This is a genomic window from Flavobacterium sp. LHD-80, assembly GCF_030929605.1.
GTDB lineage: Bacteria > Bacteroidota > Bacteroidia > Flavobacteriales > Flavobacteriaceae > Flavobacterium.
Genome location: NZ_JAVFVS010000001.1, coordinates 346,029 through 403,699 on the forward strand (window position 1 = coordinate 346,029; position 57,671 = coordinate 403,699).

The following is a 57,671-nucleotide window of genomic DNA, read 5'->3' on the forward strand; positions in this document are numbered from 1 at the left end:
TTTATTGGCTTGGGGAGAAGGAAAAGCAAATATTGTAAAAAGATCTGTTGAGGATGAAGTTACAAATAGAGTTCCAGCTTCGTTTTTGCAGGAACATGATAATGCTGTTTTTATTTTAGATAAAGAAGCTTCTTCAAAATTAACAAGAATCAACAAACCTTGGTTGGTTGAAAAAATTGTTTGGACAGATAAATTAACTCGTAAAGCAGTTTTAGGATTGGCTTTAGATCTTAAAAAACCAATTTTAAAACTTACAGATGCTGATTATATCGAAAACGGAATGAGCGATTTATTAGCAGATTCTGGTCCAGCATATGATACGAATATTAAAATTTTCAACAAACTTCAAAATACAATTACGGGCTGGCCAGGCGGAAAACCAAATGCAGACGACACAAATCGTCCTGAAAGAGCTGAACCGGCTAAAAAGCGTGTATTGATTTTTAGTCCGCATCCAGATGATGATATTATCAGTATGGGAGGAACTTTCATGCGTCTGCAGGAGCAAGGTCACGAAGTACATGTTGCGTATCAAACTTCAGGAAATATCGCTGTCGCGGATGATGAGGCGCTGCGTTTTGCAAGATTCGTGATTGATTATAACGAGAAATTCGGAATCAAAAGTGCAGAGGCAGATAACATTTATCAAAAAGCACACACCTTTTTAGAGAATAAAAAGAACAGTGAAATTGATATTCCGGAGGTTCGTTACATTAAAGGATTAATTAGAAAAGGAGAGGCGAGAGCAACAAGTCATTTTGTTGGTTTGCCAGATAGTCAAATTCATTTTATGGAATTGCCTTTTTATGAAACCGGAACAATTGAGAAAAAACCAATTGGTCACGAAGATATTCAGTTAACAGTTGATTTAATCGAAAAAATTAAACCACATCAAATCTACGCTGCAGGAGATTTAGCAGATCCACACGGAACGCACAAAGTTTGTCTGGACGCTATTTTTGAAGCTGTAAAAGTTTTAAAACCAAAATCATTTATGGATGATTGTTGGTTATGGTTGTACCGCGGTGCTTGGCAGGAATGGGGAATTGACGAAGTTGAAATGGCTGTACCAATGAGCCCAGACCAAGTTTTAGCAAAACGCCACGGAATCTTCAAACATCAATCTCAAAAAGACGGCGTTGTCTTCCAAGGAACTGATGCCAGAGAATTTTGGCAGAGAGCCGAAGACAGAAACAGCGAAACAGCAGCTTTATATCAGCAATTAGGTTTGGCAACTTATGCAGCGATGGAAGCTTTTGTGAGATGGCATTATTAAGGTTCTAAGATGCTAAGGTTCTGAGATTCTAAGTTTTTTTCAGTATTTTAGAAATTAGTAATTAGTTAAATAATAATTTTGAAGCAGGAAGAGAGAATTAAAAAAAGATTCTTTTTTCTTGCTTCTTTTTTTGTTTTAAATATCTGAGATTCTGAGATGCTACGCTTTTAATCCTTGTAAATTCTTTTAATCTGTGGCAAAAGAGAAAATAAGTGATAGTTTTGTAAGCGATTGAAGCAGAAAAGAAGAGAATATAAGTCTTTCATCTTGCTTCTTTCTTCTTCTAAACTATGGAACAAGACAAAAAACTTCTCATAAAATTAGCGCATACCAAAATGCCTTTCGGGAAATACGAAGGACGTTTTTTAATTGATTTACCCGAATATTATGTGGTTTGGTATCATAATAAAGGTTTTCCAAATGGAGAATTAGGACAACAATTACAGCTTATTTATGAGTTAAAATTAAATGGATTAGAAGAATTGATACGTAATATTAAGAAACAATATCCAAAACCTATAAAATAGTAAGAAAAATCTTTGGTAGTTTGATTTTTTTTATTTAAGTTTGAAATACAAAAATATTATAATTTCCAAAAACAAAGTGATACCACAGAATTCAAGACTGAATTCATAAATGTGTACAAGTCAGTGTTTTTTAAATTATAATATTTTTTTTATGCCTAAACTTACTTCTATAGCAAGTATTACTTGCTGGTATGGCAAATTCCCTTGGTACTTTCCTTATTTTTTACATTCTTGCTCTTTTAACCCAACTGTCGATTTTTATATTATTACTCATAATAAAAATAAGATTGACAACAAACCGGATAATGTAAAAATAATCTACAAAACACTTGATGAGATAAAAGCTTCTGCATCTGAAAAGCTTGGTTTCAAAGTCAGTATTGATTATCCATATAAATTATGTGATTTTAAACCTGCTTATGGTTTTTTGTTTCCTGAAATTGTTAAGGATTATGATTTTTGGGCACAAAGTGATCTTGATATTATATTTGGTGACATTCGATTATTTCTTACTGAAGATTTTTTAGCTTCTTATGATTTCATAAGTATGCGACATGATTATACGACAGGTTGTTTTGGGCTTTATCGGAATAATGAAAAAATGAATACTTTTTTCATGAAGAGCAAAGATTATAAATTTGTTTTTTCAAACCCGAAGCATTATTGTTTTGACGAATGTAATTTTGCTTGGGATCCACTTACTTATGGAAGATCAATTTTTGAAATTCATACTGAAATTGTAAGCTTCACTCATCTTATCAAAGCAGCAGAAATAACAAGAGAAATTAGAGCTCATTTTGACTTTATCATTATTGAAGGTTATACAGGCGATGTAGTTTTTGAAAATGGAAAAATTATTTATAAAAACGAATTCGAAGGGTTGCTGTTTCATCTTTTTTGGATTAAAAAAACTTACTCTCCTAAAATAGCTCTTAAAAAAATTCCGGATTTCTATAAAATTGGTCCCGTTAAGATCACACATTAAGTCATAAATTAAATTTTAACAATAAAAAACTTACTAATTTAATTTATTTGTTTTATTTTTATCAAACCAATCAAAAAATATAAATAAAATGAGAGTATTAAAAAAGATGAGTTTTGATGCTTTAGTAGGGAATATCTCTATTGAAGATATGAAGTTTATTATGGCAGGCAGTGGGTCTGTTGTAGATGGGAGTTATTACACACAACCAATAGCAGGCGGCTTTGTGTCCGGTGGAGGCTCTGGGAATATGGGATATTATGCGAGTGATAGAGGTTTGTCTTCACAATTTAGTCCCGCTGGAACTTTATTATTTACCCCAAATGGAAATTATAGTAATCCATCAATTTCATCAAACCAAAATACTTATGGTTACGGAACAACCAATTATGGTGGAAGTTATGGTAGTGGGACAACCAATAATAATGGCGCTCCAGTATCAAATGGAACTGGTTGGGTAACAACTTCTAATGGTATGATTACTACTGATGCTCTTTCAATAAATAGGTTATTTGGACTTATTAATAGTAATTATTCAAGAGGTGCTGACCCCAGTGAAGGGATTAATACTTTTTTATTAAATGAAACAACAGCTGCTGGTAGAGCTCAAAATAATATTATTTATGGAGGGTGGTTGGAGAACGTAACTGTGATTAACAGTTACAAAGGACCAAGCTCGATTCCAATTGGTATTGTGATTGATAATGGTAATTTAAAATTAAACACCGGAATTTTAATGGGAAGTGGTGGTGTCACAATGGGTAGTGGTAGCACAACAACTTCAACATATCAATCTTGGTTTGGAATGACTATACATGGAAGTACTTCTAAGCCAACTGCACTTGAGGCTGCAGTGATGTCGAAAGCAGTTTATGGGGACAATGTCAATAATACAGATCTTAATGGATGGGAGGTGTCTAAACTGTTCACAGGATTAACCTATAATAATCCTTCTTCAGGTTTTAAATCGCAATTGTATGAAAGGAACATAAATGGTAAAAAAGAGTATTGTTATGCTACAGCGGGAACAGAAGCGAGTATGGCAGATATCGCTGCAGATGTAATCCAGTTGGGCGGTCTTTCATTGCAGTATCAACAATCTGTTAATAATGCTAAAGCTCTTAAAGATTTACTAGGGGATGCATTATCTTTTACAGGACATTCTTTAGGAGGAGGCTTAGCAGAGGCAAATGCTCGAGCAACTGGTGAAAGTGCAACTACATTTAATGCTGCTGGATTAAGTTATTCAACAGCTGTTGTATTAGGTATTGGATTTATTTCGGATACTAATGCATATATTATGTCTACTGATCCATTAAATGCATTGCAAGCATCTAATCCAGCATTAACTACTGCCGGAGGAGAAAAGCATTTTTTATCACCCTCAAGTACTTCAGGATCCGTAAATGGGCATAGTATTGATTCTGTTATTGAATCGTTAAAAAATAAAAGCTAAATTGATATTTATGCAAACTAAACTATTAATTCTAATCGTTGTAATTTTTTCTTCATGCACATGTAGAGAGGCACATTTGACAAAAGATGAACGAGAATGGTTTTCTGCTTATCAAAAAGGGCAACAACTTATATTTAAAAGCAATTTAGCAAATATGGATACAATCACGATAACTGATAAGGTTGAAAGGTATGGTAACAAAGATTGTAATTGGTTTGAAATTGGATCTGTGCAAAATAATATGATTAATATTGATTTAAAAACCAAAACTTGCAAAAATGAAAGCTATTGTGGCGGGGGAATTTCAATCAGTAAGGATAAAGAAAATGAACGAAGTTTTCCGAGTTTTAGCCTTTTTGGTTTAATTTATTCTAAGTTATTCTAAGATACATCAAAAGGAAGCTCCTATAAAGAAATTAATAAAATTGACAACCTCTCAAAAGTACTTAGAGACATTATGTTTTGAAGATAGATATAATGCAAATAATTTTGGTAATAATTACCTTAAATCTTTTTATTGGAACAAAAAAGAAGGACTGGTTAGATATGATACGAAAGAAGGAGAAGTGTTTGAATTATTGAAAAAGTAAATAGAATGAAAATTGTACTATCAATTTTATTACTCTTGCTTTTTTGTTCATGTGATTCTTCAGACAGACAATTTTCAAAAGATGAATTGGATTGGTTTGTGGCTTATAAAAAGGGTCAAATAATCATATTTAAAAGTAATTTGGGAAATTTTGACACTATAATTGTTTCTGAAACCACTAATGGTAATACTATAAATCTGTTTAAGAGCAGAGATTGTAAAAAGAATATAATGCTTACTTCCAACTTTTGCAAAAACAGAAAGTATTGTGATGTTGAAATTAGTATAGATAAGGAGGAAGATGAACTACAAAATTTTCCTTCTTTCAATGCTTTTGGATTGTATAGCATTGATTTAAATAACAATCATGCCTATGGTCAAAGTGTTACCTTGAAAATGACACACAGGAAGTATACTTCAGTTTATATTTTTGAACTTGGTTTGAATGCGTATAATTTAGAGAATGGTTATCTGAAATCTTTCTTCTGGGATAAAAGAGAAGGATTGATTTGCTATGAAAATCTTGCAGGAGAAGTCTTTGAATTACTTAAAAAATAAAATATATGAAAAGATTTTGTTTAACAAGGTCTAATGCTTAATCTCATTTTTATTTCCAAAAGCATATAAATACAAGATTTAATTTTTCTAAAATTTTAAACTATTTGAATAATAAAAATTATGGTAGTATTATTTAATGCTAGCTACATTGAAGTAATAAATATAAAGAACCTTTTAAGTAGCTTTAATATTGAAAGTTACATTGAAAATGAATATATGGCTACGATAAAACCTTCATTATTAAGCGCTGGTGGTTTTAATTCAGTTTTTTTGCAGGTAAACGAAAAAGATTTTGAAAATGCAAAAAAAATACTTGAAGATTATAAAAATGGAAAATTTAGTTTGAACTCCTGATTTTAACCCTTTCTGAAGAAAATGAATTTTAATTTGCTTATTATAAAGGATAGAGAATAAGAAACATAAGTTTTTTGAATTATTGAAAACAAATATTAATTCAGATTATAAAAGGTTAGAGCGAAAATAGAATATTATGAACAAGTATGAAAATTTGATAATTTATTTTTTTGGGATACTTTTTCTTGCTTTCTTTTGGGTCATACGCTTCAAGAAGTTTCATGATCCGAAAGATTTTAATAAAAAAAACTCTTATTTAAAAGGTTTGACTTTTAGGTTTTATTTAAGTTTTTTTTTAATACTTGGATTGATTTATGCTTTGATTCGGGATTTTATTAAACTCTATAAATAAATCACATAAAAGTAATTATGGACGAAAAATATAAAAATTTTGCAATTCATTTGATAGGGCTATTTTGTCTGATGTTGTTTTGGGTCCTTATGTATAAAGTGTGCAATAAATTAAAATATTTCTCTGAAGATGATCTCTTTTTTAATAGTAAAACTTTAAATTTTTATTGTTTTTGTGTACCTGTTACAGTTCTTTATGTTATTGGTTTGATATTAGAATTTACTGACCTCTAGTAAAAAGTGGCAAGTTTTAAAATACGTAAAAATTATTTATGATTAATTTTCCCCACGAGCATCAGCTCGATGCAAAAGATTGTGGACCTACGTGCATCAAAATTATTGCTAAATATTACGGCAGGTTCTACAGCCTGCCTTTTTTACGCGATTTATGTGGTATCACCCGTGAGGGTGTAAGTTTTTTAGATCTCAGTGATGCCTGCGAAAAAATTAGTTTGCGTACTAAAAGCATTAAGATAGATTTTGATACGTTAAAGGTAATTCCGTTGCCTTGCATTGTGCATTGGCAGGACAATCATTTTATTGTTGTTTATAAAATAAATAACAAACAAGTTTTTGTTTCTGACCCTGCAAAAGGTTTATTAAAATATTCATTTGAGAATTTTCAGAAAGGCTGGTTAAAAGAATCTAAAACAGGAGCGGTTTTAGCTATCGAGCCTATGGCTGATTTTAAACAACGATCGATAAATGATAAATTAGAAAGGCGTAAAACACTTGAAAATTTCTTAGGTTATTTTACTCCATACAAAAAGAGTTTTGTAAACTTATTTGTAGTAATGCTGATCGTAACAATATTGCAGGCATTTTTGCCATTTATTTCAAAATCAGTAATAGATGTTGGTATTCAGACAAACGATTTAGATTTTATCGATCTGGTTTTAATTGCGAACATTACGATTATTGTAAGCATTTTGTTAAGCAATATGATTCGGGATTGGATTTTACTTCATTTAACTTCAAGAATCAACATTTCATTAATTTCTGATTATTTAATTAAATTAATGAGACTGCCAATTACTTTTTTTGAGAATAAGCTCATTGGAGATATTTTGCAACGTGCACAAGATCATGAGCGTATTCGTGATTTCATAATGAACAATTCGCTCAATTTTGTATTCTCAATTTTGACCTTTTTCATTTTCGGAATTATCCTTTTTATTTACAGTCCAATTTTATGCTTAATTTATGTTGTTGGAAGTTCATTATTTATTGGATGGGTTTTATTTTTTCTTCAATTTAGAAAAAAGTTGGATTGGGAATATTTTGATGTTCATACAAAAAATCAAAGTTATTGGGTTGAAACTATTGGAAGCATTCAAGACATCAAAATCAATAATTACGAAAAACAAAAAAGATGGAAATGGGAAGCGCTTCAAGTACAGTTATTCAAAATCGATCAAAAAATATTACGTATTACAAATGCGCAAAATCTAGGTGCCCAGTTCATTAATCAATTAACCAATTTAGTAATTACATTTTATTGTGCCAAAGCAGTAATAAAAGGAGATATCACTTTTGGAGTAATGATTTCGACTCAGTTTATAATAGGAATGCTCAATGGTCCAATTATGCAGTTCATTTCATTTGTTCAATCGGCTCAATATGCTAAAATAAGTTTTTTAAGACTGAATGAAATACATGAACTTGAAAATGAAGAAGAAAATGACATTAACAATAATATAAAACTACCGGAAGACAAAAGTTTGTTTTTACGAAATGTGAGTTTTCAATACAGCCGTAACGGTGATTATATTTTAAGTAACATTTCTCTCATGATTCCTGAAGGAAAAGTAACCGCAATTGTTGGTGATAGTGGAAGTGGCAAAACAACTTTATTGAAACTTATCTTAAGATTATATAATCCTACTCATGGTGAATTGTCGATGGGAAATTTGAATATTCAGAATATTAATTTAAAGCAATGGCGCGAAAGCTGTGGTGCAGTTATGCAAGACGGTAAAATTTTTAGCGACACAATTCAGAATAATATTGTTTTAGATGATGAAAATATAGATTTTATAAGATTGAAAAAAGCGGTAACTGCTGCTAATATTGCGACTGAAATTGAAGCGATGCCAAAAGGTTATCAAACAATGATGGGAGAAAGCGGAAGAGGCTTAAGTGGTGGACAAAAACAACGTGTTTTAATTGCAAGGGCTTTGTATAAAGATCCTGATTATTTATTTTTTGATGAGGCAACAAATTCTTTAGATGTTATCAACGAGCAAAAAATAGTAGTCGCGTTGGAAGAAATATTTAAAAACAAAACGGTAATTGTTGTAGCTCACAGATTGAGTACCATTCGAAAAGCAGATCAAATAATAGTTTTGAAAAATGGCTATATCACTGAAATTGGCAATCATGATATGTTGATGACCAGAGAGAGCGGACATTATTATCAATTGGTTAAAACACAAATAGGAGATACTATAAATGGCTAAAAAAGGATTTCATAAAACACTTAATGAAAACAGAACGGAAGAAGTGGCTTCGATAATTGAAAGAATGCCTACTAAATTTGGTTTTACAATCAGTGGTGTTGCAATTGGTTTGGTTTTACTTTTGCTTTTATTTGGCTGGCTTATAAAATATCCGTCAATATTAGCAGGTCAAATTGTTATAAATACACGTCAGGCTCCGGTTAAGCTTATTGCTTCAACTTCGGGAAATATTATTTTGTTGGTCAATAAATCAGAAGTGAAAGTTAAAAGAGATGAATATTTGGCTTATATAAAAAATGAAGCAAATGTGGAAGATGTGAAGCTGTTGAATAACATGCTTTTTAAAACAAACATTCATCAGCTTAGTTATAAAGAAAATCGTCATTCATTTCCAGAAAATCTATCACTAGGTGAAATAAATAACAAATATTTTAATTTTTTAAATTCGTTATATCAATATTTAGATTATTCAGTACAACAGCCTTATGAATTTCAAAAACAAATAAATCAGAAGTTATTAGAATTACAGGTAGCTAAATTTTCTCAATTGAAAAATGACGCTGAAAATCAAAAAATAAAGTATAAAATATCTCAAAGTCTATTTAAAAAAGATTCAACACTATACGCAAAAGATGTAACATCTAAAGCCGATATTGAGCATTCACTCATTGCTAAAGCGAATAGTGAATTAGACTATTATGCTATTGACAAGGAAATTAATAATACTGCTTATCAGATAAATGAGGCCCAAAATAAAGCGCAGGTTATTGCAATTGAAAAAGCGGTTAAAGAAAGAGAACTTGTAGTTAATTTGTTTAATAGCTACTATGATTTGATAGATGCAGTAAAAAAATGGGAACGAACTTATGTTTTTGTTTCTCCCATTGAAGGTAAAATTGATTTTCTAAATTTCATAAAAAACAATGACTACATTCAGTCTGGACAAGAATTATTTAAAATTGTGCCAGACAATAACCAATTAATTGGACAAGTTAATTTACCGGAAAACGGATCGGGAAAAGTAAAAATAGGACAAAGTGTAATTATTAAACTTAATAATTATCCGTACAATGAATATGGTTCAATAAAGGGAAAAGTAAGAAGAATTTCACTTGCAACAAATCAGCAGTCTTTATCTGATAGCCAAAATAAAGTTAACTCTTATCTTGTAGATGTTAGTTTACCTTTTGGATTGAAAACCAATTATGGTGTTGAATTAAATTTTCATGCTGAAGCAAAAGGAAGTGCGGAAATCATAACTGAGGATCGAAGACTTATAGAGAGATTCTTTGATAATTTGAGATATAAATTAAAATAACCTTCCCTATTTTAAATAAATTCATTTCCCTGGTAAAAAACTTTAGTAGAAATAGATTTCGAACACATTCCTCAATAAAAATCTCTAATTAAAAGTTAAAATTATCGATTACAAAACCAAGTAATTGATCTGTTTAAAAATTTGCAAATTATCTCATAATTGAATTGATAAATTGTCTAATTAAATTTGTACTTTTGCCAAGTTTTTTACACAACTACTTACAAACAACAACAGAATGAATCAAACAAAATATATTTTTGTTACAGGCGGTGTGACTTCTTCATTAGGAAAAGGAATCATTGCAGCATCTTTAGCAAAATTGTTACAAGGAAGAGGATACCGTACAACTATTCAAAAATTTGATCCGTATATTAATGTGGATCCGGGAACATTGAATCCGTATGAGCATGGAGAATGTTATGTAACAGATGATGGAGCAGAAACAGATTTAGATTTAGGTCACTATGAACGTTTCTTGAATGTTCCTACTTCTCAGGCCAATAACGTTACTACAGGAAGAGTGTATCTTTCAGTTATTGAAAAAGAAAGAAGAGGAGAATTTTTAGGAAAAACAGTTCAGGTTGTTCCTCACATCACAAACGAAATCAAAGATAGAATGCAATTGCTAGGTAAATCTGGCGATTATGATATCGTTATTACTGAAATTGGTGGAACTGTGGGTGATATCGAATCACTACCTTATATAGAGTCTGTTCGTCAATTAGTTTGGGAATTAGGTGAAAACAACGGAATCGTTATTCACTTAACTTTAGTTCCTTATTTGGCTGCAGCAGGTGAGTTGAAAACAAAACCTACACAGCACTCTGTAAAAACGTTGATGGAAAGCGGAATCAAAGCTGATATTTTAGTTTGTAGAACCGAGCACGAATTATCTCAGGAATTACGTCAAAAACTAGCTTTGTTTTGTAATGTTAAGAAAGAAGCAGTTATCCAATCGATTGATGCTTCTACTATATATGAAGTTCCAAATTTAATGCTTGAAGAAGGATTAGATGTTGTGGCTTTAAAGAAATTAGATTTGCCTAAAAAAGCTGCTCCAGATTTGAAAAACTGGAATACTTTCTTACGCAGATTAAAAAGTCCAAAACATACTGTAAATATCGGTTTGGTTGGAAAATACGTAGAAATGCAGGATTGTTACAAATCTATTTTAGAAGCGTTTATTCATGCAGGTGCTGCAAATGAAACTAAAGTAAATGTAATTTCGATTCACTCAGAGCATATTAATGCTGACAACGTTGAAGAGAAACTAGGAACTCTTGACGGAGTTTTAGTTGCTCCTGGATTTGGAGAAAGAGGTATTGAAGGAAAAATTGAAGCAGTTCGTTATGTTCGTGAAAACAATATTCCGTTTTTCGGAATTTGTTTAGGAATGCAGATGTCTGTTATCGAGTATTCTAGAAATATTTTAGGTTATGCTGAAGCGAATTCTACAGAGATGAACGATAAAACGCCTCATCCGGTTGTGAATTTAATGGAAGAGCAAAAAACAATTACAGATAAAGGTGGAACAATGCGTTTAGGTGCTTGGAAATGTGATATTAAACCAAACACTTTGGCTTATAAAATTTACGGACAGAAAACAATTTCTGAGCGTCACCGTCACCGTTATGAGTACAACAACAAATATGCTGATGAATTGCAGAAAGCTGGTTTAAAAGCTTCTGGAGTAAACCCAGATACAGGATTGGTAGAAATTGTAGAATTAGAAAATCACCCATTTTTTATTGGTGTACAATACCACCCAGAATACAAAAGTACAGTTGCAAATCCGCACCCAATCTTTGTAAACTTTGTGGCAGCTGCGGTTAATGCGCATAAAAAATAATAATTAATATTCTGAGGAGATGTAACTTTTGACATCAACTCGTTACTAATTGTTTTCAAAGAATAACTTTTTTAAATTAATAATGGAAGAAAAAAAATTAGACCTTAATTCAATCATTGGTTTTGTATTGATATTCGGAATTTTGATTTGGATCATGTATCAAAATCAACCTTCTGAGAAGGAAATTGCTGCTGAAAAAGCCAAGAAAGAATTAGTTGCTAAACAAGAAGCTCAAGCAAAAGCTGATAAAGCTAAAACTGCTGTTGCACCAGTTACGGTTGCAACTCCTGGTGATACCGTTCAATTAGCACAATTGCAAAAAACTTTAGGTGGTTTTGCTTATTCTGCAACACTTCCTTCTGCAAAAGAATCTTTTACAACAATCGAAAACGAAAAGATTAAGCTAAAAATCGCTAACAAAGGTGGTTACATTGTTGAAGCAACTTTAAAAGAATTTGAAAAGTTTAAAAAAGGTTCTAAACAATTAGTTGAATTAATTAAAGACAATAATTCAAACTTAAACATTCAGTTACAGACTGCTGATAACAGAACTTTAAATTCTAAAGATTTGTATTTTGAGCCGACATTAGAAAAAATTGGTCAAGATCAAGTTTTGTCAATGCGTTTGAAAGCGGGGGCTAATGAATTTTTAGAATACAAATATGTTTTAAAACCAAATGATTATTTAGTTGGTTTTGATGTTCGTTCTCAGGGACTTAATAAAGTTTTAAATGTTGCTAAGCCATTAGATTTACAATGGGATTTAAAAACATACAGAAACGAGAAAAGTATTTCATATGAAGGACGTTTCTCTCAGATTGATTACAAATACGAGGAATCAAAATACAGTAACGTAAATGGTAATGGAGAAGGAAAAGAGGAAACTCCTGAGAAAGTAAGCTTTGTTGCTTTCAAACAGCATTTTTTCACGACAATTTTAGCTACGGAAAAGCCTTTTGAAACTTCAAAATTACATTCAGATAATTTAGTTAAAGACGAAAAAATTGATACTGTTTTTACAAAACAATTCAGAGCTAATTTGCCTTTAGCATTCTCAAATGGAGAAGTTGATTATAAAATGAGCTTATATTTTGGTCCGGCGGATTACAAAACATTAAAAGCTTACGATAAAAATTTCGAAAAAATCATTCCATTAGGATGGGGAATTTTCGGGTGGATCAATAAATGGATTTTTATTCCTTTGTTTGGATTCTTAAGCTCAACAATCGGATTATCATTAGGTATTGCGATTATCATTTTTACTATTATCATCAAATTGGCAATGTCGCCAATTACATATAAGTCGTTCTTGTCTCAGGCTAAAATGAAAGTTTTAAGACCTGATATTACAGAGTTGGGAGAGAAATACAAAAAAGACCCAATGAAAAAACAGCAGGAAACTATGAAACTGTACAACAAAGCAGGAGTAAACCCAATGGCGGGATGTATCCCAGCTTTGATTCAGCTTCCGTTTATGTATGCATCGTTTCAGTTTTTCCCAGCGGCTTTTGAGTTAAGACAAAAAGGTTTCCTTTGGGCAGACGATTTATCATCATTTGATGCTGTTGTAAAATTACCATTTACTATACCAGTTTATGGTGATCATATCAGTTTATTCCCAATCTTGGCAGCAGTTGCAATTTTCTTCTATATGAAAATGACTTCTGGAGATCAGCAAATGGCTGCGCCTCAGCAAGAAGGAATGCCGGATATGGCTAAGATGATGAAAATCATGATTTATGTTTCGCCATTAATGATGTTACTTTTCTTCAATAATTACGGTGCAGGTTTGAGTTTGTATAACTTTATTTCGAACTTAATTACTATTGGAATTATGTTTGTGATCAAGAATTATATTGTGGACAGTGATAAAATTCACGCTCAGATTCAAGAAAACAAATTGAAAGAGCCTAAAAAACCAAGCAAATTCCAACAACGTCTTAATGAAGTAATGGAACAGCAGGAAGCGGCAAAAGCGAATAAAAAGAGATAATTTTATTCTAAATATAAAAAAATCGTCCCGTTTTTTAACGGGACGATTTTTTTTGTGGTTAAAATTTAGGCAACAGGACTTTATCAATTACATGAATAACCCCGTTTGAACATTGGACATCTGTGGCTATTATGTTGCTGATTCTATTGTTAGCATCAGTAATTTTTGCACCACCTGTTAATCCAATTGTGAAATTCTGACCAGCAAAAGTGCTTACGACTTGACCGTTTGTCAAAGAGCTTGATAATACATTTGCCCCAGCAACCACGTGATATTTTAGGGTTGTCTCTAAAACATTAGCAGGAATCGCAGCAAGTCCTGAATAACCAGTTTCAGTTAAAAAACTCGAGAAAGCAGTATTTGTTGGTGCAAAAACGGTGAAAGGAGAATTTGTTTTTCCAGATAAAATTCCAGCAAAGCCAGATGATGAATTGTACGTCAAAGCGGCAACAAGTGTTGTAAAATTTTTATTTGCGACTGCATGATTAACAATGGTTGGTAAACCTATCACACCATCTACTACGTGAATAATTCCATTTGAGGCTTCAATGTCAGCAGTGGTTACTGTTGCGCCTCCATTTGTTTTCCCACCATTAATATCTACGCCACTGCCTTTTTCCAGGTACATGCTTATTGTATTTGAAGAGGAAGCACTTCCTTTTGCCAAAGTTTTTACATAACCAGTTGCAATTTCAGTCGATTTTACTTTTGTGCTTAAAACGTGATTCAATAATATTTCTTTTAATGCATCGACAGGAACAGCATTAAGATTAGCATAACCATTAGCTGTTAAAAAGGCGCTAAAAGCTGTATTAGTAGGTGCAAAAACGGTATAAGAACCAGAAGTGTTCAATGTGGTTGCTAGATCTGCTTTTTCTAAAGCTGCAACCAAATAGCTAAGATTTGGATTTCCTTTTGCAATAGAGACAATCGTTTTTGGGGTTTGCGATGAATCATCATCATCATTATTGCATGAAATACTGACGAATGCAATTAACGCTAATAAAGCAATTAATTTAATTTTGATTGTTTTCATAATATGTTTTTTTTTATTTGTAGTGCTAAATTAAAATTTTTTGTTTAATGTTTTTTATATAATGTTAAACAAAAATTACACTTTTCACATGTTTATTTTGATTTTATTTTATTTTAATTCGTTTATTTATAATGGTTTAAAATGATCTTATTTATTTTTTGTTGTTATAAATGTTTATTTTTTTTATATATTTATCAAACAAAATTCAAATGCATATTTTGAAGCTTTAAAAATCAGGATAAAACTAAAAATGGTCATACTTTTGTGATACTAAAACTGAATTTTTGTTGTTATAAAGAAAAACGAATTATGAAAAAATTTTGGATTTTATTTTTTATAAGTACGGTAGCTGTTGCGCAAGATTTTAATAAAGTCGATTCTGACGGTAAAAAGGATGGAGTTTGGAAAGGTGTTTACGAAGCCTCAAAACGTCCTCGTTACGAAGGAACTTTTATTCACGGAAAAGAAACTGGCGTGTTTAAATTTTTTGATGATACTAAAAAAGGCGATGTAATTGCAACTCGTGATTTTACAGCAAATGATGGAAGTTCCTATACTATTTTTTACGATCAAAACAAGAATAAAGTAAGTGAAGGTAAAGAAGTTGGAAAATCACGTGAAGGCGAATGGAAATATTACCACAAAGCTTCAAAGGTTTTAATGACATTGGAACATTATAAAAATGGAAAGCTCGATGGGACAAGATCTGTATATTATCCAGATGCAAAAATCGCCGAAGAAATGATTTATAAAAATGGTTCAAAAGAAGGAATTTATAAAAAATACGGGCAAAATGCAATTCTGTTAGAGCAGTCAACTTTTAAAGACAATGTTTATAATGGTGATGCTGTTTTTTATGATTCTAATGGCGCGATGGCTTCTAAGGGCAAATTTTTAAACGGTAAAAAAGTTGGCAAGTGGCAGTTTTACTTGGGAGGGAAATTAACAAAAGAAGTAAATATGAGCGATCCAAAAAGCAATTATCAAGCGGACTCTAAGCCTAAAATGGAATAAATTAAGCTTTTTTGTATAAAGTTTTTTTGCCACGAATTCACGAATTAATTTTAGAAGAAAAAAATCGTGAATTCGTGGCAAACTTTTTTTAAATTTGATTGTCTAACAATTTGAACGAATGGATTTAAACGAATTAATTGGCCGATTTTTATTATTGTTTTTTTCGATTTTGGTTTTGTATTTTTTCTCTAACCGAAAAGATAATGAAACTATAAATCCGTTAATGGTAATTGTTGGATTGTGCACTTTTTCGCTTTGTTATTTGTTTACCAAAATCGAAATTGGTGTTGGTATAGGTTTTGGCTTATTTGCTATTTTTTCTATTCTGAGGTTCAGAACGCAGTCTTTTACTGTAAATGCGATTATCTTTCTTTTTGCGACAATCACACTTTCGATTTTAGATATTATGTATCCGTATGAAAAAATAGAAGTCCTTTTGTTTTTTCAATTAATAATTATTGGATTTTATATTGCTGCTTCGCTTATCGTAAATAAAAAAGCTTCTAAGTATCTGAATATGGTTGATGTTAAAATTCCTCTTTTAAACGATTTTTCTTTAGAAAATGGAAATGTACGCAAAGCAATTCAGGAAAAAATAAACATTCAGGATTTCGATTTTAAAATTGTGTTGGTAAACATCGTTTTAAATGAAATTGAAGTGCAGGTTTTTTATTGATTATTCGTTAAAAGGCCGAACTTGCTTAATGTATAAATCCCTGTTTTCTCCCACAATTTTAAACTCAATGTCAACAGGATTTAATCTGTTTTTTTTCCAATAACGATCCATTTGCGTTTGGATTTTTTGACTGACAAGATTAAGTCTGATCATTTCCTTTCTGTTTAATAAAGGCTCGTTGTGGTTTAAATTAGAATTGGAGGTATAATCGACATTAAAATCTTCATCAGTTGTTTTTTCAGGCGTTAGATAATAGGCCGTAAATTGTTCGCATATTTCTCCTTTTTCAGGCTTTACAACGGAGTTTTCTCCTTTTTGAATGTTTACGGTAATTCCAGGAAAATTTTTTCTAAAAATGTTTTGAGTAATGACTACGCCATTGGCAATTTCATCAGGAAAAGAACGATGTACTAAAACCCCCATAGCAATGCTTTGCTGATCGATCCCGAAAAGCTCTCTTTCGTTATATGAACCTTCATTCCAGACACTGGCCCAAACTTGTTTGATTGCTTTTTCGAAGGTTTTGACGCTATCACCCAAAATTCCGGTTTTTGAATCGTATAATCCTGCACCATTGAAGTCATCTAAATCTTCGGCATTTGTTGAAGATCTGAATCTAAAATTTTTGAATTTAGCATTTTTAAAAGTCTCATTTAATTTTGCAATCAATTCAGTGTCAATTGATTCTTTTTTAATTGCATCTCGAATTTTTTTTAATTGCCGATTGGTCCAGCCAATTGAATCTTTATTAGGATTAGCTAAAAGTTCCTGTATTAAAGGTGAAATTGATTTTTTCTGAATATGTTGCGTATAGAAATGGAACGGAATTGCATGTGCATCTTCAGGAGTTTTAAACGGAATATCTTTGGAATTCTCTTTTGAAATGGCAATTAAATAAGCCATATTTTGTGCCTTCGAACCTATAAAATTTACGCCTTTTTTAGGAATTGAATTAAGATCTACTAAATCAGTAATAGTAGTGTCAATTGTTAGTTGCTTCTTTTTGGAAACGGTTTTTTCGTTTATTTTTTTGGTAGTTTCCTTAATATAAAAAGTGTCAATTTCAATTTTTAGTTCTACTTTTTTAGAAACTAACCTTTTGATATTATTGTCTTTAAAAGCCTTTGTGTAAGCCATAATCGGGATTTTTCTATTTTTACCCAAAAGCACCAAATGGCTTAAAGGCGTTTGAAGTTCATTCACAATAATTCCTTTTACATCTGGCAGAATATCAGGTGTTCCATCTAAAATTATAATTTCGTCAGCATTTGGTTTTACGTTTTCCAAATCCTTTATTTTGTATTGTTTTAAAATGCCAATATTGCTTCCCGAAACTACTTCTTGATAGGTAATATCATTAAAAATATAATCTGATTTTACACATGGAATTTTAAATTTATTCTGTTGGAACCATTCCATTTTTTCCGGATTATTTAAGTAGAATTTTAAATTCGGCCCAATAAAACTTGACTTTAAAACTAAATTGTAAAAGTTTTCAATTAAAGGAATTTGCATGCGATCTGAGGCTGCTAATTCGAAAACCCACTTTTCAGTTCCTTTTACATGATTCAGATTTCCCAGTAAATAATCGCGGTCTTTTTCGGTCGCGCTGTAATTATCTCTGTTAAAGATTTCTACTTCTTTATCATAACCTAAATAGTTGGTTACGAAATCATAATGGTGCTCGATTAAGGCACTGTTAAAATAATACATTTTCTTATTTTTTAAATCGTAAACAATTTTTACTGATTCGATATTGGAAAATTTATCAGATAAAGGTTTGCCCTTGAATGCTTTATAAGCTTCGTAGTTTTGCAAAGTAGCGCTGTATCTTTGCGCACTTAAAGAAGTGATTGTGAGAAGAAAAATTAAGCAGTGAACCAATTTTTTCATGACATTTTTATTGATTATTAAAAGTAATTAAAAAAAACGATAGGTTTTGTCTACAGTGGGATTATATAAACTAATCAAACCTGCTGCAATTTTCTATTATTTGGCTTATCTTTGCACCCTTGTAAAAATATAAACGATTTAGAATGAAACGTGTAGTTGTTGGACTTTCTGGTGGTGTAGATTCTAGTGTTGCTGCTTATTTGTTGCAACAGCAAGGATACGAAGTTATTGGCCTTTTTATGAAAAACTGGCATGATGATTCGGTTACTATTTCTAACGAATGTCCTTGGTTAGAAGACAGTAATGATGCTTTATTAGTGGCAGAAAAACTTGGAATACCGTTTCAAACTGTTGATTTAAGCGAAGAATACAAAGAAAAAATCGTTGATTATATGTTCAACGAATACGAAAAAGGGAGAACTCCAAATCCTGACGTGCTTTGTAACCGCGAAATCAAGTTTGATGTTTTTATGAAAATCGCTTTGAGTCTTGGTGCCGATTATGTGGCAACAGGACATTATTGCCAAAAAAATGAAATCGAAGTTGACGGAAAGCCTGTTTATCAATTAATTGCCGGAAACGACATCAATAAAGATCAGTCTTATTTTTTATGTCAGTTATCACAAGAACAATTATCTAAAGCATTGTTCCCAATTGGTGCTTTGACAAAACCAGAAGTACGCGAAATTGCGGCTGAAATGGAATTGGTAACTGCTGAAAAGAAAGATTCTCAAGGATTATGCTTTATTGGTAAAGTCCGTCTGCCAGAATTTTTGCAACAAAAATTACAACCAAAAGAGGGTAAAATTGTTCAAATTGATAAAAATGATCCAATTTATGCTGTTGAAGAAACTGCAGGATTATCTTTAGAAGAACAATTAAAAGCGGAATCTGACAAACTAAATTACCTGCCTACAATGGGAAAAGTGGTTGGAAAACACCAAGGTGCTCATTATTTTACAAACGGACAAAGAAAAGGTTTGAATGTAGGAGGAACTACTGATCCGTTGTTTGTAATTGCTACGGATGTTGATACCAATACGATTTATACTGGCTTATCTAGTAATCACCCAGGTTTGTTTAAAAAAGCTTTGTTTGTTGGGAATTCTGAAGTGCATTGGGTTCGAACTGATTTGGCTTTAAAGTCAGGTGAATCAATGGAAGTGATGGCTAGAATTCGTTACCGTCAGCCTTTGCAAAAAGCTGTTTTGTACCAATTTGAAAACGGAATGTACGTTCGTTTTGAGGAACCTCAATCGGCTATTACTGAAGGTCAATTTGTTGCATGGTATTTAGATAATGAATTAGTTGGTTCGGGAGTAATTTCTTAGCTTTATACTTTTTTATAGGGAATTTCCTTTTTAAAAAAGTAAACTATGAAATACTATATCGCCTTTTTTATATTACTTTTTTCATCTGCGATGTTTTCGCAAGAAGATGCTTGGATTTATTTTAAAGATAAGCCAAGTTCGCAATCTTTTTTAGATAAACCTTTGGATATGCTGGCACAGCGTTCTTTAGCAAGAAGAACGGCTCAGAATATCGCATTAGATCTTAAAGATGTTCCCATTGAAAAAAGTTATTCAACGCAAATAAAATCAAGCGCAGGAATCACAGTTTTAGCCAAGTCAAAATGGCTGAACGCACTTCATATACGCGGTACTCAAACGAATATTACGGCACTTAAATCATTATCATTTGTTGACAAAGTTGTTTTTACAAATAAAACTTTGAATACAGCAAAAAAAGTGAATGAAAGCACTGTAGTCCAGATAAATAAGAAGCTTGAAACGACGATTGATTATGCGTACGGAAATAGTGCAAATCAAATTCAGATGTTGAATGGTCAGGCATTGCACAAGCAGAATTATGCAGGCTCAGGAAAAGTTATTGCGGTTTTAGATTCAGGTTTTCCAGGTGTAAATACAGCGCAGCCTTTTCAAAATCTTCAAACAAACAACAGAGTTTTAGGTGGTTATGATTTTGTAAATAGAAATTCTAATTTTTATACTGGTGATAATCATGGAACTATGGTTCTTTCAACTATGGGCGGTTATACAGAAAATATTTTGATAGGTACAGCTCCTGAGGCTTCTTATTATTTATTTATCACAGAAAATAACGCTTCTGAAAATCAAATCGAAGAATCACTTTGGGTCGAAGCAGCAGAAAAAGCAGATAGTCTTGGCGTTGATATTATTACAACTTCATTAGGTTATTTTGCATTTGATAAAGCAGGTGAAAGTCATACTTACAGTGACATGAACGGCAATACTACATTTATTTCAAAAGGAGCAGAAATCGCTTTCAGCAAAGGAATAATTGTATTGGCTGCAGCAGGAAATGAAGGAACAACTCCTGAACCGCATATTGGCGCTCCGGCAGATGCCGTTTCGGTGCTTGCTGTTGGCTCTGTGACTTCGACAAAAGTAAAATCTGATTTTAGTTCTATTGGACCAAGTTTTGACAATCGTGTTAAACCTGATATTATGGCTCAGGGATCGTCAGCAGTAGTCGCTCTTCCTTCGGGAAATCTTGGTTTGGCAAGCGGAAGTTCATTTTCATGCCCAATCGTGGCGGGATTAGTGGCGTGTCTTTGGCAGGCTTTTCCATCAAAAACAAATAAAGAAATCAAACAAATGATTTTACAATCATCTGATCGTTATACAACTCCTGATTTTAACTACGGTTATGGAATTCCGAATTTTGGAGCGAATTTAGGTGTCAACGATTTTCTCTTATCTTCAACTTTTTCAGTATTTCCAAATCCAGCTAAAACCACTATTTCTTTTCAATTTCCTGAGGAGAATTACACAGCGTCAGTAGTAATATATTCGCTTTTGGGACAAAAATTAATTGAAAAACAAATCACAAATCAAAATCCTTTTCTTTCTGTTGAAACCTTAAACAACGGACTTTATTTTTATACTTTTGATGCCGAAGGTTTACATAAAACAGGAAAGATAATTAAACAATAACAGCCTTTTTGCATGAATAAAATTACGCAGCTTTTTAATATAAAATATCCAATAATTCAGGGAGGAATGATTTGGAACAGTGGTTACAAATTAGCTTCAGCAGTTAGTAATTCTGGAGGATTAGGCCTTATTGGTGCCGGTTCAATGTATCCTGAAGTTCTGAGAGAGCATATTCAAAAATGTAAAAAAGCGACCGACAAGCCTTTTGGAGTTAATATTCCGATGTTATATCCAAACATTGAAGAAATCATGAATATTGTTGTGGAAGAAGGCGTGAAAATCGTTTTTACTTCGGCAGGAAATCCTAAAACATGGACTTCATTTTTAAAAGAAAAAGGCATTACAGTTGTTCATGTAGTAAGCAGTTCTGTTTTTGCTTTAAAAGCACAGGAAGCTGGAGTAGATGCTATTGTGGCGGAAGGTTTTGAAGCTGGCGGACATAATGGTCGTGACGAAACAACGACGTTAACTTTGATTCCGATGGTGAGAGAAAAAATCCAGATTCCGCTTATTGCAGCGGGAGGAATTGCAACGGGAAGAGGAATGCTTGCTGCGATGATTCTTGGTGCGGATGGTGTTCAAGTTGGAAGCCGTTTTGCAGCATCTGTAGAATCTTCGGCTCACAATAATTTTAAAGAAACGATAGTTAGTATAAAAGAAGGCGATACACATTTGACATTGAAAGAATTAGCACCTGTTAGATTGGTGAAAAATAAATTCTATCATGATGTTCAGGCTTTGTATGAAAAATGCCCTTCAAAAGAAGATTTGGTACAGCTTTTAGGTAGAGCACGAGCAAAAAAGGGAATGTTTGAAGGAGACCTTGAAGAAGGCGAACTTGAAATAGGACAAATCGCGGGACTCATTCACGAAATTTTGCCTGTTGAAGAAATTGTGCAACAAATGATTGCTGAATTTGATGCTGCTAGCAAAGAAAAGTCTAAATTTGAATTTTAATTATCTGTAAGAAATATTTCATGAATTTTATTCGCATTTCTATATTAATCTTGTTTTTTATTTTTGGACTTCAAAGCGTTCAGAGTCAATCTTATAATTTTAAAACTTCTGGTTTTAGCGTTTTAGAAAAAAATCAAAAAGGAAAGTGGGGTGAATGGTCTAATCTAGATTTGGTAAATCTGAGTGTAGTTTTAGACACTGATAAACACAGAATTGTGGTGTATTCTCAGGAAATTCAACTTTTTAATATTTTAGATTACATCGAAAGAGAAGAAAACGATACTGATATTACGTATTCTTTCATGTGTAAAGATAATGACGGGAAAGAATGTAAACTTTCTATTATTACCCGCAAAAAGCAGGATTTCCGAAAACAGCTTTACATCAACTACGATGATCATATAATAGTTTACAATATTTTTAGTGTTTAATAAAAAGATACTGAGATGATAAGTTTTTAAGATACTAAGATTTTGAATTTTAATAAAAATAATAAAGCCGACAAATTTTTATGATTTGTCGGCTTTGTTTTTTATGTATTTCTTAAAATTTACTGTGTCACAATAACCACAATTTTATTAAAATCGGCGGCAGCATTGATAACCGCTTTGTATTGATCAAAACTTGCCAGCGGATAATTTACTATATTGTAATACTCTGTATTTTCAATTGTAACTTCGTTTTTGTTTTGTGAATATTTACTCGTGAAAGCGGCTTCAGTTTTCCCGTTTAAATCGGTTTTAAAGTCCATAACAAACTTGTCCAGATTTTTGATTTTAGCGCCTTCAGGTAAAACAATTTTTATTTTACGTGTGTAATAATGCGGATAATCAATCTCGATAGGAAGCATACGTTTGTTTTCCTGATAAAATTCCATTTGACGTCCAATTGTCTGTCCTACAGAAAATAAATAATTTTCTCCCGCTTTCTGGATCATATCTTTTCCATCAAAAGTCAAGTTCAGTTTGTATGGTTTTTTTCCAATGAATTCTGTTCCGTCATTTTCTGTAGTAAGTGTTTTGTATTCACTTTGAAGCGTATAGTTTTCAGAAACACTTTTCAACATTGTTTTGTATTGTTCTGCTGAAACGAAATCTTTTATTGGCTGAAAATTCAAACCAGAATAACCGCCATAAGTCATATTGCTTGTAATTAACGGATTTTCTAGATCTTTTGTGAAATCAACCGTAATATCCATATAATCATGCGTGATTTCGGTACCTGGAATTTCAATAAAATTAATTTCACCAATTCCCATTGCAACGCCCGCAAACACTTTCTCTTTGATAAATAATCCGTTGTTATTTCCTAAATAATTTGGGAAAAGTGGCAAACGGTATTCAATTTCAGTTGGAGAAAGATATTTTTTGATGGCCGGAAAATAAAACAAGAAATCATTTAAGTTTTCATAGCTTTCAAAATCTTTGTCAAAAGGAACTTTGTAACGGCTTGAAGTGAAAACAAGATTTTGTTCTATTTTGAAATATTTAAAAGCTGCAACATACAATTTGATGATATCAACACTATTTGCCTGTTTTTTGCTGATTACATCGCTCAAAGTAGGTTGCATGTCAGTATATTTATCGTAAATAATTGTCTTTTTGATTTTGTTTTCAATATTCCAGATTTGCTCTTGCGGATCTTTTGATTCCGGAATAGAACTACAAAAAGTTGCAATTGCTTTTTCTTGCTTTTTGTCTAAAACTGGATTAATTCTTTCATAAGTTGCTGTCGCATACTCCTTGAAATTATTAAGGTTTTTTGCTCCATTATAAAGATTTGCATCTAATTTGTAACGGAAAAGTTTTAGTCTGACATCCCAATTAGAATATTCTTCATCATCTTTTAAAGCAGGAATATCTTTTTCAGAAATGCTGATTACTTTTTTATTTTCCAGTTTTTTATCATCCAAAACAGGCTCGCTCAAACCGTTGTATGATTTCGTTTTAAAAACAAGATGTGCTGGAGTAATCAATTCAAAATTATACTCAGCAATAGGATATTCATCCTGCATTTTAATCGTGTTTCCTTTTAAATCTGGGTTTTCTTCAAGAACGTATAATTTTTCGATTACAGCACCTTTCTCAAGTCCGTTTAGGGCAAAATAATTGTACTTCATTCCTTTTTCTTGATCAACTTCTTCTTTAATATCTTTTTTATCTAAAATAATGGTTTTTCCATTTTTTAAGATCACACGAACTTTTGTAACCAATACATTTTCGTTATCACTAAAAGGAATATAAACTTTATTGTTTCTTTCAATTGCATCATCAGAGTTGATGTACTTTTTTTCATGTATCAAGCGATATTGTGAAGCCGTGTTTTTATCCACCACAATTTCGATTTTTATAGTACGGTTCAGAATAATTTCTTTTTCTGTTTCATACTTTTGAGGCACTTCGATTTTTACATCTTTTTCGTTCCAGTCATAATTCTTGAAACTATATTCCTGAGCAAAAAAGAGTGAAGTGCACATTAGTGCAGCAAAGGTGAAAATGGTTTTAAGGAAGTTTTTTTTCATTATTTTCAAGTAAAATTATGGTTTCGCTATAGTTAGATTTTAGTTTTTTGATGGTTTCGTTCCAAGGCTCAAAATCGGATTTGTTAAGCAGTAATTTCTTTTGCTGTAAACTGATATTTAAGTACATAATGTTGTTCTTGAATTCATAAACAAAATGCGCTTTCAAATAATCATTATCTAAATCAAAGTTTTTTGGAAGATATTTGATCTTAAAGTTTTTCGGAATTTCAAGCGCATATTGCGTCGTAAACTGAGTCAGATATTCATATTCAAATTGAGCAACTCTGTCTTTTGCAAGTGTTGCTTTTTCTAAAAACTTGTCTAAAAACAAATTCACATAAATTTCCTTGTCGACTTTTACGATGTAATTATCAAGGTCAAAATTGTAATCAATCACATACGGCAACTCTTTATCAGATAGATTTTCTTCTTTGTAATCTTTTAAAATGAATTTATTATTTCCTTTTAAAACCAAAGATTTTATCATTTCCTGACGCGCTTTGTTTGTCGCATCGCCAATTTGCATTAAAATATGACTTCGGTTGTAACCAAAACGTTCCATTTTTGCATTTCCAATTAATTTGCTGTTTTCAATTTTTAAATTGACAGTTTCCTTCACTTCATTTTGACTTGGAGAAACAACCGGAACACGATAAATTTTATATTGGTCGTTTTCGTTAAAAAGAACTTCTTTTCCTTGAATAAAAGCCGTTGGAATACCGTAGCGCGTTTCTTTGTCAGTCCCGTCTAAAAAGATATACTGATCGTCTTTTTTAAAAATGGCAATCATATGATTGTCGACCGAAGGCGTTGCCAAATCATTGTACGAGTAGGGAATACTGCGTGTACCAATCCATGCCAAAGTCACATTTTTTACGCCTGCATAATTAGCCATGCACGAAATAATACTGGCCATATCTTTACAATCACCAAACTTTCGCTCAAAAACCAAATTCGCTTCACGCGGAATAAATCCTTCGTAGCCATTTTCAAAAGCAATGTATTTTATGTTGGCTTTAACCCAATAAAATATGCTTTTTACTTTCTCTTCATCAGTGTTTTTGTCTTTAATAAGATCCAATGTAAGCGCTTTCAAATCTGGATCTTCTTTTTTATTTAGGTCTTTTACAAAGTCTTTATAATAATTAAAAAGCTCGGTAATTGTGCCTAAAACCGGAGTTGTAACATTGTTAATGGAATATTCTTTAATATAAAAATCAACATGAGGAACTTGATATAAGTAACCTGGAGCTCCTTCTTCATATTTTAATGGTTTTATATCAGTCAAAGTCCATTTATGAATCCATTTGCCTTTTTTTTCTGTTTTAGAATAGACAATTGTTTTGTTAGGATCGTTGAAAATTTTATAATCAATCACAATGTTTTTATCGGTTCTTACCTCTAAAGTCGAATTTTGAATAGGCAAAACATCTCCAAAAATAAACTTGTGCAATAAATGCGGATCTAAAAACTGAGTCTGATAATTATAAACCTTTTTTGCCCCTGTTTCTAAATTTGGAAAAGTCAGCTGACGCTCTTTTACATCATTATAAAAAATGGAACTTTGCTGCGATTGTTTTTCAATTGTCTGCGTGACTTTGATCTTTTTCTCTTTTCCATTTTCATTAATAACAGTGTACGCATCATAACTTTTTAATGGAATCAAATCAGAATAAGAAAAAGATTCTTTGTTGTTAATAATCCCATTTTGAGTCAAAATCATGGCTTCATAATGATTGTCAAGCATGATTTTAAGACCGTTGTTTTCAAAAGTTATATCGTATGCTTCGGTATTATCAAGAATGATTTCGTTATAATCTGGGTATAAATTTTTTGTATCCTGAAATGATTTTTGTGCCGAACCTGAAATAGAATAAAGAACAAGTAATACACTCAGAATTAAAGGTCTATTTGATAATGTCAACCAATTCATCTGAATCATATTTTTTAGTTTCTATTAGTTTCCCTGCATTGTAAATCAATGTATTTCCGTGCAATTCATCATTTTTATAAGATACTGCAGCCCATAATTTTCCATCTTCTTTAAAATATTCTTGCGCTCCTTCATAACTGTTGTTTACAAAGTGCTCTTTTTTATACACTTTGCCATTCGCATAATATTCAGATCGGTCACCTTCTAAACTGCCGTTTTTATAAGTACATTCATATTCTTGTTTTCCTTCTGCCGAATTGATAACAAATTTTCCGTTTAATTGTCCTTTGTTCAAAGCAAGCTGAATTGCTGGTTTTCCGTTTGGATAATAGGATACAATTTCTGCAGTTTGATTGCTGATCGGTTTTTTCTCTGTTAGTTCGCCGGTTTTGCTTTTTGTAATAAAATATTGAGGCATATTGTTTGTATAACCAATGATAACAAGAGCTTCGCCTTTTTGATTGTAATAAGTGGTTTCTCCTTCGCGGGCATCATTCGACATCGAGCTTTCCATCATTTTTGATTTATTGTTGAAATAACGAGTCGTTTTTCCGCTTTCATCGCCAAAAGAATATTCTTCAGTAAGTCTTAAGTTTCCAACAAAATCATATTGTTTACTAAGCCCATTTAATTTTCCACAATAGTAAATTTGATCTATAAGAAGTGAACCAGTCGGGCCATATTTCTTATATGAGTTATGAAGTTTTCCGTTAACATATTCAGCATCAATCATCATATTTTTAAATTTATCCTGAGAGATTGCTTTACCATTCAAAACTCCATTTTTCAGTTCAAAATTTTTAGCAAAAATTCCATTGTTATAGGATAAACTGAATTTTCCGGTTTTGTTTTTATAATCAAAATCATTTTCCAGTTTTTCACCGGGACCAAATGTTTTTCTGCTTGTCAAATAATCATTTATATAATGCTCGATAGAAGAAATCGTGCCGTTTTGATTGTAAATAAATTTATCGTGTAAAACATTGTCATTAGTCATAAAACCTTCTGTGCTCACTTTTCCATCAGCATAAAAAGTTTGAAAAGGGCCATTTTGTTTTCCTTTTTCATAATAAGTTATCTGATTTATTTTATCGCCGTCATATCCTTCGTAGCGACCGCTCAAAGTATCATTTTTAAAATGACTAATGCTTGAAATTTCGCCACTTTCAGTATAATTTGTACATAAACCATTGTTTTTTCCGTCACTGCACAATTCCTTTAATCTAGTATTTCCAGATGAAAACAAATAAGTCCATTCACCTGTTTTTTTTCCTTTTTCAAAGTTTCCTTTAACTCGCAATGTGCCATCAAAATTTTTCATTTCAAAACCTTTTTTGGCGATATTTACTTCGGTTCCTTTTGACGCATTTTCGGTAAATTGAGTTCCGGTTTTTAATTCCCCAGACTTGTATTTTTCCTCAAAATACTTATTTCCAAAAGTGTCAAAATAAGTATAAGTGTCTAATTCTCCTTTTGGATTATACAAACTCTCACCTGATTTTTTTCCGTTTTGCAAATATTCAATTGATTTTGAAACATTGCCAAGCGAACAAATGTTTTCTCTTTCCAAATTTTTGTTTGAGTAGTACTTTTTATAACTACCTTCAATAAAGCCATTTTTGTAAACCGCCTCCGCTCTTAAAGTTTTGCCGTCAAAATATTCGGCATAATTGCCTTCAATTTTGTCATCTTTACAATTATAAGTTTCTGTAATATCGCCAGCTTCGCTGTACGTAATGTATTTTCCACTCAATTTTCCATCGGCAAAATCAATTTCATTTTTCTTCGTTCCAGCTTCATATAAACAAATTAAAGTACCATTACGCTGATCGTTAGTAAAGTTTATTTCGCATGTTTTTCCACCATTTGGGTAATATGAAGTACTAATTCCGTCAAGCTTGTCATCTTTATAATTTTCATACAAAGACATGTTTCCATTTTCATAATACACCTTTCTTTCACCGCTTAATTTTCCTTCAGCAAAATATTTTTCTTCAGTAAGACGTCCTTTTTCATCATAATATTTTTGCAGACCATCTAAATTTCCATTTTTGAAGTTAAGTTCACCGCCTAAATTTCCTAACGAATTCAAATATTTGCATTTTCCATTAAATTCGCCATTAACTTGTGGTCCAATGATAAAAGGTCTTTCATTTCTTATTGTAACCACAACCTCTTCTGTTTTGCCAAAATGATCCAACTTTCGAGTTGCAAAAACAGGCCAAAAACCTTTTTGAATGTAGTCTTCATTAAATGAAATGATTTTTTTCTTTTGCTTCGTTAATTCTTTCCCGATTTTATCTTCCAAAGAAAGCAAACTATAATACGAGTAGTTTTCCAGCTGGTTTTTTGCCACCATATCTTTTACCCACGGAATGTAAGTAGTTTCAAAAAATCCATCGCCCATTTTATGTTCAACAGCATATTCCGCGACTGCTTGCACTTGACGCGTAATTACATCATCAATGCTTGATTGTATTTTATATACTTTTTTTAGTGGCAACTGATTTCTTAAAATAGTTTCAATTTCTTCAAAATTATCCCCAGATTTTGAGAAAACTAGTTTGTTTTCTTCAAGATAATTTTGTCCAAAGCTCGAATTTAATTGTACTACTGCTTTAGAAGCAAACTGGCCAGTAGGAGCAATGGCAAGATAACTCATTAAGGCAAGTGTTCCTTCGGTGATTTTACCGTTTTCAAAAGCCATAATTCCTAGCAAGTAATGCGCTGGCGCATAATTAGGATCATTTGTAATAACGCTTTTAAGCTTATCGAGCGCTTTTTGCGTTTCTTTTTTACGAATATAAAGTATTGCAAAATTGTATTGGAAGGTTGAGTAATTTCCAATGTACTTTTCGCCTTCTAAAAATATTTTTTCTGATAAATCGTATTCTTTTTCGTTGCTTAAAAAGATCGCATACATTTTATACAGCTCTGGGAATTCCTGCATTTTTCCCTTAGCATATAAATTTTCTAAATGTGTTTTAAGTTCCGTTTTCTTCTCCTGAGCATTCAGGACAAGACCAACTTCGTATTGTGCGTTAAGGTATCTGGGGTCAATTTTACTGATTTTTTGATATTCTTTTAAGGCTTCATCATACTTTTGAGTATCATATAATTTTTCACCTTTTTTGATTATGGAGTCATTGTTGTAAACAAAAGCATAATCAGTTTGTGCATAGTTTTTTGAAAATGAAACTAAAAAAAACACCAGTAAAATTTTTCTCATTGCAGATTTCGGTTTTTCAAATATAAAAATTTTGACCAAATCTGCATCATTTATAGGTATTTCTTTATTAATAATTTTTAAGATATCTTAAAAACAAAACAAATGTGTTGCAATCTCTTGTAAATACTGATTTTTAGATATTTTTTTAATAAATGTCGAATGTTGGGGTATGAGTTATGAGTTATGAGTAAATAGTAAAAAGTGAAAAGTGAAAAGTGAAAAGTAAAAAGTAAACCCGACATGTTTTTAAAACATGTCGGGTTTGAATATTAGTTTTAAAATCTCAGTATCTTAGAAACTTAGCATCTTAGAATCTTAGAACCTTAGCATCTTAAAAGCTACTCTATATCTTTAATAAATTCATCATATTCTAAATAGAACATTTCGAGAGCGTGCATGTTTTCGTTGAAAAAATCAAAAATAGCATCCCAATTATTACGGTTGCTGAAACCAATTCCTTGTTTTTCAACCCAAATGCGGCTAATGGTTTTACCACTTTCTAAAGTGTAGTTTTTCTCGAAAACCAAATCCTTAATGAATTCTTCTTCAAGAATATTTTTTAAAGCTTCTATTTTTTCAAAATAAGCATTTCGTTTTTCATCGCTACGATGTTCAATGTCAATTAAAACTTTTGCTTTTTTATTGTCAACAAAAAACTTAAAAGAGAAATCTTTGATTTTTGTATCATAAAGAACCCATTTTCTTGGATACTTTTCTGCAAAAGCTACCCAAAATTCTCTTTTCATTCGTTGTGATTCTTCTTTACTGTACATTATCTATGGCTTTATCTTAGAAAATTTGTAGAACCGCATTTTCTAGAGTATATTTATATTTTATTTGAAAGTACAAAAATAAACTTTGAATATGGATTTTCAAGATTTTTTGCAATATGTTCCTAATTTAATTCCTGTTGAACTTCCAGCGACGAATTCTCATATAAAAATGGCGCCAAAGGAACGCATGCAAGAGCTCAAAAACCTTGATATAAGTGCAAAAAATCCAAGAATTGCCGCTGTCATGATGCTGTTTTATCCTAAAAATGGGAAAACGCATTTGGTTTTAATTGTCCGTAATGCTTATAATGGTGTTCATTCATCGCAAATTGCATTTCCTGGAGGCAAATATGAAATCTCCGATTTTGATTTTAAAGATACCGCACTGCGAGAAACCAATGAAGAAATTGGTGTTCTTCCTGAAAAGATAGAAGTTGTAAAACATTTTACGCCAATGTATATTCCGCCGAGTAATTTTTTGGTTCATCCTTTTATGGGAATTGCCAGAGAAGAGCTTTCTTTTTTCCCCGATATTCGAGAAGTAGCTGCAATTATTGAACTGCCACTATCTGTTTTTTTAAATGATGAAATCATCATCGAAGCCACATTGTCAACTTCTTACGCAGCAAATGCTCTTGTACCTGCATTTAGCATTCAAAATCACATTGTGTGGGGCGCAACAGCGATGATTTTAAGTGAACTGAGAGATGTTCTGAAAACTGTTTTAGACGGAAATTCATAAAAATGAAAAATTAACGATTTGATATTCATTATTATAGCGATTTATTTCCGAAATTGCTTTATAGTATTGCTAAAAGAATAATTTTTGTATGTTTGCGACTTAACAAAAAAAATACAATAAACAGCTATGGGATTGTTTAAACGAAATCCTTTTGGACATATATTATTTATCAAGAAATGGTTGATCCGTGTCTTGGGCGCTATGACGCACCGCAGATACAGGGGATTTAATGAATTGCAGATTGAAGGATCTGAAATTATTAAAACATTGCCTGATACTAATGTGCTGTTTATTTCAAATCACCAGACTTATTTTGCTGATGTTGTTGCTATGTTTCATGTGTTTAACGCAAGTTTAAGCGGACGTCAAGACACTATTAAGAACATTGGTTATTTGTGGCAACCAAAAATGAATATTTATTATGTTGCTGCTAAAGAAACCATGCAGGCGGGTTTACTGCCAAGAATTCTAGCCTATGTAGGCGCTATTACTGTTGAAAGAACTTGGCGAGCAAAAGGCGTTGACGTAACTGAAAAAAGAGATGTTAACCCAAATGATACCGAAAATATCAGAATTGCTCTTAACGATGGTTGGGTAATTACTTTTCCGCAAGGAACTACAAAATCATTCAAACCTGTTCGTAAAGGAACTGCACATATCATCAAACAACATAAACCTATCGTAATTCCAATTGTAATTGACGGTTTCCGCCGTTCGTTTGACAAAAAAGGTTTACGAATGAAGAAAAAAGGAATTCTGCAATCTTTCATTATCAAAGAACCTCTTCAAATTGATTATGAAAACGACACAATCGAAGAAATCGTTGAAAAAGTAGAATACGCAATCGAACAACATCCATCATTCTTAAAAGTTATTCCAGCCGAAGAAATCAAAGCGCAGGAAGAACTTAACAGATTGAGACAATGGGAATATTAGAAATTTTAGATTTCTGATTTTAGATTTTAGATTGTTTTTTTGTTTCAAGTTCCAGGTTTCAAGTTTGAAAAAAAACTTAGAAACTTAGCATCTTAGTATCTCAGCATCTTAGAACCTTAGAACCTTAGAACCTTAGCAACTTAGAAATCTATCTTTTTAAGCTCTTTATAATTCGCATATAATCTGCGTAGTAAAGTTCCGTATAGCAATCTGTAAATACACCAGAATAATCCCAATATTCCTAATATTATCAGAAATAAAATTCCGATAGTAAAAAACATTGTTTTCCCGCTTTCGGCAAGTTGTTCTCTGAAGAACGCCATATCTGGATTGTAAACAAAAGCAATAAAGTAGCTTAGAATAGTTATTAAAACTAGCATTCCAAGATTATACCACACATAGTATTGAACTGTTTTTCGAGTTCTTAAAATCGCACCCATCAGAGATTTTGTTGCAACTGTAGTCGAAATTGTTTTGTAGTTTTTATAAAAAATAACAATAAAAACCAGAACAACAACATAGTTAAAGTAGGTAAGGATTTCCATAGCTAGGACAATCTCTGGGTGATTCATTTTTTGCAATAAATCGTCAGTATTGATAAAAAGGTTTGAAAAAGTCCAAAAGCATACTTCCAAAATACTGATAATCAAAATCCATTTCACAATTGAAGATGATTTTTTGTGAATCATTCTGTAGATTTCTTTTTCAGAAATTTGCTCAAAAGAATCCGAGTTCTTTTTCCAGTCTTTTTTTAATAAATCCAGTTCTTTCATAATAATTTTTAAGGATTTAGTATTTTTTTAAGTTTCCCTTTGATCCTGTTCATTTTCACGCGCGCATTCACTTCGCTGATCCCTAGGGTTTCAGCTATTTCTTGATAATCTTTGTCTTCTAAATACATAAAAACTAATGCTTTTTCGATGTCGTTAAGCTGGTAAACCGCTTTGTACATCAATTTAATCTGTTCTTCTTCTTCATAGTTGTAATCAACATCTTTTACAAAATGCTGATGACTTTCATATTCTACTGTCGATATAGTTCTTTTGGTTTTTCGATACAAGGTAATTGCTGTATTCAAAGCAACACGATACGTCCAAGTCGAAAATTTACTGTCGCCTCTAAATTTTGGATAGGCTTTCCAGAGCTGAATGGTAATTTCCTGAAACAAGTCTTTATGAGCGTCTTCGCCAGCAGTATATAATCTACAAATTTTGTGGATTATATTCTGATTTGCCTGCAATTGCGCAACAAATGACTGTTCTAGATTTTCGCTCATATAAGTATTAGTAGTGTTGAAATCACTTTTGTTACAATTGTGTTTTATTTTTTTTGCCACAGATTGAAAAGATTAGAAAAGATTTCTAATTTCTTTATTGTAATGCAGAACAAAAAATCATTTAAATCTGTGTAATCTGTGGCAAAAAACTATAGCTCTCTTCCCTTATAATAATTAATCATCAAATCAATAAACTTGCTGTAGCTTTCCATGCCGTCTTTTTGATTATTTGATTTCAGGAAATTATCATAAACAAAATGAAAACCTTCATCAATAACGGTGTCGTATTTTTTCCAGAAATCATGACTTTCCTGATAGTTTTTTAAAATTCCAACATGAACCGTTTTCTTCAATTGATTGAAAACCTTTTCGTTTTTAAATTGCCAAATTCCAAGGCAATAACGCAAAGCAAAACTGTATCCGGAATACTGATAATATAAGTTGTCATTTTTTACAGTTGCCAAAACGCCTATAAAATTGCATTCGTTTTCACTTGCAAACCCAATTTGATGTGCCATTTCATGCGTACTTGTAATCGGGAAATTATACATTGGCAGTAAATCATTTACCTGAGCTTCATTTGTAAACGGGTTTAAATAACCACCAAATCCCATGTAAGTCAAAGGAACGCTGAACAATGATTTTTTGACACTCAAAATTTCATATTTAAAATACGGATGTTCTTTTGCCAAGTTATCATAGCCACTGACATTCATTTTAAAAACTTCTTTCTGAGAATATGGGAAAACTACTTTTGCGGAATCATTTTTAGTGAGTTGAAACTGAATTTCATTCGTTTTTGCAATTAATCTTTTTGTAAATACTAAAAGTTCAGCATCGGAATATTCCCTTTTAATTTCCATCTTTTCGAAAAGTGGCTCACGGTAATAATTGAATGCCCAAAGTACATGAAAAAGAAAGTAAAAAACCGAAATTTTTCCTAACATTTTTAAAAGATGGTCTTTCCAGTCGGTTCTCCAAGTTTTTCTGATTTTCCAAAACCAACTGATAATTGATAAAATTAAAACGGCATAAATACAGTCGCCAACAGAAAACGGAACCTTGCCCAAAAGTGTTCTCGAGAAATGCGAAATTCTAATGTAAAAGTTATTGCTGTAAAAGCCTTCGACATAATCAGGGAAATAGGGCAGGACTTTTAAAAAGATAATCTGAACTAAAAGAAATAGAGGTAGAATATATTTTGATTTCACAGTATAATTTTTGGATACGTAAATATAAATACAATTAAAAAAAGTTTGTCACGAATTCTACAAATTTTCGCTAATTGCTGATTTGTCAAATTTTAGAGCCATTATAATTTGTGCTAATTCGTGCAATTTGTGGCGAAAAAAGCATTTAAACTTTGTAACTTTGGAACTCTTAATTGTTAAACTTCAAACAAAATATAATGAGTCAGGAAATTAGAAATCTGGAGCCAAAAGCACTTTGGAACAAATTCGCAGATTTAAATGCTGTTCCGCGTCCGTCAAAAAAAGAAGAGCGTGTTATCGAGTTTATGAAAAACTTTGGAAACAGTTTAGGTTTAGAAACTTTTGAAGATGAAATCAGAAATGTAATCATCAGAAAACCTGCAACTCCAGGAATGGAAAACCGCAAACCAATCGTTATGCAAGGACACCTTGATATGGTGCACCAAAAAAATGCAGATACTGTTTTTGATTTTGATACTCAAGGAATCGACATGTATGTAGACGGTGACTGGGTTCGTGCCCGAGGAACAACTCTTGGTGCTGACAACGGACTTGGAGTCGCTACAATTATGGCGATTTTAGAAAGCAAAGATATTCCGCATCCAGCAATCGAAGCTTTGTTTACAATTGATGAAGAAACTGGAATGACTGGTGCTTTAAACCTTAAAGGAGGTATTTTGCAAGGTCAGATTTTGTTGAATTTGGATACCGAAGAAGATGATGAAATTGATATTGGATGTGCTGGTGGAATTGATGTTACAGCAACAAGAACGTATCATGAAGAAGAAGTTCCAGAAGGTTCTGTAGGATATACAATTACGGTAAAAGGCCTAAACGGGGGACATTCAGGAATGGATATTCATAAAGGTTTAGGAAACGCTAATAAAATCATGAACCGTTTGTTGTTTGACGCTTTTGAAAACTTTGGTTTACAAATTGTTGAAATTAACGGTGGAAGTTTAAGAAATGCGATTCCGAGAGAAAGTGTTGCCAAAGTAATTATTTCTCAAATGTTTGATGAAGCTTATGTTTATGATATGCAGGAAATTATTGCTGATATCAAAGCAGAATACAAAACAACTGAACCAAACTTATCGATTGAAATCGTAAAAGGTGATTTGCCAGAAAAAGTGATGGATTTAGGTGTCCAGGAAGGAATCATCAGAGCTATTTATGCTGCACATAACGGAGTTTACAGAATGAGCGCCGATATGGATGATTTAGTTGAAACTTCAAACAATATTGCCCGTGTTATTATTAAAGAGGGAGAAGTATTAGTAGGTTGTTTAACGCGTTCTTCTGTAGAGTCTTCAAAATTTGATTTAGCTAATTCGTTGCGTTCGGCTTTTGAATTAGTTGGATGTGAAGTTGAACTTACAGGTTCTTACCCAGGATGGACTCCAAATGTAAATTCTGAAATTTTAGAAGTTTTAAAAGAAATCTACGAAAAGCAAAATGACGAAAAGCCAAAAGTTGTTGCTTGTCACGCTGGTTTAGAGTGCGGAATTTTAGGAACAAATTACCCAGATATGGATATGATTTCTTTTGGTCCAACTATTCACGGAGCACATTCTCCAGACGAAAGAGCAAGTATTTCATCTGCTCAAAAATATTGGAAATTTGTATTGGAAATTCTTTCGAATATTCCAGTTAAATAAAAGTCTCAGTTATCAGTCACGGTTTTCAGTTTCTTTTGAGACTGAAAACTGCGACTGCGACTGAAAACTTAATCTCTTTTCGGACTATTTTTCTTTTCTCTTTTTTCTTCTTTCTTTTCTTTAGCCGTTTTTAGCGGTTCTTTTTTTGCTGTTTTTTTAGCATCTTGACCTTTTGACATGATATTTAACTGTTTAATTTACAAGTAAATGTAACGCATTTTGTTCTTCATTAAACAAAAAAATCCTCAATTATGTGAATTGAGGATTTTTTTTAGATGGTAGTATTGATTTTAACGTTTTAGCGCAACAGCAGGTTTGGGACTAAATTAAGCCTTTTTCGGATTTGCCAAATCATTCAAATACAAGACCATTTTTCCATTAAGCCAATTGCCCAAATCCGTTGTACTGGCTGTTGTGATATGTATTTTCTAATCACTTTTATTATAGTTTAATTCAGTATTACCGCAAACCATTTCGGTTCTACCATCTTTAGTCTCTTCACCTGTATATATTTGTCTTAAGACATTCGTGTCTTTATTAATATAAAATGACCAAATTGATTTGTCAGAAAAAACAAAATCAAAGCAAGCATCACGCATGTCTCTGTATTTTGTAAAAGTTGTTTTTTCTTTTTTTATTAATTTGTTCTCTTTTGTTTTTACATTTCGTTCGTAAAATTGAAAATCTTTTTCGGTTATGATTAATATTTTCTTAATTAAAGTATCTTTTTCAGTTTCAAAGCCCCAATTGGAACCACTTTCAAATAATATCCAGGTTCCAACTAAATTTTTTCTTATTTTTTGCTGAGCAATTGGAACTAATGAATCTGCTTTTTTTAATGCCATTTTTCCTAAGTCATTCGTACTATTTATATTATTTACAAAGTATAAAATCATCGTTGCTCTTTCGAGTTCATTATTTTTAATGCAAGTTATAGCCTCATCAAATCTTAATTTTTGATATTCAGGTGATCTGTAATCTTGAGAGTAATTAACATTCGAGATTAACAGAAAAATAAGATAAATAATGTTTTTCATTTTAGTGTACTTTATTATTAATATATCCCACAACGTTCTGGCACTTGGCGATGTTGGGGAATAATGATGCAAGATTTTTTGGTTATACATAAATTTCCTAAATACTAAACCATTTTTAAATTCAACCTAATGCCCAAATCTCGTGTAACGGCTGTTAGCGGTAGTGCCATTAGTCAACAATATTTTTATAATTCTGCTCTCCTAATTTTCCAAATCGATAATAAGTTCTAAGTTCATCTGAAAACATTTGTATATTTTCTGTTTTAGTTTGAAGAAAAAAATATTTTTTATACTCTCCATCTTTTTTATATATCTCGATATAATTTTCAACACCATTTGATTTTTTACGTTCCCAAGCTCTTGTATTTCCGTTAAATTTTCCGCGAAAATAAATACTTAATATGCTTATTTTTTCGATTTCATAAATTGTGTAAACATCAAGATTACAAGTGATTTTTTCAGAATCTATAATCAAGTAGCCATTATATTCTCCATTTGTGGTTTCGTATATAAAAAAGTTACTTATCATAAAATAAAGAGAATATAGAAAAGTAATGATTACAAAAACAAATCCGAGTAATTCCAGATTCTCTTCATTTGAAGGAAATTTAGATTTCGTTGAATAGATTAAAAATACAATAGACCATAAAAGTAATAAACTTAGTGAACGCTTATCAACCTTAAATGAATTGTTTGGAGTATATATTCTGAGTTTTTTTTCCATTAAGATTTGTAAAATTCTAAATAAGCTTTTAAGTTATGAATAGTTCTAATTTTCCGAGGTATTACCGCTGACGTTCTGGTATTACAGTGGGTTCGGGACTAAACTAAGCCCATTCTTCGGATTTGCCAAATCATTCCAAATACCAAACCTTTTTCCATAAGTAGATTTTTGAATATGCTTCAGTTGTCGTTGTGCTGTTTTTTTATTCAATTTCAGTTATAATGTTGCAATTGCGACACCACCAGAATTCTTCAGTTTTATCTTTTAATTTGATTTCAGTTTTCTTATTGCATTTCAAACATTTTCTTTCATCGGTTTCATTTTCGAATGCAATATATTTACAATTTAGACAACTCCATTTTGTGAATGAAGTTTCGTCATCATCAATGTTCCAAAAGAAATTATCTGTTTTGCACTTTGGACAAATTTGGGAAGCCATTTTAATCTACTTTTTCAAAATAATACTCTAAATCGCTACTTATGCTAATTCTAGGTTTGCCAAAAAAACTTCTAGAAATATTCATTCCATATCCTGCGCTTCCAAATTCATATTTATAAGTCAATTCAATTTCAGTTCCCTTTAAAGAATGGTCTAATTTATATTTTCCATTTCCCCAAGTTTGACTTTCAAATCTGTTATCGTTATAAATTTTCAAAGTATCTCCAAAACTTGGTCCATCTGCTAAACTTTGTTGATTATTACTTACATAATTTCCCGAAATCATATTTTCAGTAAAGAAATTTTTGAATAGGTAGAAAGCAATTAGTAAAATACAAATTATTAAAATTTTATAATTCTTTAGCATTTTTGTTTTTAGGATTTCTTTTTCTTATTTTTTTGGTAAACTAGTACGCAACTTATATAAAAGTCTAATAAGACATACTTGTGTCCAATTTGGCATTTTAGCTGAAAAACATTCTATTTATCTATTTTGTAAAACTCAAATATAGAATATTTGACCTATAAATCATCAAATGAATTTCTAATTTATTAAATGCTTTTCGTACTAACTTTTATGAACTTTCGTGGTTTTATGGCATGTCTAAAAATCAAAAATCCCTGACCGCTTTTAGCAATCGGGGATTATTTATTTACAAGTTAAATTGTTCAGAACTGATCACTAAAAATCTGATCACTGAACATTAATTAATTACGTTTCAATACTTTATATTGCTCATAACAGCCACTAATAGCATCAAGAATCTGCAAGTCATTTGCTTGTTGAACAAAAGATTCTGAGTAGTTGCAACGCTGTAAAATCTCCGGAATTTCTTCTTTTGTAATTCCTAAAAGAAGGGCAAGAGTTTCACGATCGTATTTAGTTTCAAGAAGATTTCTAATCGTATCATCTTTTTTCATGTCTTTGAGTTTCTTAAGCTCTTTCCCATTTTTTCCAAAGAAATTATAAAGCATATCGGCGGGGTTAAAAATAGAACCTAATACTTTTCCAAAAGCATTTGGAGCATATTCACCAGCTTCATAACCTTGCGTAAGACCTGAAATACTATAACGGTAGTTTTCCTTTGTCGGAATCAATTTTGAGTCAATTTCAAGATATCCAGTCAAGCTGAAAGGAGCAATTACAACTTCTTCAAGTGTGATTGCTTTTTCTGTAAGCTGAATTCTTGTGATTTTGTTTTTAATCCAGTCATTGGTAACTCTAATGCGCAGAGATTGAAATCCTAGAAGAGAGAATTGCAGTGTGTCATTTTGTTGAACATCAATTTCAAAATAACCTTTAACATCAGACTTTGCGCCTAATACTTTGTTTTTGTTGATGATATTTACGTTTGGAAGAGGCTGTTTGGTATTATCATTAAAGATATAACCTGAAACTCTTTGTGGAGTTGTTGATTCTGTTTCTTGGGCAAAACCAATACTCGTAAGTAATACAAAAAAGAAAACTGCGAAATATTTCATATCCTGATTTAAAGCACTAAAAGTAGTAAAATGGGATTAAATATTTTGCAGACTTGGAATTTAATTATAAGAAAATTAACAAAGCAAAAAAGTATTCCCTTTAAACTACTGCGTGCATTTCATATTTTTTTATTTAACACATAAAAACATAGATTTTATTTTTAGAAAAGGGCTTAAAAAGAAACTAGTTTCTAACACATAGCCTATCTATGTTTTTTTTAAACAAGTAAAACGCCTTTTATAAGCATCTCTAAACCTATGTTTCTATGTGTTTGAATTAATTATGCCCAACGGGTTTACTTTAAGTAATTAACTAAAAAGAGCCAAGGTGAAAGATTCTTGGTATAAAAAAATCCCAAATTCCAATTATATCTGGAATTTGGGATTTGTATATTAAGATATTAAAAAATTAATCTCTTCTTGGTCTTCTTGGTCTTGACGAATCGCCAAAGCTTTCAGAACGTCTTGGAGCTCTATCTGAACCGCCTTCGTTTCTTCTAAAACCACCTTCTCTTGGAGCTGAGTTTCTTTCACCTCTAAATCCTCCGCCTGAACCTTCACGTCTTGGAGCTCTGTCAGAGCCACCTTCGTTTCTTCTGAATCCGCCTCCAGAACCTTCACGTCTTGGAGCAAAGTTTCCTTCTCTTCTTGGTCCGCCAGAATTACGTCCACCACCACGGTTGTTGTGATCGCGTCTTCCGCCACCGTCATTTTTAGAAATTTCAACATTAATACGACGTCCTTCTAATTGAACGTTGTTTAAAATTTCCATTACTTTGTCAGTGTGCTCAGGATCAGTGTTAAAGAAAGAGAATCCTTCTTTTACATCTACTTTGAAAACGTCATCGCGACCTAAGTCTAATGTTTCTTTCAAGTAATCTTTAAGAGACATCCAATCGAAGTTATCTCTAGAACCAATGTTTACAAAGTAACGAACTGCTCCGTTATTATTGAATTCTCTTGGCTCAGAATCGCCTCTTTCGCGTCTTTCTCCAGAAGATTGTGTAGAAATATCTCTGTTCTTTTTATAGTAAGCAATAAAACGGTTAAATTCTACCGAAACCATTTTTTTGATCAATTCTTCTTTAGATAAATCTTCAAGAACATTGTTGATTGCTGGCAAATAGTTGTCAATTTCATGATCAACCTCAGTATCTTTAATTTTGTTTGCTAAGTGCAATAATTGAATTTCGCAGATTTCGATTCCAGAAGGAATAGTTTTTTCTTCGAATTTTTGTTTGATGATTCTTTCGATAGAAGAAATTTTACGCAACTCGCTTTTTGTAACGATTACAATAGAAGTTCCTAATTTTCCAGCTCTACCAGTACGTCCAGAACGGTGGTTGTACGTTTCGATTTCATCAGGTAATTGGTAGTTTACAACGTGTGTTACGTTATCAACGTCAATACCACGTGCAGCAACGTCAGTAGCAACAAGCATCTGAATTTGTCTTCCACGGAAAGATTTCATTACACCATCACGCTGTGCTTGAGATAAATCTCCGTGTAACGCAGCGGCACTATAACCATCTTCGATTAATTTTTCGGCAATAGCCTGAGTGTCTCTTTTAGTACGACAGAAAACCACAGAGAAAATGTCTGGGTTAGCATCTGCCAAACGTTTTAGAGCTTCGTAACGGTCACGAGCATTTACTAAGTAAAATTCGTGAGATACTGTAGATGAACCTGAATTTTTAGTTCCAACAGTAATTTCAACTGGTTCGCTCATGAATTGTTTTGCAATTCTAGCAACCTCTTGTGGCATAGTTGCAGAGAACAACCATGTACTTTTTTCGTCTGGAGTATCTGATAAAATAGATACGATATCCTCATAAAATCCCATGTTCAACATTTCGTCAGCCTCATCAAGCACACAGTAATCTATGTTTTTGATGTTAACCAAACCTCTGTTGATCATGTCTTGCATTCTTCCTGGAGTTGCTACAATAATTTGTGCTCCTCTTTTAATCTCTCTAGCTTGCTCTGTAATACTAGCCCCGCCGTAAACTGCTACCACATTAATACCTTTTTCGTATTTTGAGTAGTTTTTAAGTTCGTTGGTAATCTGTAAACAAAGTTCTCGTGTTGGCGATAAAACTAATGCCTGTGTATTTCTGTTGTCAGCATCAATTTTTTGAATTAGCGGAAAACCGAAAGCTGCCGTTTTCCCTGTCCCTGTCTGAGCCAACGCAACCATATCTGTGTCTTTTTCCAATAATAGGGGAATCGCCTTTTCCTGTACCTCTGACGGATTTTCAAATCCTAGATCTAAAATCGCCTTCAGTAACGATTCATTCAATCCTAATTGTTCAAATTTGTTCATATGTATTTTTAAAATAGGGTGCAAAATTACTGTTAATTATTCAGATAAACTAATGCTATTTTAAGAATTATGTATTTCTTATGATTTGATAATCAAAAAGTTATGTTTATTGTAAAATGATTTTTCAAGAAGATTGCATAATTTTCGGAAAAAATACGTCGTGAAATATAAATTTTCGCCTTTAAAATGTTGTATTTTAAACAATTATTTTATTGAGTTCAGAAAATCAATTAGTTGCTCAGTTGCTTTTGCGCGATGACTGATTTTATTTTTAATTTCTGCGCTTAATGCTGCAAAAGTCTCCGAATAATTTTTGGGCTGAAAAATAGGATCATACCCAAAACCGTAATTTCCAGATTTTTTATGCGTGATTTTTCCTTTTGCCAAACCTGTAAAAAGATGCTGTTTTCCATTTAAGTTTAATGCAATAACGGTTTTGAACTGCGCTTTACGATTTTCTTCTTCTGATAAAGCGTCTAAAAGTTTATTCATATTATCGTCAGCATTTTTTTGTTCGCCCGCATATCGTGCCGAATAAACTCCCGGTTCGCCATTTAATGCAGCGACTTCTAATCCTGTATCATCGGCAAAACAATCGTAACCATATTTTTCGGTTACATAGTTGGCTTTTAAAATGGCATTCCCTTCAATAGTATCTGCTGTTTCTGGGATTTCTTCAAAACAGCCAATTTCTTCAAGACTTAATAATTCTATAGATCCATTTAGGATACTTTGAATTTCTCTGATTTTGTTTTTATTGTTTGATGCGAAAACGAGTTTCATAATTGATGTATTTTAAAATGATTTTTTCGATAAAAAAGATAAATAATATTCCTGCTGTATAAGCGAGAATATCTGACCATAAAAAACCTTGGCCCAAAACATATTTTCCAAAAAGCGTTTTTCTGACTTCCATAATCCATTCTCCTTGATAAAGCTGTAAAAATTCAATACAGTAACATATTAATAGTGAAATTAAAACGATGAGAGAAGCTTTTTTAGCTGGAAGAAATATTCTCACCAAAAAATAAATCATTACTGAATACAGAAAATCACCAATCCATAAAGGAATGAATGAAATTTTTCTTGAAAGGATTCCCAGAAAAATAATCGAGAGAAAAAATATGAAATAATGAAGTCTGGATTTTTTCAAGTTTAGATTTAGATTTTATCCTTCAAACAAAACTACAATTAATCTTTTACTTTTTAGTGTTTTAAGGAAGTTTGTCATTCCTCGTTCCTCTGAATGACAAACAACACGTGGATTCAGGAAAACGGGAAATAAAGTACATTTTTAGTAAGTGAAAAATACAAACACTACAATAAGTTCCCTTTATTTTATAAATTTATAGATTCAAAAAACTATTTATCTAAAAATAACCACATGAATGCAAAATTTTTTGCTCTGATTACTGCTTTGTTTTTGCTTGGAAATCAGGGTTTTTCTCAAAAGAACAGTTCGTTTAATACTAAAAAACAGCTTGATTACTGTGCAGAACAGGCGTCAAAGACATTAAAAGTGATTCCGAACGATGGAACTTCGCCAAGAATGGTTCCAAATGGAAGCAAAGAATGGAAGTTTGTTGGCTATAAAGATTGGACAAGCGGATTTTGGCCGGGAGAATTATGGTATTTATATGAGGCAACAGGAGATAAAAAATGGGAAAAAGAAGCCGATAAATTCAGCCGATTCCTAACACCTTTATCTGTAAGCAAAGCAGGAGATCACGATTTAGGTTTTCAGGTTTTTAATAGTTTTGGAAACGGATATCGTTTGACAAAGAACAAAGAATATAAACAGATTATTCTAAAAACGGCAGATACATTAGCAACGCTTTTTAATCCAAAAGTGGGAACAATTCAGTCTTGGCCTCATAATAAAATGGGTGGTCACAATACAATTATTGACAACATGATGAATTTAGAAATGCTCTTTTGGGCTTCTAAGAATGGTGGCAATAAAAAATTGTATGACATCGCTGTAAAACATGCCGAAACCACAATGGCAAATCATTTTAGACCAGATTATACTTCTTACCATGTTGTGATTTATGATTATGAAACGGGGAAAAAGATAAAAGGAAGAACGGCTCAAGGATTTAGTGATGATAGTATGTGGGCGAGAGGCCAAGCTTGGGGGATTTATGGTTTTACAATGGTTTACAGAGAAACAAAAGACCCTAAATTCTTAGATTTTGCACATAAAATTACCCGAGTTTATTTGGATAAATTGACAACAGAAGATTTGATTCCGTATTGGGATTTTAATGCGCCAGATATTCCAAATGCACCGCGTGATGCATCGGCGGCGGCGATTGTGTCTTCTGCGCTTTTAGAATTGAGTTCCTATACAAAAGATAAAAATTTAAAAAATGAATATTTGACGAAAGCTAAAAAAATGATCGTTTCGCTTTCAGATAATTATCAAAGCCGTGATGTAAACTCTGCATTTTTGCTTCATTCTACAGGGCATAAACCAGCAGGAAGCGAAATTGATTGTTCTATCAATTACGCAGATTATTACTATCTTGAAGCACTTTTAAGACTTCAAAAATTAAAATAATTAAGAACTATGAAAAGAATAAGCCAAATTTTATCGGCAGTTTTTATTGTGTTGATGTTGGTAAGTTGTAAAAACGCCAAGCAAAAATTGCAGGAATATGTAACAGCTTATAATGCGTCGGCTAAAACTTTTAAAGCTGATAATGTGACCTTAACAACAGCAAGAGGTTATATTAATGATAACAAAATTGAATTGCGATTTGAAACAGGCTTGGAGCAAAATGAAGCTAATAAAATGGCCGGAGATATGGCGTTTTCAAAATTGTTGAAGGAAATGATAAATAAAAATCAGCTTCCAAAAGATTTAGTTGAAGAAGGAATTCAGTTTGATGCTTATTTTTTAGCAAATGACAATACAGTGCTTTCAAAGAAGATTATCGATAAAGAATCTATTTCGGAAATACTAAAATAAAAGAGTTCCTCATATTTCGGGGAGTTCAAACAATTTAAAAACCTCTTTAGTTTTTCTAAAGAGGTTTTTTTGTTTCATATATTTTGCCTTATTTGACTCTATGTTATTTGTAATTAAATAATTGCAGAATTTATTTTTTTGAGCCAATCTTGTTTTTGTGTTATAAGTTTGTTATGTTTGAGTTAAAAAATAACCAAAAACCTAAAAAATTATGAAAAAAATTACCCAAATCGCATTTGCATTTGTTTTAGTTTTGGCGCTTGCCAGCTGTAAAAACACAAAACAAAAAATTCAGGACCACGTTAGTAATTACAACACAACAGCTTCGATAAAAGGAGGAAATGTTGTATCGACTAGCGCGAAAGCATTTTTAAATGATAATAAGATTGAAATTAGAATTGAAACAGATTTAGAAGGGACTGAAGAAAACAAAACCGCATATCAACAGACTTTTCCAAGTTTGCTTACAGAAATGATTAAAAACGACCAAATCTCTAAAGAGTTAATTGAAGAAGGTGTAAAATTTGATGTGTATTTTATCTCTTATAATAATGTAATTCTGGCAAAACAATTAGTTGACAAAGAAGAATTAGCAATTATCGAAGGTTCTGGAAGTGCGAGTAGTGGAAAAGAAACTGCAAAACTTTAATGCCTGGGAAATAAAATTACTTTTGAATTAGATAAATTTAAAAAGCCTCTTTGATTATTCAAAGAGGCTTTTTAGCTTAATTTCTTTTGGTAACGTTTGTTAAGTTATCTGGGAAATATAATTCAGACAGATTCGTAAATTCATCGCCTCGCATGAAGATGTTTATATCGACATCTGCAAAAGAAGTTTTTCCGGCAGCGGCCAAAAGTTCGTTTGCTGAATGAAGTGTGTTTTTATGAAAATGATACACACGTTCTGATTTATCGGTGACAACCAAACCTTTCATCAACATTTTGTTTTGGGTTGCAACTCCCGTCGGACATTCGTTATTATGACAGCGCAAGGCTTGAATACAGCCTAAAGAAAACATAAATCCTCGTGCACTGTTGCACATATCAGCGCCAAGTGCAATTGCATGCAGAATTGAATATCCGGAAATAATTTTTCCGCTTCCAATAATTCTAATTTTATCTCTAATATTTAATCCCACTAAAGTTTTGTTGACAAAAATCAAAGCAGGTTCGAACGGCATTCCAACTCCATCAGCAAATTCTAACGGTGCTGCACCAGTTCCGCCTTCAGCGCCATCAACGGTAATAAAATCTGGGTAAATATCCTCAGCGATCATTTCGTGGCAAATTGCTTCAAATTCGGCTGTATTTCCAATACATAATTTAAAGCCAATTGGTTTTCCGTTTGAAAGCTCGCGTAATTGTTTTATGAAATGAATCAGACCTTTTGAATCTGAAAAAGCATGATGCCCTGGAGGAGAAAGAATCATAGTATGAGGTTTAACGCCTCTTATTTTAGCAATCTGTTCCGTATTTTTTTTAGCCGGAAGTACACCTCCGTGACCTGGTTTTGCACCTTGCGAAAGTTTGATTTCAATCATCTTCACATTTGGAAGATTCGCTTTTTCTGAGAATTTTTCTGGACTGAAATTCCCTTCATCATCACGGCATCCAAAATATCCTGTACCAATTTGCCATGTAATGTCACCGCCGCCGGCAAGATGAAATTCAGTCAATCCGCCTTCTCCAGTATTTTGGTAAAAGTTTCCTTTTTGTGCACCAATATTTATAGCACGAACGGCATTTTCGCTTAAAGAACCAAAACTCATTGCCGAAACATTAAACAAAGAAGCTGAATAAGGTTGTTTGCAATCTTTTCCACCAACTAAAACACGTGGAAGTTCTTCATTTACTTTTGCGGGAAAAATAGAATGTTTGATTCCTTCGTAGCTTTCTGTATTTAAGTTTTGCTGTGTTCCAAAAGGTGTACTCGAATCAATGTTTTTGGCTCTTTGATAAACCAAAGAACGCTGATTCCTCGAAAAAGGTTTTCCATCAGTAGATCTTTCAATAAAATACTGCTGAATTTCCGGCGCTATCATTTCAAATAAATACCTGAAATATCCCAAAACCGGAAAGTTTCTTAAAATGGCATGTTTTTCTTGTGATGCATTATAAGCCCCAACAATTAAAAGTAAAGGAAGAATAATTACTAACAAAAATCCACGTCCGGTGTAATAGTAAATTGTTGTAACAATTAGAAACAATAAGAAGCCGTAGATAAAGAATTTTTTTCTCATGTTTTTAAAAATATTTTAAAATAATAAATAAAAATTAGTTGAATCTTAAACGTACATACACATGTTTAATCCCTTTTTTATCTGATTCTCTTTCGTCAATTTCAAGAAAATCAGTAAGCGATTTTAGCATTGGTGTAAGTTTAGAATAGCCATAATTTCTTGGGTCAAATTCCGGTTTTTTCTTTACAATCAAATTTCCAACATCGCCTAAAAATGCCCAGCCATCATCATCTTCAAGGTCCTCAATTGTGGTTTCAATTAGGTCAATAGTCTGTTTGTCAACTTTATGAAGTGCTTTTTCAGTTGGTTTTTCAACAGGTTTTTTGGCATCTGCAGGAGTAGTTTTTGGCTTTTTCTTCTGAATTGCTCCATCCAAAACTTCAATATAAATAAATCGGTCGCAGGCAACAATAAATGAATTTGGAGTTTTCTTTTCACCAATACCAATCACTTTCATTCCCGATTCTCTTAAACGAACGGCCAATCTTGTAAAATCACTGTCGCTGGAAACAATGCAGAAACCGTCTAATTTTCCAGAATAAAGCAAATCCATTGCGTCAATAATTAAAGCAGAATCCGAAGAATTTTTTCCAACCGTATAACTGTACTGCTGAATAGGAGTAATGGCATGCTCCAGCAAAACACCTTTCCATCCGTTTGCATTTGGTTTGGTCCAGTCGGCATAAATTCGTTTTGTTGTAGGAGTTCCAAGCTTTGCAATTTCTTCCATCATACCTTTTACATTGCTGTAGGGAACATTATCGGCGTCTATAAGAACAGCTAATTTTAAATCTTTTGAAGTGCTGAAAGCCATTTTTTCAATATTAGAAAATTAAGTATTCTCAAAGTTAAAATTAAAATTTGTTTTTATGTGATTTTAGTGACGAATTAGTGTTTTGATAATACTTAATTAGTTTGGTTATAAATAAGTTTTTCAATTTTAAAAATTAATTAAAGATAAATTTGTCTTTTATTGTTGATCTGTATATCTTTGTTGGGAATTAACGAATTAATTTATGTTTTCAAAAGCGTGTGAGTACGGAATAAGAGCGTCTATTTTTATTGCTGCCAATTCTTCAAAAGGAATTAGGGTCGGTATAAAAGATGTTGCCAAAGAAATTGATTCGCCAGAACCATTTACGGCAAAGATTATGCAGATTTTGACTAAAAATGGAATCATTCATTCGGCTAAAGGAGTTGGAGGTGGTTTTGAAGTTTCAAACGAAGCGGTAAAATCAATCAAACTAATCCAGATTGTTGATGCGATCGATGGTGACGCAATTTATAAAGGCTGTGGAATTGGATTAAAAGAATGTTCTGAAGAGCAACCTTGTCCAGTTCATCATGATTTTAAAAAAATTAGAAGTTTGCTTTTAGAAATGCTTACAAAAACAACTTTAGAACAACTTGCTTCTGGAGTGAAATCGGGAGACTTTTTTCTGAAAACATTAAACATCGAATAATACTTAAATACAATAAGATTAACATTTATAAATTAAAAAAAATGAATACAAAAACCAAAATTTCACTATTGATCCTGATGGGATTTTTAACAATAACTTCATGCGGTAAAAAAGAAACAGCTCCAGCTGAAGAACAAACAGAAACATCTACAGAAGGGGAACCAGCTCCAACAGCTGCGCCAACTGAAGAAAATGTATTAGTTATTGAAGGAAACGATCAAATGCAGTTTAATACAAATGAATTAAAAGCTGTTGCTGGAAAACCAATCAAACTGACTTTAAAACATGTTGGGAAAATTCCAAAAGAAGCAATGGGGCATAACTTGGTAATTCTTCAAGAAGGAACAGATCAAGCTGCTTTTGCTTTGAAAGCCAATGATGCTAAAGCAACAGATTATATTCCAGAATCTGAAAAAGCTTCAATAATTGCTCACACTAAATTAATTGGTGGAGGAGAAGAAGATACAATCGAATTTACAATTGATAAAAAAGGATCTTATCCATTTATTTGCTCTTTTCCAGGCCACGTGGCTATGATGAAAGGTGTGTTAATTGTTGAATAAATAACAAAAACTCCAATTCAAATTTTGGCTTGGAGTTTTTTTAAAAACCAATAAAAGATAAAATTGTCTTTTATTTAAACTTTAAAAAAAAACATTAAACAAAACATTAAAAAAATAATTATCATGGAAAATTTAAAAAATAAAACAATCGGATCATTCGTTGCTGATGATTTTAGAACAGCTGCGGTATTTTCTAAATATAAAATTGATTTTTGCTGTAAAGGAAATAGAACAGTTACTGAAGTTTGTGACAAACAAAACATTAATTCAGATGTTTTATTGGAAAATGTATTGGAAGTTTTACAATCAGAAAACAGTGGCAACATTGATTTTAATTCGTGGCCTTTAGATTTATTGGCAGATTATATTGAAAAAACACATCACCGTTACGTAGAAGAAAAAACAAATGTACTTCTTCCGTTTTTAGATAAATTGTGCAAAGTTCACGGAGCAAGTCATCCTGAATTATTCAAAATTAATGAATTGTTTATTGGTTGTGCCGGCGAATTATCACAGCATATGAAAAAAGAAGAATTGATTTTATTTCCGTTCGTAAAACGAATGGTAAAAACGAAAGAATCTGATGGAATTTTGCATCAACCTTCTTTCGGAACAGTTTCAAATCCAATTGCAATGATGATGCATGAACACGATAGCGAGGGAGAGCGTTTTAGAGAAATTGCTGCATTGACAAATAATTATACACCGCCAGCAGATGCTTGTACAACGTATAAAGTAACTTTTGCAATGCTGAAAGAATTTGAAGAAGATTTGCACAAACACATTCATCTTGAAAACAACATTTTATTTCCGAAAGCTGTCCTTTTAGAAAAAGATTTTGCTGAAGTTGAATAAAGATTAATTTTATTAGTTCGAAAAGCACCGATGACCTATCTAAAAATGATAATTATCGGTGTTTTTTTATTAGAAGAAAAAAATTAAACCATATAAGTAATATAAGTTCATTTTAGCAAACCTCATAATTTCTTATATTACTTATATGGTTCAATAATTTTATGTGTTTAAAAAGTTGCATTATGAATTCTCAAAAATCATGGATTATTTGCTGTTTTTTTAATTTTCTGATTACTTGTGTTTTCGGATTATTAATGCGGTTTATGTATTTTTTTCCAATAGACTTTCTAAACTATAATTTTCTACTTCACGCACATTCACATGTGGCAATGTTAGGCTGGATTTATTTGATTGTTTATACTTTGGTTGTCCATTTTTTTATTCCGAAAGAAAAAAGTCAAAAGCCAATTTACAATCGATTATTCTGGCTGACTGAGTTTTCGGTTATCGGAATGATGATTGCTTTTCCAATTCAGGGATATGCTTTGTTTTCAATCATTTTTTCAACGATGCATATTTTACTGAGTTATGTTTTTTGTTGTTTGGTTTGGAAAGATTCTTCTAAAGAAAAATTTCCAGCACAAAGACTTTTACGGGCTTCGATTTTGTTTATGATTTTGTCGACTTTTGGCGTTTGGTGTTTGGGACCGGCAGTAAGTACATTAGGAAAACAAAGCACTTTTTATCAAATTGCCATTCAATTTTTTCTTCATTTTCAATTTAACGGATGGTTTATATTGGCGATTTTAGCTTTGTTTTTAAAACAGTTTCAGAAAAAAATTGATGCGATAAAGTTTAAGAAGTTTTACTATTTAATGATTTTTTCTACATTATTAACGAGTGCTTTTCCAGTGCGATGGTTTATAGAGAATGAGGTTTTAAATTATATTAATGGTTTGGGAGTTTTAACTCAATTAGGAGCTTTTATTTATTTTTATAAAATGCTAAAACCTCAAATAAATCATTTTAAAAATACTTTAGATCAAGCGACTAAAATAGTTTACGGTTTAGCTTTGTGTTCTTTATTTTTGAAAGTCGGAATTCAATTATTGACCCTTTTTCCAGATTTAGCCGAAGTTTCACATCAAATCAGGAGTTTCATAATTGGATTTATTCATTTGACAACTTTAGGAATTATAACAGGTTTTTTGTTTGGGATTTTACTACAGAATAAAATACTTTCTGGAGATTCTAAAATATTAAAAACAGGAGTGAAGTGTTTTGTTTCAGGATATATTTCTACAGAAATTTTATTGTTTGCTCAAGGCTGGCTTTGCTTTTTTGAAAAAGGAACAATTGCATTTTATTATCAAAGTATTTTTATTTTCAGTTTGTTTCTGGTTTTGGGATTGTTTTTAATGATGATATCTATTAAAAACAAAAAACAAGAGCCGATTTCTATTTAGAATCTACCCTTGTTTTTTTACTAATCAACCTATTTAAAATAATCTATAATCTTGCTACTTCCTGATTTATTGTTGCAATTGTTTTTTCATTGTTAACGCCTAAGCCTTCCTGCTGAAAAATCAATTCTCCTTCAGCATTAAAAACACTAATGATGTTAGAATGCGAAAAATCCATTGGAGAAATCTGTTTGTAATTGACAGCCAAAACAGCTGCAAATTCGCGCGTATTTTCTTCAGATGAACGAAGGAAAATCCAAGGATCTTGATTCATTTTGTTTTCAATTGCAAAAGATTTTAATCTTTCCGGAGTGTCTGTTTTTGGATCGATACTGACCAAAATAAGTTTTGCATGCTGTTTACTTGTTTTATCCAATTTTGATTCAATATCTCGCATATCTGCAACTAATCTTGGACATGCAGCTTTACAGCTTGTATAAATCATTACCATCACCAAAACATTACCTCGAAGTGATTTTAGCTCAATATCTTTTCCATCCTGAGTTGTCCATTTTGAAGGTAGATTGTAAATTGATAAATCACTGAGTTCTTTTTTTGTTTCTGCTTTGCTTTGTTCTTTTATTTCTGTCTTTTTACAGCTGTAAAGCGATAAGGTAAAAGCAAGAAAAGCAATTGTTGTTTTTTTCATCTTAAACTAATTTAGATTTTCGGTTTTGTATTACTGGCGCATCTAAAACCAAGATTTCGGGTTGAATATTGCGCTTTAAGACTTCCTCTAAACGCATATCGCATAAAAGCGGCATAATCCATTAAGTCGGTTGCATTTACCGATGCGCTTCCGCAAAAAAGGTTTTTATCATTGCTTTTGTCTTTTCTTGATTCACCTGATAAAAAAATGCTGTTAAAGTCGGCAGTCCATTCCCAGACTAATCCGTGCATGTCATAAACACCCCAATAATTTTTGAATGTTTTTCCAATTTCATTTTCATACGTTTTCGATTTCTCATACCAGGAAAGAATATAGTTATTGAATTCTTTTTTGGATCTGGCATCAATTTTTTTTGTGTCGGCCATTGCTACATATTCCCATTCATCCATTGTCGCTAAGCGTTTTCCTTCACATTCGCAATATTTTTTGGCAACAAACCAAGAAACGTTTGTAACTGGTGAATTTGGTTTTGCATTTCCAAAATCAAAATCATCTTTCCAATAGGATAAATAACTTTTGTCAGCAAAAATTCCTTTTATTTTTGATTTTTGATAATAAGGATTCTTTTTGACAAACTCTAAAAATTGGCTATTTGTCACTGGAAAAATGTCTATGGAAAAAGACTTGACAACTACAGGATTTTTAGAAATAGCCCCATAAAGAGGGACAAAAGATCCCTCTTTTATGAAAGCCATTCCTTTTTCCTGCGCCTTCATGACACTAAACACAGAGAAAAAGAGAGTTAGAATGAAAATGTATTTTTTCATGCTGATTGTTTGCTGTTTATCTTAATGCTTTTACCATTTCTGGAGTGATTTCAGTTTTATTATTTCCCCAGTTGCTGTAAATGTAGGTCAGTACATTTGCGATTTCGTCATCAGATAAGTTTTGAGCAGGCATAACATTGTTGTATTTTTTTCCGTTCACCGTGACTTCTCCAGTCAAACCATGCAGAATTGTTTTAATGGCACGTTTAGGATCAGAATTTAAATAATCTGATTTTGCTAAAGGAGGGAAAGTACTCGGAATTCCTTGTCCTTCAGATTGATGACAAGCGAAGCAAGTGGTTCCAAAAATTTCTTTTCCAATTTTTATTTTTTCTTCAGCAGTGCGTTTTGGAACTGTCGCTTTTGCATTGGCACTTCCTGGCATTTTCTGAATTGTTCCGCCTTCAGGTAAATAAATACCTTCTTGAATTGTTCCAGAATAGATGCTTTTGTTTTCGTTCCCTTCCACTTTAAGCATTCCTAATGCACCTTTGTTAAATGCTCTAAAAATAGAATGATCTACAAGAATAAAAGTTCCCGGAGTTTCGACTTTAAAATCAACAATTGCAGAGCCTCCGGCAGGAATTAAAGTAGTCTGTACATTATGATTCATAGTACTACCACCTTCAATATGAACATTGTCAAATATTTCACCAATAACGTGGAAAGAAGAAACCAAGTTTGGTCCGCCGTTTCCAACAAATAAACGAACCGTTTCGCCCACTTTTGCAGTTAATTCATTTCCGTTAGTTAAGGAGCCTACTTTTCCGTTAAATACAACATAATCTGGAGTTTCTTTAACCGCTTTGTTCATATCGAATGGTTGAAGCCCTTTTGCTCCATATTCGCCTTCAGTATAAAAATCACCCTGCATTACGTAGTATTCTTTGTCAACAGGAGGAAGTCCGCCTTCTGGTTCTACCAAAATTAATCCGTACATACCATTTGCAATATGCATTCCCACAGGAGCAGTTGCACAATGATACACATACAAGCCTGGATTTATAACTTTGAAGCTAAATACTTTTTCATGTCCCGGTGCCACAAGAGACGAAGTTGCCCCTCCGCCTGGACCGGTTACAGCATGCAAATCAATATTATGTGGTAATTTATTATCGGGATGGTTTTTTAAGTGAAATTCAACTTCATCGCCAACACGTGTTCTAATAAAACTTCCTGGGACAGAACCTCCAAATGTCCAATAAGTATATTTTACACCATCAGTCATAGTTCCTTCCTGTTCTTTAATTTCCATGTTTAATTTAAGTTTCATGGCCGGTCTGTTTCCAATTGGTTTTGGAACGTGAGGCGGAGAAGTCAATTCTGCAGTCATTTCCCCTTTGGTCACAATGTTTTCATAATTAACACTTTCCTCTTTTTTACAGCCTGTTAATATTACTGCACTAAAAGCCAGACATGCAAACAGCCTCATTTTCATCGAAATGTCTTTTTTGTTTTTCATAATTTTTTGGTTTTACTCGGGTTTTAATTAAGATCAAAAATAAAAGACAGTTTTATCTTTTATTATGATAAAAATCATGATTTGAAAATGACTATATGCTTAAATTATAAAGGTTTGGATTCTTAAGTTAAGATTTGCCTTGTTAAATGTGGTGAGACGAATTATTTTCAATAAAAATAATTGAGGTTCTTCATTTTAAATTAATAATGATTATTTTTGCTCGCTGATTAAGTTAAAATTATTACTACACTATATTATGGTAAAAGATTTATTCGAGAGAATTCAGGACAATAAAGGACCTTTAGGAAAATGGGCTTCTCAAGCAGAGGGGTATTATGTTTTCCCAAAGTTAGAGGGTGAGTTGGGTCCTAGAATGACATTTCACGGAAAGAATATTTTAAACTGGAGTTTAAATGATTATTTAGGTTTAGCTAATCATCCAGAGGTTCGTAAAGCAGATACAGATGCAGCAATTCAGTTTGGAGCAGCTTATCCGATGGGAGCTCGTATGATGTCTGGACACACTACGTATCACGAACAATTAGAAAATGAATTGGCTGATTTCGTAATGAAAGAATCTGCTTATTTATTGAATTTTGGTTACCAAGGAATGGTTTCGATCATTGATGCATTGGTAACAAAAAATGACATCATTGTTTATGATGTTGATTCACATGCTTGTATCATTGATGGTGTTCGTTTGCACATGGGTAAACGTTTTACATACAAACACAATGATCTTGAAAGTATGGAAAAAAACCTGCAGCGTGCCACTAAAATGGCCGAAGAAACAGGCGGAGGTATTTTATTTATTACCGAAGGTGTTTTTGGAATGCGTGGACAGCAGGGAAAACTAAAAGAAATTGTTGCTATGAAGCAAAAATACAATTTCCGTTTATTAGTTGATGATGCACACGGTTTTGGTACACTTGGAAAAACAGGTGCTGGAGCAGGTGAGGAGCAGGGAGTTCAAGCAGATATTGATGTTTATTTCTCTACTTTTGCAAAATCTATGGCTAATATTGGTGCTTTCGTAGCGGCTGATAAAACGGTAATTGATTATTTAAAATACAACTTGCGTTCTCAAATGTTTGCAAAAGCATTGCCAATGATTCAAACAATTGGTTCATTGAAACGTTTAGAATTATTGCGTAACTCGTCTTCAATTAAAGATAAACTTTGGGAAAACGTAAATGCATTGCAAAACGGTCTTAAAGAAAAAGGATTCAATATTGGAGATACAAATACTTGTATTACACCAGTTTACTTAGAAGGAAGTATTCCTGAGGCAATGGTAATGGTAAACGACTTAAGGGAAAACTACGGTATTTTCCTTTCTATTGTTGTTTATCCGGTTATCCCGAAAGGAATTATTTTGTTAAGAATGATCCCTACGGCTTCTCATACTCTTGCTGATATTGATGAAACTTTAACTGCTTTTGAAGCAATTCGCGAGAAATTAGTTAACGGAACTTATAAAGAAATTGCTGAACGCACTACTGTTGACGTTTCGTAATCAATTATAAAAATAGATTCTCTTAAGTGGGAATTATGTAAAAAAATCCATTTGTTCTACGAATGGATTTTTTTTATTTGGACTAACTTTATATCATAATCAACAAAATAAAAATGACGAATTATGAAAAAAGTACTAGCAATAATGACACTTGTTTTAACAGTTTTTATTTCCTGTAAAAAAGCAACTGAGACTGAACCAGTTCAAATCGAGCCAAAAGCACCAAAAGATGCCGAATTAGTAGAACCAGCAGGCGATCAATGTTATGCTTCAAGACAAAATGGAAATATAATTTTAATAAGTTTTAATGTGAACTCACATCAGGAAGTTAACGGAAAACTGAGTTATAATTTAACTGGAAAAGATAAAAACGACGGAACTTTAGTGGGGAATATGAAAGGTGATACATTAATTGGCGATTATACATTTTTGTCTGAAGGAGTTTCATCTGTAAGAGAAGTGGTCTTCCTGCAAAAAGACGGAGCTTTAATAGAAGGATATGGAGATGTAGTTTCGACCAATGATAGAGTTACTTTTAAAGATAAGTCAAAATTAAAATTTGACGCAAAAAATACATTAAGTAAAGTAGACTGCAAAGTGGAATAAATATAGATGTAAATTGAAAAATCCATTCGTTTGGGGCGAATGGATTTTTTTTTATTTAAAACTGAATAGTAAAAACTGTTCACTGAATACTTTTTACAAGTTCTTCAAATACGTTTTTCTTTGACAGTGAATTTTTGGATCAAAGTTTTTCCAAAGCAAATGAATAGCATTGTTTTCTAAAAGCTCAGGCGTTCTGATGCAGTTTCGGATTCCCTTTTCAGAAAAAGTTTTATAATATTCATCAAAAATTAAAGCCGTAACGCCTTTATTTTGATAATCAGGATGAACTCCAATTAAATAAAAAACAACATCTTTACTGTGCTTTTTAGCCTTCAACAATTGTAGAAATCCAAACGGAAACAATTTGCCTTTTATTTTTTGCAAAGCTTCTGTAAAACTTGGCATTACAATACTAAAAGCGACCAGATTATCATCTTTGTCAACCACAAACTTAATGTATTCAGGATTGATGAAGCTAATGTATTTCTTTTTAAAATATTCTTTTTGAACATCAGAAATCGCTACAAAGGAAGCTAGTTTTTCATACGATTCATTAAACAGATCGAACATTTTGTCTACGTGAGGCATAATGTCTTTTGTTT

At 32.1% G+C, this 57,671-nt stretch carries 52 protein-coding genes (2 of these 52 cut by a window edge); 29 read left to right on the forward strand and 23 right to left on the reverse strand.

All coding sequences use genetic code 11. The features are described 5' to 3' along the window. The 11 genes from nagB to yidC all read left to right on the forward strand — a co-directional run. On the forward strand, positions 1-1,276 hold the 3' portion of the coding sequence (nagB, locus tag RB619_RS01465; RefSeq protein WP_308093240.1) for a glucosamine-6-phosphate deaminase. It extends 653 nt beyond the left edge of the window; the window shows 1,276 of its 1,929 coding nt (coding positions 654-1,929); its start codon lies beyond the left edge, outside the window; it ends in the stop codon at positions 1,274-1,276. Positions 1,277-1,566: 290 nt separating this feature from the next. Beyond that, the gene (locus tag RB619_RS01470) at positions 1,567-1,803 is read left to right on the forward strand and encodes a DUF3820 family protein (protein WP_155100644.1); all 237 of its coding nucleotides are present in this window, start codon (positions 1,567-1,569) and stop codon (positions 1,801-1,803) included. Positions 1,804-1,954: 151 nt separating this feature from the next. Then, positions 1,955-2,788: a DUF6625 family protein gene (locus tag RB619_RS01475; RefSeq protein WP_308093244.1), complete on the forward strand. Its 834-nt coding sequence runs from the start codon at positions 1,955-1,957 to the stop codon at positions 2,786-2,788. 223 nt (positions 2,789-3,011) lie between these two features. Then, positions 3,012-4,241 (forward strand): hypothetical protein, encoded by a 1,230-nt coding sequence (locus RB619_RS01480; protein WP_308093246.1) that lies wholly within the window; start codon positions 3,012-3,014, stop codon positions 4,239-4,241. Between the two features lie 10 nt (positions 4,242-4,251). Beyond that, the gene (locus tag RB619_RS01485) at positions 4,252-4,626 is read left to right on the forward strand and encodes a hypothetical protein (protein ID WP_308093248.1); all 375 of its coding nucleotides are present in this window, start codon (positions 4,252-4,254) and stop codon (positions 4,624-4,626) included. Between the two features lie 210 nt (positions 4,627-4,836). Next, the gene (locus RB619_RS01490) at positions 4,837-5,388 is read left to right on the forward strand and encodes a hypothetical protein (protein ID WP_308093251.1); all 552 of its coding nucleotides are present in this window, start codon (positions 4,837-4,839) and stop codon (positions 5,386-5,388) included. 120 nt (positions 5,389-5,508) lie between these two features. After that, positions 5,509-5,742, forward strand: coding sequence for a DUF2007 domain-containing protein (locus tag RB619_RS01495; protein ID WP_308093252.1), 234 nt, complete (start codon positions 5,509-5,511; stop codon positions 5,740-5,742). 623 nt (positions 5,743-6,365) lie between these two features. Continuing rightward, positions 6,366-8,552: a peptidase domain-containing ABC transporter gene (locus tag RB619_RS01500; RefSeq protein ID WP_308093253.1), complete on the forward strand. Its 2,187-nt coding sequence runs from the start codon at positions 6,366-6,368 to the stop codon at positions 8,550-8,552. After that, entirely contained in the window at positions 8,545-9,870 is a 1,326-nt protein-coding gene (locus tag RB619_RS01505; protein WP_308093254.1) for an HlyD family efflux transporter periplasmic adaptor subunit, read from the forward strand. The genes RB619_RS01500 and RB619_RS01505 overlap by 8 nt, the downstream gene beginning before the upstream one ends. 235 nt (positions 9,871-10,105) lie before the next feature. Further along, positions 10,106-11,719: a CTP synthase gene (locus RB619_RS01510; protein ID WP_308093257.1), complete on the forward strand. Its 1,614-nt coding sequence runs from the start codon at positions 10,106-10,108 to the stop codon at positions 11,717-11,719. A gap of 82 nt (positions 11,720-11,801) precedes the next feature. Further along, positions 11,802-13,712, forward strand: a complete 1,911-nt coding sequence (gene yidC, locus RB619_RS01515; protein WP_308093259.1) for a membrane protein insertase YidC — start codon at positions 11,802-11,804, stop codon at positions 13,710-13,712. Between the two features lie 58 nt (positions 13,713-13,770). On the opposite strand, the gene RB619_RS01520 is transcribed toward yidC, so the two are convergent. Next, a complete protein-coding gene (locus RB619_RS01520) occupies positions 13,771-14,748 on the reverse strand; it encodes a fasciclin domain-containing protein (protein WP_308093261.1) in 978 nt (325 codons plus the stop codon). A gap of 309 nt (positions 14,749-15,057) precedes the next feature. Here RB619_RS01520 and RB619_RS01525 point away from each other — a divergent pair, with 309 nt between their 5' ends. Then, positions 15,058-15,762 carry a hypothetical protein gene (locus tag RB619_RS01525; protein ID WP_308093263.1) on the forward strand — a complete coding sequence of 235 codons (705 nt, stop codon included), beginning with the start codon at positions 15,058-15,060 and terminating at the stop codon, positions 15,760-15,762. A 118-nt stretch (positions 15,763-15,880) separates the two neighbouring features. Then, positions 15,881-16,438: a DUF4956 domain-containing protein gene (locus RB619_RS01530; protein WP_308093265.1), complete on the forward strand. Its 558-nt coding sequence runs from the start codon at positions 15,881-15,883 to the stop codon at positions 16,436-16,438. Here RB619_RS01530 and RB619_RS01535 read toward each other — a convergent pair whose 3' ends face one another. Then, complete coding sequence (locus RB619_RS01535; RefSeq protein ID WP_308093267.1) at positions 16,439-18,331, reverse strand: PEP/pyruvate-binding domain-containing protein; 1,893 nt, start codon at positions 18,329-18,331, stop codon at positions 16,439-16,441. Between the two features lie 143 nt (positions 18,332-18,474). On the opposite strand from RB619_RS01535, the gene mnmA reads away from it, so the two are divergent. Genes mnmA through RB619_RS01555 form a run of 4 tightly spaced genes read left to right on the forward strand, consistent with a single transcriptional unit; the run spans position 18,475 to position 22,697 of the window. After that, entirely contained in the window at positions 18,475-19,662 is a 1,188-nt protein-coding gene (gene mnmA, locus RB619_RS01540; protein ID WP_308093270.1) for a tRNA 2-thiouridine(34) synthase MnmA, read from the forward strand. Positions 19,663-19,707: 45 nt separating this feature from the next. Further along, a complete protein-coding gene (locus tag RB619_RS01545) occupies positions 19,708-21,309 on the forward strand; it encodes a S8 family serine peptidase (protein WP_308093272.1) in 1,602 nt (533 codons plus the stop codon). Positions 21,310-21,321: 12 nt separating this feature from the next. Next, the gene (locus RB619_RS01550; protein ID WP_308093275.1) at positions 21,322-22,266 is read left to right on the forward strand and encodes a nitronate monooxygenase; all 945 of its coding nucleotides are present in this window, start codon (positions 21,322-21,324) and stop codon (positions 22,264-22,266) included. A 20-nt stretch (positions 22,267-22,286) separates the two neighbouring features. Next, a complete protein-coding gene (locus RB619_RS01555; RefSeq protein WP_308093283.1) occupies positions 22,287-22,697 on the forward strand; it encodes a hypothetical protein in 411 nt (136 codons plus the stop codon). Positions 22,698-22,816: 119 nt separating this feature from the next. Here the strand turns inward: RB619_RS01555 and RB619_RS01560 are convergent, their stop codons facing one another. The 4 genes from RB619_RS01560 to RB619_RS01575 all read right to left on the reverse strand — a co-directional run bounded on the left by RB619_RS01560 (position 22,817) and on the right by RB619_RS01575 (position 30,722). Continuing rightward, a complete protein-coding gene (locus tag RB619_RS01560; RefSeq protein ID WP_308093285.1) occupies positions 22,817-24,787 on the reverse strand; it encodes a DUF3857 domain-containing protein in 1,971 nt (656 codons plus the stop codon). Then, complete coding sequence (locus RB619_RS01565) at positions 24,768-26,720, reverse strand: DUF3857 domain-containing protein (protein ID WP_308093287.1); 1,953 nt, start codon at positions 26,718-26,720, stop codon at positions 24,768-24,770. Before RB619_RS01565 ends, RB619_RS01560 begins: the two co-directional genes overlap by 20 nt. After that, positions 26,695-29,949 (reverse strand): hypothetical protein, encoded by a 3,255-nt coding sequence (locus RB619_RS01570; RefSeq protein WP_308093289.1) that lies wholly within the window; start codon positions 29,947-29,949, stop codon positions 26,695-26,697. Before RB619_RS01570 ends, RB619_RS01565 begins: the two co-directional genes overlap by 26 nt. Before the next feature lie 338 nt (positions 29,950-30,287). Next, entirely contained in the window at positions 30,288-30,722 is a 435-nt protein-coding gene (locus RB619_RS01575; protein ID WP_308093292.1) for a DUF4268 domain-containing protein, read from the reverse strand. Positions 30,723-30,813: 91 nt separating this feature from the next. Here RB619_RS01575 and RB619_RS01580 point away from each other — a divergent pair, with 91 nt between their 5' ends. Together RB619_RS01580 and RB619_RS01585 are read left to right on the forward strand one after the other, a co-directional pair. Beyond that, positions 30,814-31,464 carry a CoA pyrophosphatase gene (locus RB619_RS01580; RefSeq protein WP_308093295.1) on the forward strand — a complete coding sequence of 217 codons (651 nt, stop codon included), beginning with the start codon at positions 30,814-30,816 and terminating at the stop codon, positions 31,462-31,464. A gap of 126 nt (positions 31,465-31,590) precedes the next feature. Beyond that, on the forward strand, positions 31,591-32,400 hold the full coding sequence (locus RB619_RS01585) for a lysophospholipid acyltransferase family protein (protein WP_308093297.1): 810 nt from the start codon (positions 31,591-31,593) through the stop codon (positions 32,398-32,400). Positions 32,401-32,540: 140 nt separating this feature from the next. Here the strand turns inward: RB619_RS01585 and RB619_RS01590 are convergent, their stop codons facing one another. From RB619_RS01590 to RB619_RS01600, 3 genes are all read right to left on the reverse strand, one after another. Then, entirely contained in the window at positions 32,541-33,173 is a 633-nt protein-coding gene (locus RB619_RS01590) for a hypothetical protein (protein WP_308093301.1), read from the reverse strand. Between the two features lie 8 nt (positions 33,174-33,181). Then, entirely contained in the window at positions 33,182-33,676 is a 495-nt protein-coding gene (locus RB619_RS01595; RefSeq protein WP_059118031.1) for an RNA polymerase sigma factor, read from the reverse strand. A 149-nt stretch (positions 33,677-33,825) separates the two neighbouring features. Continuing rightward, on the reverse strand, positions 33,826-34,887 hold the full coding sequence (locus RB619_RS01600; protein ID WP_308093304.1) for a DUF3810 domain-containing protein: 1,062 nt from the start codon (positions 34,885-34,887) through the stop codon (positions 33,826-33,828). Positions 34,888-35,084: 197 nt separating this feature from the next. Between RB619_RS01600 and RB619_RS01605 the strand changes: the two genes are divergently transcribed. Further along, on the forward strand, positions 35,085-36,545 hold the full coding sequence (locus RB619_RS01605) for an aminoacyl-histidine dipeptidase (protein WP_308093307.1): 1,461 nt from the start codon (positions 35,085-35,087) through the stop codon (positions 36,543-36,545). 428 nt (positions 36,546-36,973) lie between these two features. On the opposite strand, the gene RB619_RS01610 is transcribed toward RB619_RS01605, so the two are convergent. The 8 genes from RB619_RS01610 to RB619_RS01645 form a co-directional block, all read right to left on the reverse strand. Further along, a complete protein-coding gene (locus RB619_RS01610; RefSeq protein ID WP_308093309.1) occupies positions 36,974-37,582 on the reverse strand; it encodes a hypothetical protein in 609 nt (202 codons plus the stop codon). Between the two features lie 169 nt (positions 37,583-37,751). Further along, complete coding sequence (locus RB619_RS01615; protein ID WP_308093312.1) at positions 37,752-38,306, reverse strand: hypothetical protein; 555 nt, start codon at positions 38,304-38,306, stop codon at positions 37,752-37,754. Between the two features lie 202 nt (positions 38,307-38,508). Next, positions 38,509-38,745 (reverse strand): hypothetical protein, encoded by a 237-nt coding sequence (locus tag RB619_RS01620; protein WP_308093315.1) that lies wholly within the window; start codon positions 38,743-38,745, stop codon positions 38,509-38,511. A gap of 1 nt (position 38,746) precedes the next feature. After that, positions 38,747-39,112 carry a hypothetical protein gene (locus tag RB619_RS01625; RefSeq protein ID WP_308093318.1) on the reverse strand — a complete coding sequence of 122 codons (366 nt, stop codon included), beginning with the start codon at positions 39,110-39,112 and terminating at the stop codon, positions 38,747-38,749. Positions 39,113-39,453: 341 nt separating this feature from the next. After that, complete coding sequence (locus RB619_RS01630; protein ID WP_308093321.1) at positions 39,454-40,227, reverse strand: carboxypeptidase-like regulatory domain-containing protein; 774 nt, start codon at positions 40,225-40,227, stop codon at positions 39,454-39,456. A gap of 409 nt (positions 40,228-40,636) precedes the next feature. Further along, entirely contained in the window at positions 40,637-42,550 is a 1,914-nt protein-coding gene (locus RB619_RS01635) for a DEAD/DEAH box helicase (RefSeq protein ID WP_308093324.1), read from the reverse strand. Positions 42,551-42,754: 204 nt separating this feature from the next. Beyond that, positions 42,755-43,333, reverse strand: a complete 579-nt coding sequence (locus RB619_RS01640) for a non-canonical purine NTP diphosphatase (RefSeq protein ID WP_308093327.1) — start codon at positions 43,331-43,333, stop codon at positions 42,755-42,757. Beyond that, the gene (locus RB619_RS01645; protein ID WP_308093329.1) at positions 43,305-43,703 is read right to left on the reverse strand and encodes a DUF2809 domain-containing protein; all 399 of its coding nucleotides are present in this window, start codon (positions 43,701-43,703) and stop codon (positions 43,305-43,307) included. Before RB619_RS01645 ends, RB619_RS01640 begins: the two co-directional genes overlap by 29 nt. 231 nt (positions 43,704-43,934) lie before the next feature. On the opposite strand from RB619_RS01645, the gene RB619_RS01650 reads away from it, so the two are divergent. The 3 genes from RB619_RS01650 to RB619_RS01660 all read left to right on the forward strand — a co-directional run bounded on the left by RB619_RS01650 (position 43,935) and on the right by RB619_RS01660 (position 46,173). After that, positions 43,935-45,113: a glycoside hydrolase family 88 protein gene (locus RB619_RS01650; RefSeq protein WP_308093332.1), complete on the forward strand. Its 1,179-nt coding sequence runs from the start codon at positions 43,935-43,937 to the stop codon at positions 45,111-45,113. A gap of 9 nt (positions 45,114-45,122) precedes the next feature. After that, positions 45,123-45,524: a hypothetical protein gene (locus tag RB619_RS01655; RefSeq protein ID WP_308093335.1), complete on the forward strand. Its 402-nt coding sequence runs from the start codon at positions 45,123-45,125 to the stop codon at positions 45,522-45,524. 211 nt (positions 45,525-45,735) lie between these two features. After that, positions 45,736-46,173, forward strand: coding sequence for a hypothetical protein (locus RB619_RS01660; RefSeq protein ID WP_308093337.1), 438 nt, complete (start codon positions 45,736-45,738; stop codon positions 46,171-46,173). 76 nt (positions 46,174-46,249) lie between these two features. Here RB619_RS01660 and RB619_RS01665 read toward each other — a convergent pair whose 3' ends face one another. Together RB619_RS01665 and RB619_RS01670 are read right to left on the reverse strand one after the other, a co-directional pair. Further along, entirely contained in the window at positions 46,250-47,764 is a 1,515-nt protein-coding gene (locus tag RB619_RS01665; RefSeq protein WP_308093339.1) for an FMN-binding glutamate synthase family protein, read from the reverse strand. A 34-nt stretch (positions 47,765-47,798) separates the two neighbouring features. Beyond that, positions 47,799-48,578, reverse strand: coding sequence for an NYN domain-containing protein (locus RB619_RS01670; protein WP_308093341.1), 780 nt, complete (start codon positions 48,576-48,578; stop codon positions 47,799-47,801). Between the two features lie 202 nt (positions 48,579-48,780). Between RB619_RS01670 and RB619_RS01675 the strand changes: the two genes are divergently transcribed. The 4 genes from RB619_RS01675 to RB619_RS01690 all read left to right on the forward strand — a co-directional run bounded on the left by RB619_RS01675 (position 48,781) and on the right by RB619_RS01690 (position 52,051). Continuing rightward, positions 48,781-49,227, forward strand: a complete 447-nt coding sequence (locus tag RB619_RS01675; protein ID WP_308093344.1) for an Rrf2 family transcriptional regulator — start codon at positions 48,781-48,783, stop codon at positions 49,225-49,227. Between the two features lie 41 nt (positions 49,228-49,268). Beyond that, a complete protein-coding gene (gene azu, locus RB619_RS01680) occupies positions 49,269-49,790 on the forward strand; it encodes an azurin (protein ID WP_308093346.1) in 522 nt (173 codons plus the stop codon). A 123-nt stretch (positions 49,791-49,913) separates the two neighbouring features. Beyond that, positions 49,914-50,645, forward strand: coding sequence for an iron-sulfur cluster repair di-iron protein (gene ric, locus RB619_RS01685; RefSeq protein WP_308093348.1), 732 nt, complete (start codon positions 49,914-49,916; stop codon positions 50,643-50,645). 182 nt (positions 50,646-50,827) lie between these two features. Next, complete coding sequence (locus tag RB619_RS01690) at positions 50,828-52,051, forward strand: hypothetical protein (protein ID WP_308093350.1); 1,224 nt, start codon at positions 50,828-50,830, stop codon at positions 52,049-52,051. A gap of 43 nt (positions 52,052-52,094) precedes the next feature. Here RB619_RS01690 and RB619_RS01695 read toward each other — a convergent pair whose 3' ends face one another. From RB619_RS01695 to nirK, 3 genes are read right to left on the reverse strand one after another with little or no spacing between them, the layout of a single operon-like run. Further along, positions 52,095-52,697: an SCO family protein gene (locus RB619_RS01695; RefSeq protein WP_308093352.1), complete on the reverse strand. Its 603-nt coding sequence runs from the start codon at positions 52,695-52,697 to the stop codon at positions 52,095-52,097. Positions 52,698-52,708: 11 nt separating this feature from the next. Further along, positions 52,709-53,485, reverse strand: coding sequence for a formylglycine-generating enzyme family protein (locus tag RB619_RS01700; RefSeq protein ID WP_374119645.1), 777 nt, complete (start codon positions 53,483-53,485; stop codon positions 52,709-52,711). Between the two features lie 16 nt (positions 53,486-53,501). Beyond that, the gene (nirK, locus tag RB619_RS01705; protein WP_374119649.1) at positions 53,502-54,923 is read right to left on the reverse strand and encodes a copper-containing nitrite reductase; all 1,422 of its coding nucleotides are present in this window, start codon (positions 54,921-54,923) and stop codon (positions 53,502-53,504) included. Positions 54,924-55,203: 280 nt separating this feature from the next. Between nirK and RB619_RS01710 the strand changes: the two genes are divergently transcribed. After that, positions 55,204-56,463 carry an aminotransferase class I/II-fold pyridoxal phosphate-dependent enzyme gene (locus RB619_RS01710; RefSeq protein WP_308093357.1) on the forward strand — a complete coding sequence of 420 codons (1,260 nt, stop codon included), beginning with the start codon at positions 55,204-55,206 and terminating at the stop codon, positions 56,461-56,463. 123 nt (positions 56,464-56,586) lie between these two features. Next, on the forward strand, positions 56,587-57,069 hold the full coding sequence (locus tag RB619_RS01715; protein WP_308093361.1) for a hypothetical protein: 483 nt from the start codon (positions 56,587-56,589) through the stop codon (positions 57,067-57,069). A gap of 93 nt (positions 57,070-57,162) precedes the next feature. On the opposite strand, the gene RB619_RS01720 is transcribed toward RB619_RS01715, so the two are convergent. Further along, on the reverse strand, positions 57,163-57,671 hold the final stretch of the coding sequence (locus RB619_RS01720; RefSeq protein WP_308093363.1) for a GNAT family N-acetyltransferase. The gene runs 610 nt beyond the window's last position; the window shows 509 of its 1,119 coding nt (coding positions 611-1,119); its start codon lies beyond the right edge, outside the window — the gene reads right to left on this strand; the stop codon is at positions 57,163-57,165.

What these genes read in the sequence shown, in the direction of transcription:
- RB619_RS01495 (WP_308093252.1), top strand. Translation starts at nt 5,509, where the DNA reads ATGGTAGTATTATTTAATGCTAGCTACATTGAAGTAATAAATATAAAG.
- nirK (WP_374119649.1), bottom strand. Translation starts at nt 54,923, where the DNA reads ATGAAAATGAGGCTGTTTGCATGTCTGGCTTTTAGTGCAGTAATATTA.
- ric (WP_308093348.1), top strand. Translation starts at nt 49,914, where the DNA reads ATGGAAAATTTAAAAAATAAAACAATCGGATCATTCGTTGCTGATGAT.
- RB619_RS01710 (WP_308093357.1), top strand. Translation starts at nt 55,204, where the DNA reads ATGGTAAAAGATTTATTCGAGAGAATTCAGGACAATAAAGGACCTTTA.
- RB619_RS01620 (WP_308093315.1), bottom strand. Translation starts at nt 38,745, where the DNA reads ATGGCTTCCCAAATTTGTCCAAAGTGCAAAACAGATAATTTCTTTTGG.
- RB619_RS01500 (WP_308093253.1), top strand. Translation starts at nt 6,366, where the DNA reads ATGATTAATTTTCCCCACGAGCATCAGCTCGATGCAAAAGATTGTGGA.
- RB619_RS01675 (WP_308093344.1), top strand. Translation starts at nt 48,781, where the DNA reads ATGTTTTCAAAAGCGTGTGAGTACGGAATAAGAGCGTCTATTTTTATT.
- yidC (WP_308093259.1), top strand. Translation starts at nt 11,802, where the DNA reads ATGGAAGAAAAAAAATTAGACCTTAATTCAATCATTGGTTTTGTATTG.
- RB619_RS01490 (WP_308093251.1), top strand. Translation starts at nt 4,837, where the DNA reads ATGAAAATTGTACTATCAATTTTATTACTCTTGCTTTTTTGTTCATGT.
- RB619_RS01570 (WP_308093289.1), bottom strand. Translation starts at nt 29,949, where the DNA reads ATGAGAAAAATTTTACTGGTGTTTTTTTTAGTTTCATTTTCAAAAAAC.
- RB619_RS01655 (WP_308093335.1), top strand. Translation starts at nt 45,123, where the DNA reads ATGAAAAGAATAAGCCAAATTTTATCGGCAGTTTTTATTGTGTTGATG.
- RB619_RS01550 (WP_308093275.1), top strand. Translation starts at nt 21,322, where the DNA reads ATGAATAAAATTACGCAGCTTTTTAATATAAAATATCCAATAATTCAG.
- RB619_RS01595 (WP_059118031.1), bottom strand. Translation starts at nt 33,676, where the DNA reads ATGAGCGAAAATCTAGAACAGTCATTTGTTGCGCAATTGCAGGCAAAT.
- RB619_RS01605 (WP_308093307.1), top strand. Translation starts at nt 35,085, where the DNA reads ATGAGTCAGGAAATTAGAAATCTGGAGCCAAAAGCACTTTGGAACAAA.
- RB619_RS01610 (WP_308093309.1), bottom strand. Translation starts at nt 37,582, where the DNA reads ATGAAAAACATTATTTATCTTATTTTTCTGTTAATCTCGAATGTTAAT.
- RB619_RS01695 (WP_308093352.1), bottom strand. Translation starts at nt 52,697, where the DNA reads ATGAAAAAAACAACAATTGCTTTTCTTGCTTTTACCTTATCGCTTTAC.
- RB619_RS01660 (WP_308093337.1), top strand. Translation starts at nt 45,736, where the DNA reads ATGAAAAAAATTACCCAAATCGCATTTGCATTTGTTTTAGTTTTGGCG.
- RB619_RS01640 (WP_308093327.1), bottom strand. Translation starts at nt 43,333, where the DNA reads ATGAAACTCGTTTTCGCATCAAACAATAAAAACAAAATCAGAGAAATT.
- RB619_RS01530 (WP_308093265.1), top strand. Translation starts at nt 15,881, where the DNA reads ATGGATTTAAACGAATTAATTGGCCGATTTTTATTATTGTTTTTTTCG.
- RB619_RS01585 (WP_308093297.1), top strand. Translation starts at nt 31,591, where the DNA reads ATGGGATTGTTTAAACGAAATCCTTTTGGACATATATTATTTATCAAG.
- RB619_RS01665 (WP_308093339.1), bottom strand. Translation starts at nt 47,764, where the DNA reads ATGAGAAAAAAATTCTTTATCTACGGCTTCTTATTGTTTCTAATTGTT.
- RB619_RS01525 (WP_308093263.1), top strand. Translation starts at nt 15,058, where the DNA reads ATGAAAAAATTTTGGATTTTATTTTTTATAAGTACGGTAGCTGTTGCG.
- RB619_RS01650 (WP_308093332.1), top strand. Translation starts at nt 43,935, where the DNA reads ATGAATGCAAAATTTTTTGCTCTGATTACTGCTTTGTTTTTGCTTGGA.
- RB619_RS01520 (WP_308093261.1), bottom strand. Translation starts at nt 14,748, where the DNA reads ATGAAAACAATCAAAATTAAATTAATTGCTTTATTAGCGTTAATTGCA.
- RB619_RS01505 (WP_308093254.1), top strand. Translation starts at nt 8,545, where the DNA reads ATGGCTAAAAAAGGATTTCATAAAACACTTAATGAAAACAGAACGGAA.
- RB619_RS01560 (WP_308093285.1), bottom strand. Translation starts at nt 24,787, where the DNA reads ATGAAAAAAAACTTCCTTAAAACCATTTTCACCTTTGCTGCACTAATG.
- RB619_RS01565 (WP_308093287.1), bottom strand. Translation starts at nt 26,720, where the DNA reads ATGAATTGGTTGACATTATCAAATAGACCTTTAATTCTGAGTGTATTA.
- RB619_RS01475 (WP_308093244.1), top strand. Translation starts at nt 1,955, where the DNA reads ATGCCTAAACTTACTTCTATAGCAAGTATTACTTGCTGGTATGGCAAA.
- RB619_RS01470 (WP_155100644.1), top strand. Translation starts at nt 1,567, where the DNA reads ATGGAACAAGACAAAAAACTTCTCATAAAATTAGCGCATACCAAAATG.
- RB619_RS01555 (WP_308093283.1), top strand. Translation starts at nt 22,287, where the DNA reads ATGAATTTTATTCGCATTTCTATATTAATCTTGTTTTTTATTTTTGGA.
- mnmA (WP_308093270.1), top strand. Translation starts at nt 18,475, where the DNA reads ATGAAACGTGTAGTTGTTGGACTTTCTGGTGGTGTAGATTCTAGTGTT.
- RB619_RS01545 (WP_308093272.1), top strand. Translation starts at nt 19,708, where the DNA reads ATGAAATACTATATCGCCTTTTTTATATTACTTTTTTCATCTGCGATG.
- RB619_RS01590 (WP_308093301.1), bottom strand. Translation starts at nt 33,173, where the DNA reads ATGAAAGAACTGGATTTATTAAAAAAAGACTGGAAAAAGAACTCGGAT.
- RB619_RS01580 (WP_308093295.1), top strand. Translation starts at nt 30,814, where the DNA reads ATGGATTTTCAAGATTTTTTGCAATATGTTCCTAATTTAATTCCTGTT.
- azu (WP_308093346.1), top strand. Translation starts at nt 49,269, where the DNA reads ATGAATACAAAAACCAAAATTTCACTATTGATCCTGATGGGATTTTTA.
- RB619_RS01690 (WP_308093350.1), top strand. Translation starts at nt 50,828, where the DNA reads ATGAATTCTCAAAAATCATGGATTATTTGCTGTTTTTTTAATTTTCTG.
- RB619_RS01510 (WP_308093257.1), top strand. Translation starts at nt 10,106, where the DNA reads ATGAATCAAACAAAATATATTTTTGTTACAGGCGGTGTGACTTCTTCA.
- RB619_RS01485 (WP_308093248.1), top strand. Translation starts at nt 4,252, where the DNA reads ATGCAAACTAAACTATTAATTCTAATCGTTGTAATTTTTTCTTCATGC.
- RB619_RS01625 (WP_308093318.1), bottom strand. Translation starts at nt 39,112, where the DNA reads ATGCTAAAGAATTATAAAATTTTAATAATTTGTATTTTACTAATTGCT.
- RB619_RS01630 (WP_308093321.1), bottom strand. Translation starts at nt 40,227, where the DNA reads ATGAAATATTTCGCAGTTTTCTTTTTTGTATTACTTACGAGTATTGGT.
- RB619_RS01635 (WP_308093324.1), bottom strand. Translation starts at nt 42,550, where the DNA reads ATGAACAAATTTGAACAATTAGGATTGAATGAATCGTTACTGAAGGCG.
- RB619_RS01575 (WP_308093292.1), bottom strand. Translation starts at nt 30,722, where the DNA reads ATGTACAGTAAAGAAGAATCACAACGAATGAAAAGAGAATTTTGGGTA.
- RB619_RS01615 (WP_308093312.1), bottom strand. Translation starts at nt 38,306, where the DNA reads ATGGAAAAAAAACTCAGAATATATACTCCAAACAATTCATTTAAGGTT.
- RB619_RS01535 (WP_308093267.1), bottom strand. Translation starts at nt 18,331, where the DNA reads ATGAAAAAATTGGTTCACTGCTTAATTTTTCTTCTCACAATCACTTCT.
- RB619_RS01715 (WP_308093361.1), top strand. Translation starts at nt 56,587, where the DNA reads ATGAAAAAAGTACTAGCAATAATGACACTTGTTTTAACAGTTTTTATT.
- RB619_RS01700 (WP_374119645.1), bottom strand. Translation starts at nt 53,485, where the DNA reads ATGAAAAAATACATTTTCATTCTAACTCTCTTTTTCTCTGTGTTTAGT.
- RB619_RS01670 (WP_308093341.1), bottom strand. Translation starts at nt 48,578, where the DNA reads ATGGCTTTCAGCACTTCAAAAGATTTAAAATTAGCTGTTCTTATAGAC.